General features: G+C 59.9%; 59 protein-coding genes, 2 tRNA genes and 2 pseudogenes (1 of these 63 cut by a window edge). 22 read left to right on the top strand and 41 right to left on the bottom strand.

What is annotated here, in order from left to right:
- A protein-coding gene (locus ACS3WB_RS08540) for a DUF5801 repeats-in-toxin domain-containing protein (RefSeq protein ID WP_438275138.1) crosses the window boundary here: on the bottom strand, positions 1–4,352 show its 5' end (the start). Its footprint begins 10,528 nt before the window's first position; the window shows 4,352 of its 14,880 coding nt (coding positions 1–4,352); the start codon lies at positions 4,350–4,352; its stop codon lies beyond the left edge, outside the window.
- A gap of 232 nt (positions 4,353–4,584) precedes the next feature.
- Between ACS3WB_RS08540 and ACS3WB_RS08535 the strand changes: the two genes are divergently transcribed.
- Complete coding sequence (locus ACS3WB_RS08535; RefSeq protein WP_438275137.1) at positions 4,585–4,968, top strand: hypothetical protein; 384 nt, start codon at positions 4,585–4,587, stop codon at positions 4,966–4,968.
- Positions 4,969–5,357: 389 nt separating this feature from the next.
- Here ACS3WB_RS08535 and ACS3WB_RS08530 read toward each other — a convergent pair whose 3' ends face one another.
- Positions 5,358–5,786: a hypothetical protein gene (locus ACS3WB_RS08530; RefSeq protein ID WP_438275136.1), complete on the bottom strand. Its 429-nt coding sequence runs from the start codon at positions 5,784–5,786 to the stop codon at positions 5,358–5,360.
- Between the two features lie 47 nt (positions 5,787–5,833).
- A tRNA-Pro gene (locus tag ACS3WB_RS08525) sits at positions 5,834–5,913 on the bottom strand.
- Between the two features lie 144 nt (positions 5,914–6,057).
- Between ACS3WB_RS08525 and ACS3WB_RS08520 the strand changes: the two genes are divergently transcribed.
- The 16 genes from ACS3WB_RS08520 to ACS3WB_RS08445 all read left to right on the top strand — a co-directional run bounded on the left by ACS3WB_RS08520 (position 6,058) and on the right by ACS3WB_RS08445 (position 20,597).
- Positions 6,058–7,389: a tyrosine-type recombinase/integrase gene (locus ACS3WB_RS08520; RefSeq protein WP_438275135.1), complete on the top strand. Its 1,332-nt coding sequence runs from the start codon at positions 6,058–6,060 to the stop codon at positions 7,387–7,389.
- 15 nt (positions 7,390–7,404) lie between these two features.
- Positions 7,405–8,148 (top strand): hypothetical protein, encoded by a 744-nt coding sequence (locus tag ACS3WB_RS08515; protein ID WP_438275134.1) that lies wholly within the window; start codon positions 7,405–7,407, stop codon positions 8,146–8,148.
- 127 nt (positions 8,149–8,275) lie between these two features.
- On the top strand, positions 8,276–8,422 hold the full coding sequence (locus ACS3WB_RS08510) for a hypothetical protein (protein ID WP_438275133.1): 147 nt from the start codon (positions 8,276–8,278) through the stop codon (positions 8,420–8,422).
- 444 nt (positions 8,423–8,866) lie between these two features.
- Entirely contained in the window at positions 8,867–9,082 is a 216-nt protein-coding gene (locus tag ACS3WB_RS08505; protein ID WP_438275132.1) for a hypothetical protein, read from the top strand.
- A gap of 163 nt (positions 9,083–9,245) precedes the next feature.
- Positions 9,246–9,428, top strand: coding sequence for a helix-turn-helix transcriptional regulator (locus tag ACS3WB_RS08500; RefSeq protein WP_438275131.1), 183 nt, complete (start codon positions 9,246–9,248; stop codon positions 9,426–9,428).
- Between the two features lie 51 nt (positions 9,429–9,479).
- Entirely contained in the window at positions 9,480–9,908 is a 429-nt protein-coding gene (locus tag ACS3WB_RS08495) for a hypothetical protein (RefSeq protein ID WP_438275130.1), read from the top strand.
- A 3-nt stretch (positions 9,909–9,911) separates the two neighbouring features.
- Complete coding sequence (locus ACS3WB_RS08490) at positions 9,912–10,406, top strand: bifunctional DNA primase/polymerase (protein WP_438275129.1); 495 nt, start codon at positions 9,912–9,914, stop codon at positions 10,404–10,406.
- Positions 10,403–11,944, top strand: coding sequence for an AAA family ATPase (locus tag ACS3WB_RS08485; protein ID WP_438275128.1), 1,542 nt, complete (start codon positions 10,403–10,405; stop codon positions 11,942–11,944). The genes ACS3WB_RS08490 and ACS3WB_RS08485 overlap by 4 nt, the downstream gene beginning before the upstream one ends.
- A gap of 427 nt (positions 11,945–12,371) precedes the next feature.
- Positions 12,372–13,715, top strand: a complete 1,344-nt coding sequence (nhaA, locus tag ACS3WB_RS08480; RefSeq protein ID WP_438275127.1) for a Na+/H+ antiporter NhaA — start codon at positions 12,372–12,374, stop codon at positions 13,713–13,715.
- Positions 13,716–14,335: 620 nt separating this feature from the next.
- Entirely contained in the window at positions 14,336–14,860 is a 525-nt protein-coding gene (locus ACS3WB_RS08475; protein ID WP_438275126.1) for a hypothetical protein, read from the top strand.
- A 147-nt stretch (positions 14,861–15,007) separates the two neighbouring features.
- The gene (locus ACS3WB_RS08470; protein WP_438275125.1) at positions 15,008–15,187 is read left to right on the top strand and encodes a helix-turn-helix transcriptional regulator; all 180 of its coding nucleotides are present in this window, start codon (positions 15,008–15,010) and stop codon (positions 15,185–15,187) included.
- Positions 15,188–15,189: 2 nt separating this feature from the next.
- Positions 15,190–15,540, top strand: coding sequence for a hypothetical protein (locus tag ACS3WB_RS08465; RefSeq protein ID WP_438275124.1), 351 nt, complete (start codon positions 15,190–15,192; stop codon positions 15,538–15,540).
- A 10-nt stretch (positions 15,541–15,550) separates the two neighbouring features.
- The gene (locus tag ACS3WB_RS08460) at positions 15,551–16,141 is read left to right on the top strand and encodes a hypothetical protein (RefSeq protein WP_438275123.1); all 591 of its coding nucleotides are present in this window, start codon (positions 15,551–15,553) and stop codon (positions 16,139–16,141) included.
- Complete coding sequence (locus tag ACS3WB_RS08455) at positions 16,138–16,404, top strand: phage tail assembly protein (protein WP_438275122.1); 267 nt, start codon at positions 16,138–16,140, stop codon at positions 16,402–16,404. The genes ACS3WB_RS08460 and ACS3WB_RS08455 overlap by 4 nt, the downstream gene beginning before the upstream one ends.
- 122 nt (positions 16,405–16,526) lie before the next feature.
- Positions 16,527–18,863 (top strand): phage tail tape measure protein, encoded by a 2,337-nt coding sequence (locus ACS3WB_RS08450; protein WP_438275121.1) that lies wholly within the window; start codon positions 16,527–16,529, stop codon positions 18,861–18,863.
- 210 nt (positions 18,864–19,073) lie between these two features.
- On the top strand, positions 19,074–20,597 hold the full coding sequence (locus tag ACS3WB_RS08445; RefSeq protein WP_438275120.1) for a P-loop ATPase, Sll1717 family: 1,524 nt from the start codon (positions 19,074–19,076) through the stop codon (positions 20,595–20,597).
- 293 nt (positions 20,598–20,890) lie between these two features.
- Here ACS3WB_RS08445 and ACS3WB_RS08440 read toward each other — a convergent pair whose 3' ends face one another.
- Together ACS3WB_RS08440 and ACS3WB_RS08435 are read right to left on the bottom strand one after the other, a co-directional pair.
- The gene (locus ACS3WB_RS08440; protein ID WP_438275119.1) at positions 20,891–21,151 is read right to left on the bottom strand and encodes a hypothetical protein; all 261 of its coding nucleotides are present in this window, start codon (positions 21,149–21,151) and stop codon (positions 20,891–20,893) included.
- A 361-nt stretch (positions 21,152–21,512) separates the two neighbouring features.
- Positions 21,513–21,857: a VOC family protein gene (locus ACS3WB_RS08435; RefSeq protein WP_438275118.1), complete on the bottom strand. Its 345-nt coding sequence runs from the start codon at positions 21,855–21,857 to the stop codon at positions 21,513–21,515.
- 348 nt (positions 21,858–22,205) lie between these two features.
- Between ACS3WB_RS08435 and ACS3WB_RS08430 the strand changes: the two genes are divergently transcribed.
- Entirely contained in the window at positions 22,206–23,981 is a 1,776-nt protein-coding gene (locus tag ACS3WB_RS08430; protein WP_438275117.1) for a caspase family protein, read from the top strand.
- 712 nt (positions 23,982–24,693) lie between these two features.
- Here the strand turns inward: ACS3WB_RS08430 and ACS3WB_RS08425 are convergent.
- Together ACS3WB_RS08425 and ACS3WB_RS08420 are read right to left on the bottom strand one after the other, a co-directional pair.
- Positions 24,694–24,993, bottom strand: coding sequence for a hypothetical protein (locus ACS3WB_RS08425; RefSeq protein ID WP_438275116.1), 300 nt, complete (start codon positions 24,991–24,993; stop codon positions 24,694–24,696).
- A 253-nt stretch (positions 24,994–25,246) separates the two neighbouring features.
- Positions 25,247–25,480 carry a hypothetical protein gene (locus ACS3WB_RS08420; protein ID WP_438275115.1) on the bottom strand — a complete coding sequence of 78 codons (234 nt, stop codon included), beginning with the start codon at positions 25,478–25,480 and terminating at the stop codon, positions 25,247–25,249.
- A gap of 562 nt (positions 25,481–26,042) precedes the next feature.
- Here ACS3WB_RS08420 and ACS3WB_RS08415 point away from each other — a divergent pair.
- The 3 genes and pseudogenes from ACS3WB_RS08415 to ACS3WB_RS08405 all read left to right on the top strand — a co-directional run.
- On the top strand, positions 26,043–27,026 hold the full coding sequence (locus ACS3WB_RS08415; RefSeq protein WP_438275114.1) for a DUF2971 domain-containing protein: 984 nt from the start codon (positions 26,043–26,045) through the stop codon (positions 27,024–27,026).
- Between the two features lie 14 nt (positions 27,027–27,040).
- The gene (locus tag ACS3WB_RS08410) at positions 27,041–27,310 is read left to right on the top strand and encodes a hypothetical protein (RefSeq protein ID WP_438275113.1); all 270 of its coding nucleotides are present in this window, start codon (positions 27,041–27,043) and stop codon (positions 27,308–27,310) included.
- Positions 27,300–27,536, top strand: a pseudogene (locus tag ACS3WB_RS08405) (thermonuclease family protein); the annotation flags it as partial. The gene ACS3WB_RS08410 and the pseudogene ACS3WB_RS08405, both read left to right, overlap by 11 nt.
- Positions 27,537–27,580: 44 nt before the next feature.
- On the opposite strand, the gene ACS3WB_RS08400 reads toward ACS3WB_RS08405, so the two are convergent.
- The 11 genes from ACS3WB_RS08400 to ACS3WB_RS08350 form a co-directional block, all read right to left on the bottom strand.
- Positions 27,581–28,567: a S1 family peptidase gene (locus tag ACS3WB_RS08400; protein ID WP_438275112.1), complete on the bottom strand. Its 987-nt coding sequence runs from the start codon at positions 28,565–28,567 to the stop codon at positions 27,581–27,583.
- A 16-nt stretch (positions 28,568–28,583) separates the two neighbouring features.
- The gene (locus ACS3WB_RS08395) at positions 28,584–29,333 is read right to left on the bottom strand and encodes a CHAP domain-containing protein (protein ID WP_438275111.1); all 750 of its coding nucleotides are present in this window, start codon (positions 29,331–29,333) and stop codon (positions 28,584–28,586) included.
- Between the two features lie 509 nt (positions 29,334–29,842).
- The gene (locus ACS3WB_RS08390; protein WP_438275110.1) at positions 29,843–30,478 is read right to left on the bottom strand and encodes a BRCT domain-containing protein; all 636 of its coding nucleotides are present in this window, start codon (positions 30,476–30,478) and stop codon (positions 29,843–29,845) included.
- A gap of 94 nt (positions 30,479–30,572) precedes the next feature.
- Entirely contained in the window at positions 30,573–31,232 is a 660-nt protein-coding gene (locus ACS3WB_RS08385; RefSeq protein WP_438275235.1) for a hypothetical protein, read from the bottom strand.
- A gap of 348 nt (positions 31,233–31,580) precedes the next feature.
- Positions 31,581–31,658: transfer RNA gene (locus ACS3WB_RS08380), tRNA-Pro, on the bottom strand.
- Positions 31,659–31,854: 196 nt separating this feature from the next.
- Positions 31,855–32,451 carry a MerR family transcriptional regulator gene (locus ACS3WB_RS08375; RefSeq protein WP_438275109.1) on the bottom strand — a complete coding sequence of 199 codons (597 nt, stop codon included), beginning with the start codon at positions 32,449–32,451 and terminating at the stop codon, positions 31,855–31,857.
- 69 nt (positions 32,452–32,520) lie between these two features.
- Positions 32,521–32,853: an integration host factor subunit alpha gene (locus ACS3WB_RS08370; protein ID WP_438275108.1), complete on the bottom strand. Its 333-nt coding sequence runs from the start codon at positions 32,851–32,853 to the stop codon at positions 32,521–32,523.
- A gap of 130 nt (positions 32,854–32,983) precedes the next feature.
- A complete protein-coding gene (locus ACS3WB_RS08365; protein ID WP_438275107.1) occupies positions 32,984–33,961 on the bottom strand; it encodes a beta-ketoacyl-ACP synthase III in 978 nt (325 codons plus the stop codon).
- A complete protein-coding gene (plsX, locus tag ACS3WB_RS08360; RefSeq protein WP_438275106.1) occupies positions 33,958–35,019 on the bottom strand; it encodes a phosphate acyltransferase PlsX in 1,062 nt (353 codons plus the stop codon). Before plsX ends, ACS3WB_RS08365 begins: the two co-directional genes overlap by 4 nt.
- Before the next feature lie 236 nt (positions 35,020–35,255).
- Complete coding sequence (locus tag ACS3WB_RS08355) at positions 35,256–35,852, bottom strand: YceD family protein (protein ID WP_438275105.1); 597 nt, start codon at positions 35,850–35,852, stop codon at positions 35,256–35,258.
- Between the two features lie 10 nt (positions 35,853–35,862).
- On the bottom strand, positions 35,863–36,402 hold the full coding sequence (locus tag ACS3WB_RS08350; protein ID WP_438275104.1) for a ubiquinol-cytochrome C chaperone family protein: 540 nt from the start codon (positions 36,400–36,402) through the stop codon (positions 35,863–35,865).
- 121 nt (positions 36,403–36,523) lie between these two features.
- On the opposite strand from ACS3WB_RS08350, the gene ACS3WB_RS08345 reads away from it, so the two are divergent.
- Positions 36,524–36,991, top strand: coding sequence for an outer membrane protein assembly factor BamE (locus ACS3WB_RS08345; protein WP_438275103.1), 468 nt, complete (start codon positions 36,524–36,526; stop codon positions 36,989–36,991).
- 12 nt (positions 36,992–37,003) lie between these two features.
- Here the strand turns inward: ACS3WB_RS08345 and ACS3WB_RS08340 are convergent, their stop codons facing one another.
- The 23 genes and pseudogenes from ACS3WB_RS08340 to ACS3WB_RS08230 all read right to left on the bottom strand — a co-directional run.
- Positions 37,004–38,536, bottom strand: a complete 1,533-nt coding sequence (locus ACS3WB_RS08340; RefSeq protein WP_438275102.1) for an acyl-CoA carboxylase subunit beta — start codon at positions 38,534–38,536, stop codon at positions 37,004–37,006.
- 138 nt (positions 38,537–38,674) lie between these two features.
- Positions 38,675–38,941, bottom strand: coding sequence for an EscU/YscU/HrcU family type III secretion system export apparatus switch protein (locus tag ACS3WB_RS08335; protein WP_438275101.1), 267 nt, complete (start codon positions 38,939–38,941; stop codon positions 38,675–38,677).
- Positions 38,938–40,638, bottom strand: coding sequence for a flagellar hook-length control protein FliK (locus ACS3WB_RS08330; protein WP_438275100.1), 1,701 nt, complete (start codon positions 40,636–40,638; stop codon positions 38,938–38,940). Before ACS3WB_RS08330 ends, ACS3WB_RS08335 begins: the two co-directional genes overlap by 4 nt.
- 49 nt (positions 40,639–40,687) lie before the next feature.
- Positions 40,688–41,470: an ATP12 family chaperone protein gene (locus ACS3WB_RS08325; RefSeq protein WP_438275099.1), complete on the bottom strand. Its 783-nt coding sequence runs from the start codon at positions 41,468–41,470 to the stop codon at positions 40,688–40,690.
- 46 nt (positions 41,471–41,516) lie between these two features.
- Entirely contained in the window at positions 41,517–42,761 is a 1,245-nt protein-coding gene (locus ACS3WB_RS08320; protein WP_438275098.1) for an RluA family pseudouridine synthase, read from the bottom strand.
- A gap of 10 nt (positions 42,762–42,771) precedes the next feature.
- Positions 42,772–43,470 (bottom strand): tetratricopeptide repeat protein, encoded by a 699-nt coding sequence (locus tag ACS3WB_RS08315; protein ID WP_438275097.1) that lies wholly within the window; start codon positions 43,468–43,470, stop codon positions 42,772–42,774.
- Positions 43,467–44,804: a replication-associated recombination protein A gene (locus tag ACS3WB_RS08310; protein ID WP_438275096.1), complete on the bottom strand. Its 1,338-nt coding sequence runs from the start codon at positions 44,802–44,804 to the stop codon at positions 43,467–43,469. Before ACS3WB_RS08310 ends, ACS3WB_RS08315 begins: the two co-directional genes overlap by 4 nt.
- Positions 44,801–46,207: a DegQ family serine endoprotease gene (locus ACS3WB_RS08305; RefSeq protein ID WP_438275095.1), complete on the bottom strand. Its 1,407-nt coding sequence runs from the start codon at positions 46,205–46,207 to the stop codon at positions 44,801–44,803. Before ACS3WB_RS08305 ends, ACS3WB_RS08310 begins: the two co-directional genes overlap by 4 nt.
- Positions 46,208–46,553: 346 nt before the next feature.
- Positions 46,554–46,970, bottom strand: coding sequence for a 50S ribosomal protein L17 (gene rplQ / locus ACS3WB_RS08300; RefSeq protein ID WP_438275094.1), 417 nt, complete (start codon positions 46,968–46,970; stop codon positions 46,554–46,556).
- Between the two features lie 193 nt (positions 46,971–47,163).
- Entirely contained in the window at positions 47,164–48,195 is a 1,032-nt protein-coding gene (locus tag ACS3WB_RS08295) for a DNA-directed RNA polymerase subunit alpha (RefSeq protein WP_438275093.1), read from the bottom strand.
- 95 nt (positions 48,196–48,290) lie between these two features.
- On the bottom strand, positions 48,291–48,683 hold the full coding sequence (rpsK, locus tag ACS3WB_RS08290; RefSeq protein WP_292611394.1) for a 30S ribosomal protein S11: 393 nt from the start codon (positions 48,681–48,683) through the stop codon (positions 48,291–48,293).
- A 120-nt stretch (positions 48,684–48,803) separates the two neighbouring features.
- Positions 48,804–49,172, bottom strand: coding sequence for a 30S ribosomal protein S13 (gene rpsM, locus ACS3WB_RS08285; protein ID WP_438275092.1), 369 nt, complete (start codon positions 49,170–49,172; stop codon positions 48,804–48,806).
- A gap of 314 nt (positions 49,173–49,486) precedes the next feature.
- Entirely contained in the window at positions 49,487–50,107 is a 621-nt protein-coding gene (locus ACS3WB_RS08280) for an adenylate kinase (protein ID WP_438275091.1), read from the bottom strand.
- Between the two features lie 272 nt (positions 50,108–50,379).
- The gene (gene secY / locus ACS3WB_RS08275; protein ID WP_438275090.1) at positions 50,380–51,711 is read right to left on the bottom strand and encodes a preprotein translocase subunit SecY; all 1,332 of its coding nucleotides are present in this window, start codon (positions 51,709–51,711) and stop codon (positions 50,380–50,382) included.
- Positions 51,712–51,857: 146 nt separating this feature from the next.
- Positions 51,858–52,343 carry a 50S ribosomal protein L15 gene (rplO, locus tag ACS3WB_RS08270; RefSeq protein WP_438275089.1) on the bottom strand — a complete coding sequence of 162 codons (486 nt, stop codon included), beginning with the start codon at positions 52,341–52,343 and terminating at the stop codon, positions 51,858–51,860.
- A gap of 88 nt (positions 52,344–52,431) precedes the next feature.
- Positions 52,432–52,638 (bottom strand): 50S ribosomal protein L30, encoded by a 207-nt coding sequence (gene rpmD / locus ACS3WB_RS08265; protein WP_438275088.1) that lies wholly within the window; start codon positions 52,636–52,638, stop codon positions 52,432–52,434.
- A 69-nt stretch (positions 52,639–52,707) separates the two neighbouring features.
- Positions 52,708–53,283, bottom strand: a complete 576-nt coding sequence (rpsE, locus tag ACS3WB_RS08260; RefSeq protein ID WP_292618025.1) for a 30S ribosomal protein S5 — start codon at positions 53,281–53,283, stop codon at positions 52,708–52,710.
- Positions 53,284–53,394: 111 nt separating this feature from the next.
- Positions 53,395–53,757 (bottom strand): 50S ribosomal protein L18, encoded by a 363-nt coding sequence (gene rplR, locus ACS3WB_RS08255; protein ID WP_438275087.1) that lies wholly within the window; start codon positions 53,755–53,757, stop codon positions 53,395–53,397.
- Positions 53,758–53,768: 11 nt separating this feature from the next.
- Positions 53,769–54,302 carry a 50S ribosomal protein L6 gene (gene rplF / locus ACS3WB_RS08250; protein WP_438275086.1) on the bottom strand — a complete coding sequence of 178 codons (534 nt, stop codon included), beginning with the start codon at positions 54,300–54,302 and terminating at the stop codon, positions 53,769–53,771.
- A 68-nt stretch (positions 54,303–54,370) separates the two neighbouring features.
- A complete protein-coding gene (gene rpsH / locus ACS3WB_RS08245) occupies positions 54,371–54,769 on the bottom strand; it encodes a 30S ribosomal protein S8 (RefSeq protein WP_292695886.1) in 399 nt (132 codons plus the stop codon).
- A 13-nt stretch (positions 54,770–54,782) separates the two neighbouring features.
- A complete protein-coding gene (rpsN, locus tag ACS3WB_RS08240) occupies positions 54,783–55,088 on the bottom strand; it encodes a 30S ribosomal protein S14 (protein WP_141383216.1) in 306 nt (101 codons plus the stop codon).
- A gap of 43 nt (positions 55,089–55,131) precedes the next feature.
- Positions 55,132–55,689, bottom strand: coding sequence for a 50S ribosomal protein L5 (rplE, locus tag ACS3WB_RS08235; RefSeq protein WP_438275085.1), 558 nt, complete (start codon positions 55,687–55,689; stop codon positions 55,132–55,134).
- Positions 55,682–55,759, bottom strand: a pseudogene (locus ACS3WB_RS08230) (50S ribosomal protein L24); the annotation flags it as partial. The gene rplE and the pseudogene ACS3WB_RS08230, both read right to left, overlap by 8 nt.

Here is a 55,759-nt window from a genome sequence, read left to right as displayed (position 1 = left end):
GCGGATTCGTCGCTCGAACCGTGATTGCCGTGTTCGACCGGCAGGTACTGCTCGACCGACATCTTCGGTCCGGTGCCCGAATCGGTGATCACGATATGCAGCGCAACGGGGCCGTTCGGGTTGTCGCCGATCCGGCCGACGATCGATCCGTCGGCCTCCTTGAACAGATAGATCGTGCGCGCATTGTCCGACAGGCCGGCGAGCGACGTGCCCGCGAGCGCCGTGACGACGAGATTGGTTTCCACGCCGTGAATGGAGCCGGCTGAAACCGCCTGACCATAATCGTTTCTGAGCGTGAACGCGTATTCCTTGACCGCGGCGGCTTTCGCACCATCGGCACCGAAATCGACATCGACGGCAAAAAGGCCGGCGACCGAGGTGCCCTGCCCCGAGGTCGGGGTCGACACGATACCGATGGCTCTGGAGGGATCGGCCGCGGTCAGGAACGGATACGCAGGTCCGGTGATGCCGGAGACGTTGTCGGAGGTGGCGTTCGTATCGCCCGGCAACTGATGAATAGACTCGTCGAGCGTGAGCGTTCCCAGGGTGACGTCGTCGCCCCGTCTGTCATGCGCCCGGTCGACATCGACGGTCGGCGTATCGTCGTTGACCTTGAAGGTCAGCGAACCCGAATCGCGATCACCATCGCGGTCCGTCACGGTGAAGCCGATCTCGACCGTCAGGTTTTCCTCGGTCGTGCTGCTGGTCGGATGAACCAGCGGCTCGCTCACCTTGAGCGTGTAGGAGCCGTCGGAATCCACATCGAGCGTGAACACGACGTTGTGGGAGACATTGCCGATCGCGGTCAGGATCGTATGATCACCGCTTGTGCTGGTCGTGTAGTGGACGCCTTCCTGGCCGGCCAGGCCACTCGAGAGCTTGTAGATGGCCCTGATGTCGTCCGGCGGCATGAAGGCGATGGTCTTGATGCCGTCAGCGCCCGGCGCGAACAGGCTGCCGTCGCCTCCCGAGAACGTATTGATGTTCGGGCTGACATCGCCGTTTCCGCCGCTGTTCGTCGGGGTGAATAGCGACTGGGCCTCGTCGTCCAGAACCTTCGGGGCCGTGACGTCATGCGCGACCGGAACGTCGTCCCGGATCGTGATCGTGAACTGACCCGCCAGCGTCACGCTGTCGCCGTCGCCGTCGGTGGCCTTCAGAATCGAACCGAAGTCGATCTGGCCGAGATCCCGCGAGCCCGTCTCCAGCGTCGTGTTCTGGCCGTTGGCATTCACGTGATCCAGCGAGTCGTACAACTTGAAGGCATAGTTGCCGGTCGTGTGATCGACTGTCAGCGTGAACACCGTATGGCCGCCGGCGCCCGTTGTGTAGGCTGTCAGCGTGTCGCCGCTGACGCTGTAGTGCAAATTTTGGCCGTGCGACGTCAGATTGAGACCCGCCATCGCCGCGGTCGCGTTGGACGTGAACGAATAGGCGTTGGCGCCGGGGCCGTCCGCGCCGAAATCGACGTGGCCGGCCAGCGTGCCGAACACGTCCGCCGGCCCCGATCCGTTGTCGGACGGGCTGTCGGTGTAGGATCCGTCGCCGTTGCCGTCGTTCGGACTGGTCCCCGTGGCGTACGGAGTTTTGATATCGTCCTCGTCGACCGTCTCGGAAATCGCGCGGCCCGTTATCTTCGGACCGTCGTCATCGAAGTGGATCGCCGTCGAAATATCCGCCGAGCCCGACGCCTGGTCGCCGTCGCCGTCCGTCACCGTCACAACGACGGAAACCGTTTTGCCGTTCAGCGCCACCCGATCGTCGTTGTCATGCGTGTCCGGATGCTTGATCGAAACGTACTGAACGATCGACACGACGCCCGTGTTCGGGTCGATCGCGATCGCGAAAGCCGCTGGATCGTTGCCGTTGACGGTCGTGTTGCCGTCGGTGGGCGAATCGTAGCGGCCGACGATCAGGTCGCCTTCCTTGAACAGGAAGATTTCGCGCCCTTCTGTCGTGGCCAAGCCCGAATCGGTACCGTTGATGACCGAAAGCCCGTATGAGGTCGCCTGGGAAACGCTTCCGTGCCACGGACCGTCGGTGCCGAACACGGCGGAAACCGTGACGGCCGCTCCGTCGCTGCGCGCGTAAGCCAGAACCGGGCCCGGCTCGTGCGGATCGTCACCCCGATTCGCAACACTGTCGAAGACATGCAGCGGACCCGTCACGTCATCGTTCTGATTGCCCGGCGTTTCGTCGATCGTGATCCCGAAATGCCGATCGATCGACACGCGCACGCTCGGACCGTCATCCTCGATGGCGATGCGGGAGTGTTCGTTATCTGCAAGAACCGCCGTCGCCGAGGAAGTCGCCTGGTCGTTATCGCCATCAGTGATGACACCCGTCAGGGTGACGCCGAGGCTGGCATTCTCGCCGACCAGTTTCAGCAACTGGGTCGAATCGAAATCGTTGCCGTCGATACCGTGGTCGATCGCCATGTACTGGTCGATGACGATCTTGCCGTTGTCGATGTCGCCCGGATCGGTCAGGGTGATCCGCAGCGCGATGGCTCCATTGGGATCGTTGCCGACCCGGCCCACGATCTCGGTATCGCTGACCTTGAAGAGATAGATGGTATCGTTCGGATAATGGGCGGCTCCGTCCGTCACGCGAAGCGTGGTGGCGACTCCGGTGTTTTCGCTCGCGCCGGACAGCGATAGCGAATAGGCGTAGGTCACCGACTTCTCGCCGTCCGCTCCGCCGCTCTTCGAGATCGTGAACAGATCTTCGAGATCGAACTGCCGGCTCGTCACTTCGCCGATCGGATCGGTTCCGCTGGGATCGGGCGTCTTGTTCGAACCGACGTCGTCGCTCGCTCCGTTGCCGTTGCCGCCGCGATCACCGCCGATCGACTCGTCGAGCGTCAGAGTCCAACGGCCGCCTTCCGAGTTCTGATTCACCCCGACATCGATGGTCGGCGTGTCGTCGTTGACGGTAAGCGACAATGTGCCGGTGGCGCTGTCGCCGTCGTGATCGGTGACGACGTAGGTGAAGTTGAAGTCCTGATTGTTTTCGTCGTGGCCCGACTCGTGCTGGATCGCGTGCAGTTGTTTGACGGTATAGTTGCCGGAGAAACGATCGGTCAGGCTGACCTGGATAACGTCCACCGACGAGCCGTTCTGCATCTGGCTGACGGTCAATACCGTCCCCGAGGAATTGATCGAGTAGTGGAATCCTTCCGGCGCGCCGTTCGCGCTCAGCAACAACGTGCCCGCACCGTCTGAGCCATAGCTGTGCGAAAGCGTCCCCGTCGCGGTGATCGGACCGTTATCGCCCTCGTGGTAATCGCCCACCCCGCCGAGATTGCCGCCGAGCGCGTCTTCATCGAAAGTGACCGACTCGTTTTTGGTCGTAACCGGACTGTCGTCGTTGACGGTCAGCTTCAGCGAGCCGTCGGCCGTATCGCCGTTGCTGTCGGTGACGCGATAGCGGAACGTGAAGACCTGGTCGTTCTCGTTGCCGCCCGGAGCATGATCGATCGCGTGAAGCTGCTGGAGCGTGTATTGACCGCTGATGCGGTCGCTCAGCGTGATCCGCAGAACGTCGACACTGCTGCCGTTCTGTATCTGGCTGACCGTCAGGACCAGACCGTCGTCGGACAGCTTGTAGGTGAACCCGCTCGGTGCTCCCGTTCCGAGAAGCAGCGTCGACTCATGCGCGCCATCGGCGTCGTGACGGTAATCGTGGGCGAGCGTGCCCATCGCGAAGATGGGACCGTTGCCGCTCTGGTCATAGTCGCCGATGCCGCCCTTGTTGCCGCCGGGAAGACCGTCTTCGTCGAAGATCAGCGCATCGTTGGTGAGAGCCCTCGGTCTGTCGTTGATGAATCCGGACGTCGGGATATCGTTGATAACGAAGTTGGGCAGTTCTTCCTGGCCAAGCAGCGGAATCGGATTACCCGGAGCCAGCGGATCGATGCCGACCGACGTGAAGTTGGCGCCGGACGCCTGCGCGCCGCCGCCATTGCCGTTGCCAGCAGCCGGAAGCACCGACGGATCGTCGGTGACCGGAAACAGCGTCGCGAATTCCGCGCTGGTGATATCGCGGCCGGGCGCCACTTCGACGGTGATGTCATGCAGCGGCTTGCCGGTGCTGTCGAAGAACGGTTCGAGCGTGACCGTCGAATGATTGTCGAACAGGATGATCAGCTTTTCGCCGATATGAACCAGCGTGATCTTTTCGCTCGCAATCGACGAGAGGTCCGCCCTGACGCTTCCGTCGTAGCTCAGCGACACCACGACGGACTGGTCGCCGTATGGCTTGGTGACCTTGACGATCCGGGGATGTTGCTTGTCGCCGCCACCGCCGGCTTCAGAAGTATCCGCCTGCGCAACGTGGAACGGTCCGTTCATGACGCTTGTCCTCAAAAAAAATCAAATCCGTCAAATGGATTTAACTGAATCTTACCCATCATAATCTTGCCGCAATGAAACACGTCAACAAATCTTTCGCGCAATGCCCAGGCAGTTCGGGGTGTGGTTAAATTACAACGCTTACAACCCTGTCGCGCGGTTGGGCGAGAACGCACATTGACCGTTCAAGGCCCATACTGGATGATTGCGCAGCGCTGACGCGAGGCTGGGCATGTCAATAAAAAAACGTTTTGATTTCAAATATTTGGTAATTGCAGGGATTCTCTCTCTCGGCGGTCAGGTCCCCGCGCAAGCGGCGGATCTCGGTATCGTGCCGCCCAGCGGCGCAGTTCTTGGCGGCTGTTCTGACATCGTCCTGAGTTGCGAGAACGGTCGGCAATACCCGATATGTCCGATCGCTGTGAGTCTCGCGGGCGACATTGTAACGGCGACCCTTCACACCGGGCCGAATCGCCCCGCTTACGTTCGTCTCGTTCCGATGGGCGTCGGCTATCGTTATGCCGGCCGCAACATCTGGCTCGACGGGCTGCGCGAAAACGCGATCCTGAATTTCGGCAAGTACAGTTCGGTCGCCTGCACCGTCACCACGCCGTAAACGCGTCAATCGATCAAGGTCGCGATCTGTCGTGACGACGCATTGGATGTCGCGGGACTACAGGGCCGCGACTCCGCATCTGAGCGACGGCAGATGGCGCGATCGCCTTTCAGAGACCTCTCTTGTCTTGCGATAAACGAAAAGAGCGTTTTCGAGCGAGGCGCTGACGGGCTCGACCCGGAATGATTACCGGTTCGCGTCAAGACAACGTATCAAAACAAATCATAAGGCGTCGCTTCTTCGCCATGAGAAGCGGAAAAAGGCTGCAAGCCTCCCGCGCTCGATGATCGATCGAAGTGCGGCCTTCACGCGAACCGCTGTTATCCCCGGTTCGGGCCCGGAGATACGATTCGCTCAAGATGTCCTGTCTTTGCTGCGATTGAAACCGCTCAGCCCTTGGTGCGGAGAACCGCGTGGGCACGGCGCGGATACATGTACGACTTGGGATGCACATAGACCGGGCAAACGTCGTAATTGGCATGCTGTTGCCAATTCCACTTCCAGCATCCGACATCGACGGCAGGATCGAAATAATTGTACGGCACGTCGCCGAATGCATGAGCGCGTCCGCCCGGAATGGCAAATGCCGCAGCAAACGCGGCCAGGATCAGAGCGCGGCGGAAAAAGGTCATAACGACTCCATCGGTGATATTCATGCAAGTATGATGCGACCGGAGACGAGAATCAATATTCGGCGGCAAGCTGAGCACCGGTTTGCATGCGCTTTCACGCGAGCCGGCGTGGAAATGTGTATGGTTTTCCGCCGGCATCGATCGGCGCTCGTGATCCGGCATGGTGGTGGTGAGAACCGACTCCAACAACCGATCCAATACGTCCGGTCCGATGACGAAGAAGCCGGATTGATTGGTCGGAGCGAGAGGATTTGAACCTCCGACCCCTAGTCTCCCAGACTAGAGATTGTCCAAAACTATCCGTCACCATCCGTTACTTTCAACGGATGCGAACGGATTAAAAATCTAGATATTTCAGTTGCTTATTCTGTTGGTTCGGGCTAGTTAGGTCACAGAGCAAAACGCTCCATAACGACCATTTACCCACACCCCAGCCCACACCCCGAGCGACCTCCTGATGCCTGAGAGACTTACAGCCCCTTTCGTTGCGAAGGCAACAACACGCGCCTCGCGATACGAGATCGCGGACTCGTTGCAGCCCGGACTCAGATTGGTTGTCCAGCCGTCCGGTGCGAAAAGTTGGGCCTTTCGCTATGAGCGTTCGGATGGTCAGCGCGTAAAACTCACGCTGGGCCGCGCCGCCGGACCCGGCGCGCTCACACTGCAGCAGGCACGCGACGCTGCGAACGACGCGCGGCGTCTGCGTTCTACCGGTGGTGACCCTGCGGACCAGAAGCGCGCCGTTCGTAAAACTGAGATGGCGCGGATTGAGGCTGAAGAAAAAGAAGCCCGGCGGCGAGACGATACGGTCGCGCTTGTCCTTGATCGTTACTACCGCGACAAGGTCAACGCGATGAAGTCCGGGCCGGAACTCAAGCGGCTCCTGACCAAGGAATTGAGCCCATGGGCGAAGCGACGTGTTGACGATATCGACCGTACCGACGCCATTAAACTAATCGACGCAATCAAGGATCGTGGAGCGCCAGTCCACGCGAACCGGGTACGCGCGTTCACCCGGACATTCTTTGGCTGGTGTGTCGATAAGGCGCTGATTGAGAATAATCCGTTCGAGCGCACCAAGCCGGTGACGGTTGAGGTCGCGCGGGATCACGTCTTGTCCGATGACGAATTGCGGCTGGTTATGCTCGCGCTGGACCAGATGGATTGGATGTGGCGGGCACTCTATCGATTGCTGATCTTAACGGGGCAGCGGCGGGATGAAGTCGCGGGCATGGTTTGGACTGAAGTCGATCTGGACAAGTCCCTTTGGAAACTCCCGGCAGCGCGGGCGAAGAACAACCGAGAGCATATCATTCCCCTGCCCCCTGCTGCCGTAGCGATTCTGCGCGACCTTCCGAGGGTGCAAATCGCAGCCACGGTCAATGGCGTCGAGAAGATTGTGGACTCGCCATTTGTCCTAACCACCACCGGCAAAACGCCGGTCTCGGGATTCTCCAAAGCCAAAGGGCATTTAGACAAAGCCATAGCAGAAGTCGCGCGCAAGGAAGCGAAAAAGCGCGATGGGGATGTCGTTGAGGTCGCGCCTTGGCGGATTCACGACCTACGGCGGACAATGGCGTCGGGCATGGCACGACTCGGCGTCGCGGTGGCCGTCACAGAGAAGGTCTTGAATCATGTTTCCGGCACCTTCGCCGGGATTGTCGGCGTGTATCAGCGCCATGATTTTCTCGCCGAGAAGCGTCACGCCCTCAACCTGTGGGCAGACCACGTTGCGAGCCTGACGTCGGAACGCGAGTCGAATGTCGTGCGGCTTAAGGCCGAAGTGTAACGGAGGTAATCTCACATGTTCGGAACGTGGGCCGAAAAAGTCGATTTAGAACCAACGGGCAATCTTCGCCTCTCATTGATGCGCGGCGACCTTGCCCGCTTATCCGCTCTCTTTCAAGATACGCACAATCCGGCTGCGGCATGGCTCTGCTGGTACCTGGCTCAGAAATGGGGAATGCCCGCTCCGCAACCTGTTGCGGATGAGATCAACGGTTTCGCTGCACAGATTGCCAACCTGGCGATCGAGGCGCTGGATGGCAATACCGGGACACTAATCAACGCAGATGTTGCCGGCGCTCTTTGGGATACTTCGCCAAAGAAAGCGAAGGGCAAGACACGACGCGGATTAACCGGCCTGGCGGAGCAACTCTTTCTCTGGGACCGGGACATCTCGCTTGCGCTTCGTATCCACGAACTGCGCAAGGGCGGACTGACCGAAGACTTGGCCGTCGAAAAAGCCATCGAAGAGGCCAAAGCTGCCATCGAAGAAGCTAAGAAGAAAAACGCTAAGAGCAAACCGGCTAAGAGCAAAAGGGCCGAGAGCAAAAAAGCTAAAAACAAAAAGGCAATGAACAAAAGGCTGAAGGACGTAGAGGAAGAGGACGGGGTTTTTCGTTTTGATAATGCAAAACGCATCGGCCGGAAATTTCGGAAGGATTTTCTTACGGGAGATGCTGAGGCCGCAGAAATTGAGGCCGAAGAGGCGTTAAATGCTTGGATTTGCGAGAAGAAAGGTGGGGTAACTAGGACAGCGACCTGAGTTACTTCTCAACGCTCTCGCTCCTCGTTAGCTTCCGTTCATCACATTTCGCAACGGAGAAAACGTCGTGACTGCGCATCTTATGCCCGCCAAAGAAGTTCGTGCCCTATTCGGAGGAGTCAGTCAGATGACCATTTGGCGCTGGCTTCAAGACGAGTCGCTTGGCTTTCCGCAACCCACCGTCATTCGGAGCCGCCGCTATTGGGATGCCAATGAGATCGAGGAGTTTCGCAACCGCATGGTCGGCGCTGGCATCGCCAGGCGTGCGGCGTGAGGGAGGCCCGATGGTAGACACCGCGCTCGCCTAACCACATCCCCGCCTCCGGGCGGGCAAACCGGAAAATTCGAAGTCTTTATCAACGCGCCGAATGGTTCGGCGTGAACGATGGCCTATACCAAAAGAAGGACTGAACTATGACCAACATCGTAAATATCGCTACGAAGAATCGAGCAAAGTTCTTGAAGCGCGAAGCGGCCGTTGTGCGCGATCTTATCGCCGACGTGGACGCTACGGAGGCTTGCAAGTGCGAGCATTGCCAGCCCCGCGTAGCTAGGCGAGCATTGGCCGCTTATTTGCAGCAACTCACGGCGGAAGCGGTCTAGAACTCCCGACCCGCCTCCGGGCGGGCACCCTCCCCGACAATTCACCAGCACACCGCGCCGAACACCTCGGCACGGAACGATGGCCTGTTGGCCGAAAACCGAAGGAGACCAACTGATGAGCATTGACAAGATAGACCGCGCTTTCTTGCAAAGCGACCCGACAGAAATAATAAATTCACTCGATGATCCGTTTGATTTTTTCTACGGCCTCTGCAGTGCAATCGACAAGGCGTCGGCGGGAGGCAAGAAGGTGACACTTGGCCCAATGCAGGCACGGTTTGCCTCGGCTGCCATGATCAAGATCGCGACCGAGGCACAGGGAAGAGCCTGATTCAAAAAAACCGCGCCCGGACATGTGCCGGGCGCTTTCTTCTCCGAGCCCACGCGGCACTCTGCGGCGTGGTCGGTGGAGTTCGTTTTAGGGCTATTCGATCTGGCTGTTCAACATCGTTCACGAGTGTTCATGTGTATGTAGCGCAGAAAGGAGAGCACAAATGTCAGAAGAGTCGATAACCAACGCAGAATTTTGCGCGGAAGAGCGTGTGTCGCCACCTACGGCGCAGCGATACAGGCGCGAAGGCACAGGGCCGGCGTTCTATCGTCTGCCCGGCGGCGGTGTTCGCTATCGGCGAAGGGATGTAGAATTGTGGCGCGCTGCGCGCCGAGTTGAGCCGTAATCGCAAACAAAAAAAAGGGCCGCAAAGCGTACCAGCGCCGCGACCCTAATCTTGGAGTTTCTGAAAGTGCATTCTTATACCGAGCGCAACCGTGCGCATCAAGCTAATTCCGATCGACCGCGATATTTCATCCTCCTGAAGAGCGGTCGTTTACGTCCTGTCGATGTGCAGCCCGGCACGTTTTGCGTGAGGTTTCACGGTCGGTGGCATATCGTGGTTCGCGGCGAGAGCGACGCGGAATTTTTCCGTGACCACCCGGAGGCAGCTTGGCGCTTCACCACCCGGCGCTTGCCGTTCCACCACCGGGACTATTTCGAGTTCACCATCGTGACTCGCGACGGTCGCACGGAGGCGACGGGCGACCGGTGGGACTTTGAGGCCGCAGCGGACCTAACCACCGGCTCATTTCAGGATCGAATGAGGGCGACTGCCGAAATTCTGCTCGCCGATCCGAACCGCGCGTACACCTTGGCGGCTTGAACGGTGCACCTCTTTTCCGATTTGCCCGCCGATCCTCGGGCGGCGGCTGTGACTCTGGCTCGGCGTGGGTTCGCTGTGTTTCCGTGCAGGCCCGCCGATAAGACTCCGCTCACGGCCCACGGGTTTAAGGATGCGTCCACCGATGTGAGCGAAGTCGCAAGGATGTTCAATGGGGCTGGCCCCGCAGCGATGATCGGTCTGCCCACCGGGGTCGTCAACGGTGTAATCGTCGTCGACATCGAATCCATCGAAGGGCATGGAGTCGATGGCGACGCTGACGTGAAAGCCCTCGCGGACGAAGGATTCAGCCTGACTGAAAGTATCTGCGTAGTCCGCACGTGGTCGGGCGGATTGCATGTCTACTACCGTGCCCCACCGGGCGGGAGGCCGAGTTTCAAGTTCAAGCGCAAGGGAATCGAGGTGCGCGGCGATGGCGGGTACGTCATCTGCCCGCCCTCAGTATTTCACACCGGGCAGTTTTGGGAAGTGATCCAGTGAGCCGCGACGATTATCTGAAGGATATTCCGTTTCCGCCCGACTGGATTGCGAATCCTCCCACCCATCTTGTGAGGGGGAGCGTCAAGCGCGGGAATCTTGAAGTCGCGCCGACGCACTCGGTTGACGAGTCATCGCTTTATGCCCGTGCGGTGCTGGACAAACTGTCCAGCGAACTTGCCCGCGAGACTCGCGGTGGTCGGAACGACATGCTCAATAAGGTTGCCTACACGATGGGCGGGCACATTGCCGGGAATGCGATCGAGCGCGCCGAAGTCGAAGCGGCGTTGACAAGCGCCTGCCATCGCAATGGGCTTATGAAGGACGGTGCCGCCGCCGTTGAAAAGACAATCGCCAGCGGCATCAATAGCGGCATGTTGCGTCCGATTGTTTCGGAAGACGCTTCAATCGCCGATGACGATATCGGGTCGCGCATTGGGAGCGGCCCAACCGCCGCCCGTAAGCACGAAAAGTTCCGCGTCACGATGTTCGACGACATCGAAGAGACAGCCGCAAAGGAATGGGTGGTGGAAGGCTTTATTGCCGCCGGGGAGTTTTCCTACGCAGTCGGAAAACCCGGAGCGTCAAAGAGCGTCATTTTCACGGACGCGGCCTGTCATGTCGGGGCTGGCATGGAATGGCACGGGCGCAAGGTCAAAAAGGGCCTGGTCGTTTATTTCGCGGCGGAACGTGGAGCGACCACGCGCCGTCGCATGATGGCGTTTCGCAAGCACCATAATGTGTCGGGTGTTGCCGTAGCCGTAATCGAGGGGGCGGCCGACCTTACGAACGGCCTGGCGGACGCCGTGACCTTGGCTGAACGTATCGTGGAGTTAGGCAAGGACTGCGACCTGCCCCCGGTCTGGATCATTGTGGACACCCTATCGCGCACCTTCGGAGGTGGAGACCAAAACAAGTCCCAGGACATGGGCAAGTTCATTCGGGCTGTCGATACGATCATTGAAAAGACCGGGGCTCACGTCACTGTCATCCACCACACCCCTTGGGAGCAGGACCGTGCCAAGGGCGCAATCGACCTGGACGGCGCTGTGGATGTCTCCTTTATCGTGTGGAAAAACAAAGAGCGCTGCACGCTGCGCTGCGATGGAGCAAACGACCAGGAAGAGGGGAAGATTACGGCCTACACCATGAAATCAGTCGAGCTTGGAACTGACGAGAACGGAAAGGTTACGAACGCGCCGGTCGTCATTCGCGATGAGGCTGCAACCGATTCCGATGATTGCAGCAAGTTGACCAGCAAGAAGCCGGTGCTCGCTGTCCGGTTGTTCGAAACCGCGATCAAGGAGAAGGGAGAGGTAAATCCTGACAATGGGCAGACCGCAGTTCACGCCTCCCGCTTGAGGGAGATCATTCTCCGTGAGCAAGACAAGAGTTCGCACGCCACGGAGAAATCGAGGGAAGTTATGGTTCGTAGGATCATTCGCGATATTCGAACAAAGGCTGCGGACGAAATCGGCGAATGGTTCTACCCAAAGGCCGCGAACGACAACATTAAGGATCACCGAACCGGTATCGCGTAACAGCGAACAGCGTACACCCCCCTAAGGGGGGTGTACTGTACTGTTCGCCTGTTCGCTTAGAGAATACCCCGAACAAAAAAATAACGAACATGTTCGCGAACATATTCGCCAAAACTGTTCGCTACCGGAACCATGGTGGAAATTGGCCGCATGACCATTCAGAATGAGCAGAATGCCCATATCGAGCAGTCACAGAACGAGGTGCGCCGGTTCTGCGCTGAGACCCGCCAACCAATGCCCGCGATTTGGCCGGTCGCCATCGGTGGGTCGGCGACATTGACCGCCGCTCCCAGGCCATGGGGGGGTATCCCTCCCGCGTTTGAAACGTCGCGATCGTAATGTATAACAGCGCTTGGGTGTTTTGCGGCGTCGTGCAGCGAAACAGGTCATGCGCTGGTCGGGCCGCCGCGTGGAGCGCGCGTGACCAATGGATCGACAGACCTCTCCTCGCGACCTGCCGCGGGCACAATTTCTCGCCGAACGAGCCCTTGCGACGCTGGAGCGCTTTCTGCACATCGAAGCTGCTAGCGGCGTTGTGCTGCTGATCGCGGCGGCTGTTGCGCTGATCTGGGCCAACTCTCCTCTTGCTCAAAGCTATCACGATCTGTGGCATCTGCCGCTCTCGATCGGGATCGGTAGTTTCGTTTATGTGAAGTCCTTGCATTTCTGGGTCAGCGACGTGCTGATGACAGTCTTCTTTCTGGTTGTCGGAATGGAGATCCGGCGCGAGATCCATGAAGGGGCGCTGAGCAAACTCGATCAGGCGATCCTGCCAGTCGCTGCGGCGGCCGGAGGTGTCATCGTTCCAGCCTTGATCTATCTGGCGTTGAACACTAACGCGGGTCACCCCCACGGCTGGGCGGTGCCGACGGCGACCGACATCGCCTTCGCCGTGGGTGTGCTCGCTCTGCTTGGCCGCGCGATCCCCAGCAACGTGCGCGTCTTTCTGCTCGCACTCGCGATCATCGACGACGTCGTGGCTGTACTGATTATCGCCTTCTTCTACTCCGGCGGGTTCGATCCCGGCGGTTTTGCGATCGCCGCCCTCGGCGTCGTGATGGTGTTTGGGCTTCAACGGATCGGCGTGGGTTCAGCGTATGCTTATGTGGTTCCGGGTGCGGTCATTTGGATCGGCTTGCTGGTCAGCGGAGTCCATCCGACTCTTGCCGGCGTCGTGCTCGGCTTGATGACGCCGGTGATGTCCATTCCAATGCGCGAGCAGCCGATAGAGGTGTTGTCCCGTATTTCCGAGGATCTGCGGAACCACGACGCCGTGTCGGCGAAGGATGCGCGTCGTTTGGCTCACCCTCGGCGGCAGTTGCGTCTCGCCAATCGGGAGATGCTGCCGCCAGTGGTGCGCGTACAGACAGCGCTGCATCCCTGGGTCGCCTACGGCGTTATGCCTCTCTTCGCGCTCGCGAATGCGGGCATCAGCCTTGATGGGGTCTATCTCGGCACCACCGGTGCGCAACTGGTTATGATCGGCGTCGCCATCGCTCTCGTTGCAGGCAAACCTCTCGGTGTAATCGGCGCGACCTGGCTCATGGTGCGAATGGGCTGGTGCCGGCTGCCGCCAGGCGTGTCATGGGACGGCATCCTGCTGGTGGGTCTGTTGGCCGGTATCGGCTTTACCATGTCCATCTTCATCACCATGCTTGCCTTTGCCGATGAGAACCTGCTGGCCGCGGCAAAGCTCGGCGTGCTGTTGGGCTCTTCGGTGGCGGCGATGCTCGGGCTTGGCTGGGGCGTCGCCTGCGGTCGGCGTCGGTGAACTGCAACCTCACGGAACACCTTCGGGTGGGCTTAGCCAAGCCGGAAGACCTTTCGCATGAAATCAATCGGAAGCGCACTTGAGCGGCAGCGTTTTCGAAACGAAAGCGCAATTAATCGCGAAGCCGTCGCAAGATCGAGCGCAACGAACGAATGCTCGCAAGTTGGCGCGCGGTTCGGATTGAATGACGGAAGCGATTGAGATCGAGGGGCCGACGAAAGCAAAGTCGATCGAAGCGAGCCGCGAACGACATCGATAATGTCGAAGTCGGGCACCCAGACCGACCCTTTTAACGCGGCCGAACCGGAGCTATGCGCAGCATCCGGGATACGGAACCAGCCCTAAAAGCGACGAATGCGCGAAAGATCATCAAATCACGAAAAGAGAATATTTTCCTTTCATCGCAACGCACAAAGGTATTTGGGTCCTTCCAGATAGGCAGGGCCACGGGTGACGCGCGACCCCCCGATCCAACTAGATGCAAATGCATGAAGTTGGGTTGTTGTTCTCGCGAGAGGGAATTGGTGTATGGCGCGTGCGCTTTGGGGCGATTCCTTTGGGCCTGTGCGCGGTATCCTTTTGGCCGATCTTGGTGGTGCCTCAACCCATCAGGACGCCAGATGACCACCACACCCCTCTATCCGGCTGACTTCCGCGCCGCGCGAGTCACGCACCGCCGGAAGCGCCACAAAAATCCGCGCACGGTCACGACGCCTGATCGCGGCGTCAGCCCGCATGTGAAGCTAGTCTTCGCAGAGATGGCGCGGCTGCATGTGACTTACGACGAGTTGGAGGTTGGGTCTGGAGTCCGTAGGCCCACCGTCAAGCAGTGGCGTCGCAAGAATCGTCCGTCTCTGGAGTCGCTTGAAGCTGTGCTCGGATTCCTCGGGTGGTCTCTCTGTCCCGTTCCTGCGCTTGAGACGTTGACTGCTGACACGGCAGGCGAGCTTGTCACGATCGCCAAGAAGCTCGACCTCACGATGCCCCAAACGATGGCGGCTCTGATCGCGATCGGTGTCGAGCAAAAGCTGCTCTGTATGAGCGCCGAAGAAAAGCACGCGGCGCTCGCCGAACGTGAGGCGCGCAACCCCCGCGCCGCCAACGACAACACGCCTCGCCGTCGCCGTCGCAAGAACGTCGCTTAAGGGCTACCAAACCAGTCTGTTCGATCCGGGCGGATCGCTCATGATGCTCAGGCTTTGTCTTTGTCAGCGAAGACAAGTTTCGTGGGTCCAGTAGCCGGGCGGTGGTCCTCTTCCCACCGCTCGGCGGCTCGAAAGGTTCGAACTTCAATGTCCAAACAGTCTCTCAGCCAGCGCAAGGCCGCTGCATATCTTGGTGTTTCGCCGTCTACGTTGGGCGCATACGTTCGCGCCGGGCGGGCACCCGCACACGTCAATCTGCATGGCATTAGACGGTTTGAAGTCGCCGATTTGGATGCCTGGCTCAACGCGCGTCGGGGCGGAGGTTAGCAATGGGCCTCAGTGCTTACATCGATCAACCGCTCAGCAAGTTCATTGCCAACCAAAAGCAGGTCAGCGCATCGCTGCCGGTAGCGCCCCCTCAGCCAAAACCTGCCGCTCCATCGCCGACGGCAAAGCCCCATCAAGGAATCTCCGTCATGAGTGCTCGGAAGCAATCCCTTTTTCGCGAGTTTCAGGCGGCAACCGCCAACCTCTCATCCGCGCGACAATCTCTTGAGGACGCTCGATTCCTTTCGCGCAACGGTATGGCCAACAATCTCACATTCGCAACGCACGTCGAGCACGTCGCGTTCCACAACTGGCTCCGGACCGGTGACGCGTTCACCACCTGCCCGAACTGAGGATTGAGACATGAACTTCATCGACAAGCTGCTCGGCAGCAAGACCGCTGTCACCAGCGCTGGAATCCGCAACGAAATCGAGAAGGCCGAAAACGAGGCCGCCGCACTTCGCGATAAGATCGAAGGCATGTTGAGCGGCCTTGCCGTCATGACCGACGAACAGCACCTCGCCGCCGAGTCGAATGTCGCCGCACTCCGTCGCGCTATCACTCGCCTTGAGGTTCGCGCAAACACGCTTGCCGCAGAATTGCCCGCCGTCATCGCCACTGAGGAAGCCGCCCAGATCGCGGCCAAGAACGACGCTCTGCGCAGCCGTGTCGAAGCGTGCCGGAAGGCAAATACCGTGGAAAGTAAGAAGCTTTTGACCGAGTTTGACAAGTTGGCATCTCAGATGGGCGACATTTTCGCGCGCCTCAACGAGATCGCTGACGAAACTAACAGCGTCAACACGGCGCTAAAGAACAACCGCGTCGCCGACAGCGTTACCGGCTACGAGACTTTGTACCGTAGGCATCCGGCCGGTCACTATGAGTTGCCGCTTTCCACGATTGTGCTTCCTCCTGCTTTTGCCGGTGGCACGGCCGCCTGGCCCCGGTCATGAACGTGACCGGTCCCGAGATCATTTTGGAGCATCCCGTCGAGCTTGATGGGGTGCTCTATGAACGTTTGGCGGTGGCGTCATACGACGCCATCGCGAACTTCGAATGTCACAACGCGCCACGCGTGATTCTGTCTCTGGCGCGCGTATACGGCGTCCCCCGAAAACTCATTCGTCAGCTTGCACCTTCGGACGCCGAACGTGCCGGTGATTTGATTCGTGCGCTTCTCGACGATGTGGCGCGCTCTCCTAATTCATTCGAGTAACGACCATGGCAACAGGCTTCTCCGTATCAGTCAACATCGGCGGCAAGGTTTTGCCATCTCTCGCCGGCGCGGTCAGTGGCGCGAAGTCGCAAATCCGCACGCTGGAAGCGGTAGCGACCGGATTGGCTGCGAAGATCAACGCGCCTTTCGCGGCCATCATCGCGGCGACGCAAAAGCATCTAGAGAAGGTGCAGCGAGCCGGGCGCAACTTGACCTTTGGTGTCACGATGCCGGCGGTCTATGGCTTTGCGGGTATGGTCAAGGCCGCAAAAGAGAGGGCCGAAGCCGGGAACACTATCGAGGCAATCGGCGATCTGCCGCATGACAAGCGCAAGGACGTGGAAGCGTTCGCCGACTCCATCGCTGCAAAGTTTGGCGATGCGACGGGCATCCTGCGCACGTTCAACGAGCTTTTGAAAGCGGGATTTGACGCCACCGCTGCGAAGGGTTCGCTTCCTGCTATCCTGAGCGGCTCTACCCTCGCCGAAGATATGACGGGTGCTGAGCTTGGCAGTTACGTCAGCAAGATCGTTACTCAATACAAGCTCGGCATGTCATCGGTCGAAGCAGCGACGGAAAGCAGTCGGCGGGTTGTCGATAACCTTGTTTTTGCAGCGGTGAAGTCCGTTGCCAGCACGAAGGACGTTGCCGAGGCTTTTAAATTCGTTGGCTCGGCTGCGGCTGCGGCTGGAGGCAGCGTGGAATCTACGAACGCCATGATTCTTGCTCTCGCGCGCGAAGGTCAGCTTGCCTCAGAGGCTGGCGTCGCTATGCGCTCGGCTTTTGTCCGCATGGTCAAGCCGACCAAGGGCGGACTCGCGACGATAGCGCGACTCGGTCTCAACTACGGCGATTACGTGGGCGGTGGCAAGCGCAGCGGCGCTGGCGTCATCGCGGGGCTTGGTTCGGCCGGCATCGATATGACCGGACGCGAAAAGGATATCGATCAGGCGCTTGCCCAAAACAAGGGCTCGCCGGAAAAGCAGCGCAAGGCGATCTATGACGCCGTGGTCGCAAAGGTCGGTGCGGAGTCGGCGACGGACCGTGAGACTGTGATGCGCGCGGTTGACGATGCTTACGCGCTGTCTGGCAGCAAGGTCGATATGGTTAAGTTCCTAACCGACCTTCGCGCGAAGGGGGCCAATCAGGGCGATTTGGCCACAATATTCGAGGGTAGGCAAAGCGTCCGCATGTTGGCGCTGCTCAAGTCAGACTTGAACGAGTTGCTCAGTCAGATTGTAAGGGAAGCGCCGGGTTACGCCGAAAGCCGGTTCGAGATTAAGAACCAAGGGCTGCCGAAGACCTTGCGTCAGCTTGATGCAGCCTGGAAGTCGTTGCGCAATACGCTCTTCGATGTCATGGCCCCTTCAATCACGACGGGGTTCGAACGGCTCGCGGACACATTTAAGTCGCTCGCCGCTACCAGCCCAGCACTCCTGAAGACGGGCGTTGCTCTCACCGCCGCAGCCGCAGCCGCAGGGCCGCTGATGTTCGCGCTCGGCGCGGTCGGCCGTGTTGCGCTGGCACCGTTCCGCCTTCTGGCCGGTGCCGTGAAACTGCTCCTGTGGCCGCTGCGGGCGGTAACGAGCGCGGCCGTGCTCATGCGCGGAGCGTTGATGCTCACGGTCCCCGGTACCATCGTCACCGGCCTGGCGGTGGCAGGGACGTTCATCTACAACAACTGGAAGAACCTGCCGGCGTTCTTTGACTCGTTCAAGCAGTCCCTCATGAGGAACCTTGCCCCCGGCGCAGAGGGCAATGGGCAATGGCTGATCGACAAGGCGAAGGAAGCCTATTCGTGGTTCTCCGATCTCACGAAGAGCCTCAGCGCCGACACATGGAGGGGCTGGGGCGACGCAGCCGGGTCAGCCGTTGCCGGCCTTGTGAACAGCTTCAGTCATATCGTCGATCAAGTGTCTCAGGTCGTTAATCAGGTCATTGAGAGGTGGAGGTCTGGTGGTTGGGAAGGTCTAGGCAGGATGATCGGCTCTGCGATCCTGAAGGGTATCGTATCAGGTCTTGGTAATCTGGCGTCGCTCTTTTCAAACTTTAAGCTCCCGACGTTTGGCAGCGTCGTAGGCGGCATGATGAACGGCCCGAGCGGGGCTCCCGCAGCGGCACCAACCCCATCCGTTCCCATCTCCGGCGCTCGCGCTCTCGGCGGGCCGGTGAGCTTTGGCAAGCCGTACCTTGTCGGCGAGCGTGGCCCGGAGTTGTTCGTGCCTGGGATGTCGGGCCGGATCGAGACCAACGACAGGCTGCGCAGGGTGCTCGCTGATGGAGTTGCGATGACGACGGAGTCGCCGAACAACACGATGAACCGAGGTCCTGTGACGTTCTCCCCGACGTTCCACATCACGGGCGGGAATCCGCAGGCGATCGCGGACCAGATTGACAATCGGATGCGCCGCTTCCTCGCAGAGCTTGAGGCGGAGCAACGGGGGTTTTTGAGTGATTGAGCTATGACAGGCGAACAATCTTCTCGTCTTAGACAAAATCAGATGGAGCGAGGTGGGAGTGCGTGCGAGGCGTCGTAACTGGGCGTCGGGCGATTTGAATATGATTTGAGCAGAGTAACGACGATCACCGTAAAATCTGTAAATGACTACTTCATGCCGAAGTGCTTTAATCGACGTCGGACTCCCCGACGATCGAAGAGGCAAAGCTCGATGGACGCTGGCATTAAAAAGGACAGCCTCAGAAAGCTGAGCTTTGGTAATCAAGTTGCAGAAGAAGAACGTGAAGCCCTCAAAGGATATTTTGTTAAGACACAGGCGTGGGATCGAATAAACAATGGCGAGATTGATATTATCTACGGACCCAAAGGAGCCGGGAAAAGTGCGCTATACTTTCTGATTCAAGAGAGTGTCAGTGATTTTTTCGATCGGCGCGTGCTTCTGATTCCTGCTGAAAATCCGCAGGGCGCTCCGGCTTTCCGAGACTTGGAGACGAATCCGCCTACATCGGAGCGGGAATTTATAGCGATTTGGAAGCTTTATTTTTTATCATTGCTTGGGCGCACCTTTGACGAGTACGGCATTGACAATCAGTTCGGCCAGGAGCTTCGATCTGCGCTCGTAACCCATAAGTTGCTGCCCGACAAGCGCACGGGCTTAGGCAGTGTGCTCGCGTCTGTTCGCCGCTATATTTCGATAGCTCTCAAGCCAGAGAGCTTAGAAACAGGTCTCAAGGTTGAGCCAAATTCAGGTTTGCCTACCGGCGTGACTGCGAAGATCGTGTTTAGAGAGCCTGCCATAGATGAGCATGCTGATGGATATCAGTCTATCGACGAATTGCTCGCTCTTGCCTCGTCTGCACTGGAGGCCGCCGCTTATGACGTATGGTTCACGATCGATCGACTTGATGTGGCATTTAACGATTCCTCAGAGTTAGAGAAGAATGCCATTCGGGCGTTATTTCGTGCTTACAGGGATATGAGAAGCCATACGCGAATTTCGCTTAAAATATTTCTACGGACCGATATTTGGAAGCGGGTAACAGAAGAAGGATTCAGTGAGGCAACGCATTTGTCGCGAGACATGCACATCAAGTGGAATAAGCAGTCACTGCAAAATCTAATTTTGCGACGTCTTTTAAGCAACGCCGACCTCGTGAGAAATTTTGATATCGATCAAAACGAAATTCTCAACTCGTCTAGTAAACAAGATGAACTGTTCGCACGACTTTTTCCCGAGCAAGTCGAACTGGGCGAGAAGCAGTCGACGACATTGGATTGGCTTCTAAAACGGACAGCGGACGGGTCGAAAGAAAGCCAACCACGGGACATCATTCTTTTTTTGAATAAAGTCTGTGAGGTCCAGAGTCAGCGGCTAGAGCGAGGTGAGGACGAGCCTCCCGATGACCTTCTATTCGACAGAGCGTCGTTTAAAGAGGCTCTGCCGGCTCTGTCTGAGTATCGTGTGTCTCGCGTATTGTTCGCGGAATACGCGGAATTGCGCTCCTATATCGAAGCCCTGCGTGAAGATAAAACCGAGCAGAACGTTGCATCTCTCGCTCGCCGCTGGAAAACGACGGAAGAAGAGTCGCTGCGGATTGCTAGAAAGCTTCGAGACGTTGGCTTCTTTGAAGAGCGAACATCTGCGGGTGAAACAACCTTTTGGGTGCCTTTCGTCTACAGACCATATCTCGCCATGGTGCAAGGCAAGGTCGACGACATTAATTCTTCTGACTGACGATGAATGATTAGCCCCAACGCGATTGGCAGCATCCATCCTCTTCATGATCGTCGGCACGGCACTAGAGGAACGACCTTGAAAGCGAAAAACCGACCTAGCCCCCTCAATACCGGACTTCCAACGGCCGGCGCGAGCACTACAATTTCTGTGTCGCATGTGGAGCATCGTGATGCCTCGCACCCCGAGAGACCTGGCGGATCGGATGGCGAACCATCGCCGGCTGGCCCGTGCCGATGATTGGATTCGCGCGCGAGACCTTCCCAGCCTCAAGATCGCCAGCGGTGCTGCGATCAGGCCGCCGATTGGACCGCAGGTCCGCCAGCCTTGAGTGTAGCAATCGTTGCCCTGAGATTGTCGCGCCTTGTCCTCAGCGATCGCGCCAGCGTGGGGTATGCGGAGTTGTCGGGATCAAAAACCAGTGTTCGCTTTTCTTCCGCCAGAATGTCGCAATCCAGTTGTTGCACAGCCCTGTCGAGGTCGCTGATTAATGACCACACCTTTTCATCATTTGGGAGATCGAAGTCCGTCCCAGAAACGAAGCGTTGTTTCATTTGAGCACTCCTGGCTGCACTGCTTTGATACAACTCGTAGGCCCAACCCGAGCCTTAAGCACGACTTGGCAAGAAAGCTGCCAATTTCAATGATCGAAGGGCTGTCATTAAGTCATGTGCCGGTTCCTTTCCGCACGGTGGAAAGGAGTGCGTCACGCGCTGGGGAGGTCGCCTCCCGGCTGATACCAGAGCACTGTCGGATTCCACCACCGGCCCGCTGCTTAACAGCGGTCACTAAACAAAAGGCATGGAGGGCAACATGCTCGTTCCGAATAACAGCGGCCTTGGGAGATCAAACGGTGTCACCGGCGGCTACTCCCAGCCGCATAGATGAGATGCCTCAGGCAAGGTAAGCTGGTAATCATGGGTAGGGAAAAAACAACTCGTTCCCGTCGGGGTCCTTGACCACCATCAAGTCTGTGCCCCACCACCCCTGTTCGATGGGAGCGCCGCGCTTCTCAAACTCAAGTTTTAATTTTTCAAACTCGTCGTCGTTCAGCGAAATAAACAATCTGCCCGTGCCTATCTTTTGAGGCTGCTGGCAGTTGAGCATCAAAGTGCATCCATTTCGCTTAACGTCTCCAAGAAGAAGCCTTCCGTTTTCTGCGTATGACGGCCCTTCCTCAAAACCGAGTTTTTGTTTGTAAAACTGAACACCTTTCTCGACGTTTTCGACAAAGAAAACGGGGCGCGCGTACCAGTTCATATCATGCTACTGAGTAATTATTACACGAACTTGTTGTATACATCACCATAACTCATGCTTCCAGTCCTCGACTCGCGGGTCTTGAGGCCGAGCAAAGGGGGTTATCTGAGCGATTGACCCCCATGCTAGCGGCACAAGCGATTGTTGATATCTGCGTCGGCTTTCTTCCGTCGAGAGCGTGACAGAATTTTGCAACCCATTACACTCCGGTCGATGACTAGGATTTTGCGATCAACGTTCTTCGCTGTGGTTAGCTGTATTGCTGTTGGTGCGGTTTCCGCAACAACGGCATGGGCTCAGGCTGAGACGGATATGGCGCGATGCGCCGATACTCGCGTGAAAACGGCGATGCTATCGGCATCGGAACTTGCTGCCGCGGAATCGGCGTGCAGTCGTGTTCTTTCCGGCACCGCAGACGCCTCCGATCGTCAGAAAGCCGCGTTCTTTCGGGGGCTGATGCGTTTCCTTCAGGTTGTGCAGTCCGGCATGGCGCAGGACACCGACGAGCAAGGTGCGCCGATCTACAGCCCTCCGAAGCACGGACAACTGCGTCAAGCTCTGGCCGACATCGAAACAGCGATCGGTCTCGATGGCCCAATGAAGGGCGACGCGTTGGCATTGCGCGTCACCGTCAACCAGGTTCTCGGAAATTCGGCTCAAGCCCAGGTAGACATCGGCAAAGCGATTGATGCAGCGCCGGGTTCGGCAACGCCTTACGTTCAACGAGCCCTCGAACACGAACGGGCCCGGAATATCGACGCGGCGCTATCCGATCTCGACCGCGCCGTCGCAATCGATCCTGCTAGCGGCGTCGCCCTGTCCGCACGCGCCACCCTGTTGCGCAGGCTGGGCCTGTTGGTCCGCGCGCGGGCTGATTTTATCGCGGCGGCGGCCCTCGGGCCGCCATTTCGGCGGCTTGCGTTGATTCATAAGTCCGAAGTCGAGTTGCGTGCTGGTGATCTCAAGGCGGCTTATGACGATCTGCTGACCGCGGCGCGCGAAGGTGGCGATATGACCGCGGTCACCCAGACCGTGACGAACGCGGACCTTTTGGTACGCGCCGGAGATTTGGCGCTCGAAAAGCTGAAAAACCCTGCCGCCGCCGAGGAGCATTATCGCGACGCCGGCCAACTCGCCGGAGACAACTGGGGCGGCGTGCTCGGCCTCGCCCGTGTCGCGGAAACGCGCGGCGATCGGGCCGCAGCTATTGCACTCTACAAGCGCATCCTGGCGGCGACAGAAGCGACGCCGAAACTTTACGAGAGGATGCTGGCTTCTTTCCGACTAAAGCAACTGACGACGCCGATGAAGCGCAGCGATGCTGGCCCATTCCGGAGCGCCTTCGACGTCGGCGTGACGGCGGGCAAAGGCTCGCCGGACGGCTTGAAGCGGATCGCACTGATCATCGGCCAAGGCGATTACCGCACGCTCGCGAGCCTGCCGAATCCACCTCGCGACGCCGCAGTGATGGCCAATGCGCTGGCCGACATGGGATTCGACGCGGTCGAGATTGCCGAAAATCTTGACGTGGCGGACCTGCGCAGCGTGCCCGCAATGGTCGCTAAAAAAGCAGCGCAGGCGGATGTCGTGCTTGTGTTCTACGCCGGCCATGGTGTCGAAGCTGCCGGCGTCAATTATCTGATCCCGGTTGATGCCGCACCGAAAAGCGATGATGACCTCAAGACGGGCGCGCTAGCACTCACCGACCTTACCGCTGCCGCCGCCTGGGCGAAGCGTGGCGCGCTGGTGATCGTCGATGCTTGCCGCGATGATCCCTTTGCTGAAGCGCGCGCGGTGGTGGCATCGCGTGCGGCTGCTTCGCAAAAGAAGGATGCGGCGCTGCCGCGACTGCATCCTGGCCTGGCAACCATGGCAACTGTCGCGTCTAACAGCGTGGTGCTGTATTCGACAGCCCCGGGCGAAGCCGCGCTCGATGGCGAGGGTCTCGATAGTCCATTCGTGCGCGCTCTTCTCGAAACACTGACCACGCCCAACCAGACGTTCGCGACGGTAGTGCGGGATACCACGGCGGGCGTCGTCAGAAAGACGGATGGTCAGCAGAGACCCGCCGCTTACGGCGTCGCGCCGCCGGTCGCGCTTTTGCCGCCGATCGCGCCCGAATAGGGCAAGCCTCGTAGGGCCGCGTCAGGTGCCGCCGCTATATTGGGTGTTTTCATTGCCGGCGAGTGCACGGGCGTGAACCCCACCGACCTACTTTGGTTCGACCGTTGTTTTTGAAGAGCCCTCTGGCGCCGACTGCATGCCGGGTGGAGTGTCGCCCTGCGGACTTTCCGCAGGCGCGCCGCCGGACCTGGTGTCAACAGGACCGGTTGACCCCTGCGGTTGGAGATGACCCTTGTTCTCCGGCGTTTCCGTCCTGCCAGTGTTATGTTCGGACTTATCTTGCCGTTTTGGTTCCGAAATTGTCTGAGCGCTGGCGGCGGTTCCGACCAAATACGCCATACAGGCAGCAATAACCAGCACGCGGCGCATGACAGTTCTCCAAGTAGACAGGGGCTTAGGCCATCGAACCCCTCCGGACCAGTAATGCCCGCAATCGAGAGTCGTTCCTGACAAAAAAAGCCCGCCATTCCGGCGGGCAGAGGTTCGTCATCCTGGACGGCGGCGAAAGAGCCGTCCCAGCCATAATGCGCAGGGTTAGGAGGGGTTCCGGGCCGTCCTCAGTCATTCATCCGGGTTGATCAGGCTTTTGAATGCAACTAGCTTCACCACCGCAGCTCATTTCGCGTTGTTTAGCCCGATCTCGTCAGACGGGAGAGCATCAAGCCGCTGGAATAGAACTAGACAGCGAAACACAGATTGCGCCGGCGTATTCCTACTTTCCTGGCGGCTTGGATTCGTCAGGCGCTTGTCCCAACAGCCTGGTGATCTCGTCGATGCTCTCAGCAGGGTTCTCGTCCTTGCCGAGAAGTCCGATCAGTCGCTTGTCGCGCTCTTCATCCAAAATTGCGTTCGTCGCCATGACGGCTTCGATATCGCTGGCGAGTTTGCGGTAAGTCGTTGCAAGCACCTCGAAGACTTCGCGCTTTTTATCGTTGAGGGTTGTCTGGCTGATGGTGATGCAATGCTCGGCATCAGCGTGAAGCTTGTCCAGGTAGAGTTTCAGGTCCTTCATGTGTTTGATCCCAAGGGGCCTCTCAGGGAGGGTGCGGAATCTAGCTTAACTGGTTCGAGCGCGGAAGTGTTTTGATAGACCTCACCGATCCCTCGCCAGCTTTCGTTTTCAAATTTGGGGGGAACTCGCTCACCTGAAACGACTGGTCACGATCCAGACGAACACGATCGCTAGCGCTGCAATCCATCCGGCTCGTTGGATGATCTTCCGATCACGCCATGGCAGACGATTGAAGTCGCGTTCGTTCGTCAGTTCATAGTTCTCTTGCGAGCGCCAACCCATTTGCATTATCCCGAATAGCAGTTGACCTTCCGTGCTTCACGCCGCGCCGGTAGCCGTGCGAAATTTGTGTCTCCAAAAATTCGTTCGCCACGAGCAACGCCCGGATCGTCGCGCGCAGATCACCGTCACAAGCTTCAATCGCCTGCGCTACTGCGGCTTCCAAACTCTCGGCTTCCGCTTGATCGGGCTGTCGTTCGGCCTTCATGCCGTTGATTCCGTCTTGACCGGGCAAAATATCGTTCTCATTATGTTCTCATGGAGTCAAGCCATCCCCCACGACGTTTTCCACCGCCCTGGCAAGTCCACCGGGACGGAGCGGGGCTGTTTGTCTTCAGTGAGGCAAAGGGCGTGCCGCTTGCCTGTGTGCCCTGTCGTGACGACCTTCATGATGCAGCGAAAAGATTTTCACCAACGGGGCGGCGGTGAATATCGGTGGCGAAGCGTGCGGCCTTATCACGTCGCGCTTGAAGACAGCTATATTCGCGCGCATTGGGGATTCATCGACGCGGTTTGCAAAATGAATAGCATCCCCGTTTGACGGGACGGGCGAGCGTATTCAACGCGACGGCTCGTGGTGTGTTTATGAGTTCACGGTTCAGCTAGACGCGATTCGTTTTGGGACCACTTCGGTGGACGATGGCTACGCGGCGAAGAGTTCATTTATCCGGATCGGCTGAAAGGCTTGCCGCAGCTTCGCGAGCCGGTCGATAAGGATAAGTTTGGAATCACACCGGCCAGAAGAAGATGATAGGGGCAAGGGGAATTTAATGAGTGAAATCTATCGCCGTTTGGGAATTACTGAAGAGCAGGCACGGCTGTTCTCGATATTTAATCCTTTCGCGTTTCAACAGACGCTTGGAGCGATTAACGTTGGACAGCGCTTTGTGTATTACACAGACGCAGATACAGCGATGAAGATCATCAAGAATGAAGAAATCTGGATGCGCAAATCGCACAGCATGAATGACTATCGTGAGATAGAACATGGATTCGATTGCCTCAACGGCGCTCATAAGAAATATAAGGATAGACTCTGCGCCATACTAGATTCCGTGTATCCAGGATTCTGCGAGCGATTGGAGACCCTGTTCAACGGCTGGCTGCCTCACTTTAGGACCAACACTTACATTGCGTGCGTCTCTGAACACGACGTTTCGGAAGATAAGTACGGACGACTCTCCATGTGGCGGGCGTACGGACGAACAGCCGGCGTTGCAATTGTCTTCAAGGGCGATGCGTTCTTTGGTCCGTCAGATGCGTTGAAAGCGTATTCGAGCCCCGTCGCTTATTTGAGCGACCTCGCGTTTGATACGGAGTATTTGAGATTTCTCGATAGCATTAAACAGAATCTCGACTTCATTAGGCTGGCAGGTGAAACTACTATCAGAGACTATATATTTGGGGCCTATAGAAACGCCGTCTTATGCACGAAACACCCGGGTTTTAGTGAAGAGCGGGAATGGCGAGTGATCTATCAGCCGACCTTTCGGCTCTCGGAACGAATCCAGTTGGAAGTTGAGTCAATCGGCAGTGTCCCACAGATCGTGGCCAAAATTCCGTTAAAAGACGTTCCGCATGAAAACCTGATCGGTCTCAATCTACCCGGTTCAATAGAGCGCATCATCATAGGTCCCAGCAAATATCCGGCGGGAATCTTTGACGCTTTTCTTCAGATTTTGACCGACTTGGGTGCCGACCAAAGCGAAGCAGCAAACAAAATTATTGTATCTGATTTGCCCTTGCGGCAGTGAGCAAGGTTCCTTTTATGCCTCGTAGTATTGCGCTAATTTGGCTTGTCATGTTTGCAACCGCCGTCTCTGCCCAAGAGCCGAAAGCCATCAAGACTGTCAAAGTCACGCAATCTCTAAACGATACCACACTCTATGAAGTGAAGGACGACGGCACCGTTCTAATCGATTGGGCCGAAGTCGAAGCGTTGGCAGCGAGCAAGCAAAATCCAATTCTCTCGCCGCAGGCTCAAGTCATGCTGGCGATCCGTGATGGCAAGTGGAAAACCATGGGCCATGCTAAGTAAGCTATGCGTTATCGCGTTCGCAATCTGTTTTGCGTCACCTGCATTCGCGGAAACAATCGTCGGCCAAGCGTCCGTCGTCGACGGTGACACGATCGTAATCCATGGGCAGGGCATTCGTCTGTCGGGGATCGACGCACCTGAGTCCGATCAACTCTGCCGTGGCGACGATGGCCTGCAATATCGTTGTGGTGCGAAAGCCGCGAACGAACTTGATGAGCGTATCGCGCTGGCGGAGTAGACGTGAAAAACCAACGATAAGGCTGTTGCTCTCTATTCCCACAGCTGGCAGGCAGGTGAACGTCTTTCCTTGTAAACCGGCGATGATCTAAGGGTGCCCTTGCAATAATATACATATGTCACATGGCCAAAAAAATCTTTGTCAGATGACTCCCACATACCAGCCTTTCCGAGATCAAGATCGATTCTAGAACCAGGAGGTTGCGTAGCCAGTTTTCCGGCAATCAAACCATTGCACGCTAACGTTTGATTGTACCCTCCATTCACCTTCCCTGTGTTAGCCGACCACGCTTCTTCGTGGCCCCACTTCTCAATACCGTGCGCAGGCGCTCGACAACTTGCATAACAGCTATCGTCGTAGGGCACGGCCTCGCCAACCGCTGCTCGTACTCCAAGCTTTTTGGCCATTGCTATTGCGGAAGCTATGGGAACAATGTCATTGCTTCTGGCTCCACTAACTGTGCCCCCTTGGACAATTCCGATAACCTTGCCATCCTCGTTGAACACAGGTGCGCCGCTGTATCCCTCTTCTAGTTGTCCGTCAGAAGCATAAAATCCAAGTGGTGTATGCGTATTTGTAATTGCTACCGTTGCACGTGAAAGGCCACGGTCCGCAGGAAAACCTACCGCTACCAAATGCTGAGAATCGTCCAATGGATCGTTGCTAAGAATCAATGAGGAACGACAGCTTGAAGATTGAGGCAATTGGAATAATGCAAGGTCTCTTTGTGAGTCCTTATCTCGAAACTCTAATGGATAAGCTGGTCCTTCACGCTGTCCTACCGTAGCCACTAGTTTTTCATCTGGCTGACTTGGTGCCAAATGACTTGCCGTGAGAACATATCCATCGTGAGAAATTATTAGGCCGGTACCAGACATAACCTCACCGTGCTCATTGATCTTCTTGACGAAGACAATCGCCCTGGCATTGTTATTGGCAATCTCTGCTGGAGACTTCGCTACAGCAGTTGAGATGCCCGCTATGGCTATGCACAGCACAATAGATGCGAACCTGTTCATGTTGTAGACCCAAGGCTCAAATTACATGAAGGAAACGATTAAGTCGGTATTCGACAGGGACTCGTTTTCCACCAACGATTCGCGAGCTCGGAAATTCTTTTGGATATTGCTTCTCGCAAATAATGCTTGGAGTCTTTCCACCCTGATTGCCCCCTATGACGGCAATATGGTTGCTATCAACATTGTCCTTGAAGAAGGTCACATGACCGACGTCATAAGATAAGTTCGTGCCCTCCTTGTAGCAGGTGAAGACTGCTATATCCCCCTCAACAGGACTATCGGTCACCGAAAACAGTTCTGTCGTTGCAAAGCTTTGGGAGGCGCTACTCTTCGTCGCCGGTCGCTTTGCCCGTTCTAAACACCAGTTCACAAATGCTGCGCACCAAGCAACAGTGTCCTGTTTGGCGTGGAGGGTTGTTGCTTCGAAAAACCGGGCAATGAGTGGATTCCACGACTGTGATTTCGGCCACTGTGAAATCGCATGCGGATCGCTGGCGTAAAATCTGGTTACAAAGGATTGAGCAATGTCGATCGGACGTGGACCGGTAGGGGTGTTAGCAATGATCTCGTCTGCTCTTGCAATTTCCTCACGCGATGCCGGGTGCGACCCAAATGGATGCATCTTCGTTAGATCACTGATCAAAGGACTTTCCAATGGAGTAAGCAACTCCTCTTCGTTGCTGGTTGCATAGGCAAGGCTTGTTCGCACCGGCGATACCAGTGACGTTACTGCAATTCCTTGAACAATCTTCCGCCTACTAAACATTTTTGCTCTCCATAAAAAAGTAAAACGACTTGATAATGCCGCGAAAGCAGGGTGCACTGAACTCAATTTCTTGCGACATGCTCGCTGAGCACCACTTCTGAATTGAGTCGCCTAGTTTGTCGCTAAAACCATAGCTTTTGAAAGAATTTTTCAATTGAACGAGTTCAGGCATTTCCCCCCGCACCCGAAATTAACCCGGTTCGGGCTGCCCTATGCAGAAGCGCCAGCGCCGGCTTTCTGACGGGCAACAAGTTTCAACGGAGAGCCGCTTGCGATTCTTTCAGTCGGTCCGTTGAGAAAAACTCTAAAGACCAACGAGTCCAGCGTCGATCCCCTAGGGTGAAACTCACCCCCTCCGAACATCATGGCAAGGGACTGTCGGCTTGATTGCGAGACGGAATGGTGCCGGGGATAAACCTCCACCGGCACGGGACTGCTGATCTGACGGCCCACCAAAGGATCGGCAGTCCCTATAGTCGCCCGGGTTCGCCATGAGTCCAAGTTTCGATTCAAGCATCAGAAGTGGCGGTCAGGCTCGTTGTCCAATGCGGCTCCGAAACAATTGAGATCGGGATTCCTCGCTCTCTCCACTCGCACGCCATTATGATCTTGTTTCCGAAAGAAGAGTGTTTCCAAGATTCCGTCGCATACACACCGACTACCAGCACATTTGTCTTTTGCGTCAACGCTCCCGTAGTCGCGCCCAAGACGGTAACGGCCGCTTCGCAAGCCTTTCGCTGCCCAAAACTAAACGTTCCAGTGAAACAATACCGTATGCCTCTAAATCTGAGCACTGGTGGGGGCGCGTCTAGCGGCAACGAGGTGGATTTCAGCATTTCACCGGTCCCGGCATCGCGATTTGAGAATGCGTTTAGAGTATCGAGTAACTCCATTTTCTCATCATCGTCGATAACCCCATCGGCGAGCATGCTGGCGACGCGTTGATAAAGTGTCCTGATGACGGGTTGGTCGCTGATATGAAGATTGGACGATAGCCAATCTCTCAGGAACTCGACCTCTGAATGATTGATAGTATTGTCGGCAACCAACCCACGGGCAATCCCGATGAGTTCATCGATCTGCCGGCTCGCGATCCTGTCGCCCCCGACGCGGTTATAAAATACGTCGTCCTTCTCAAGTGCCATTATGCCCCCAGGCCCGACCCGCGCGAGATTGAACTAACAACGGCTCGCGATACGTGAGATACCTTCGATCACGGCTTTCATCTCACTCGCGATATCAACCGCGAAGAGCTTCGATCAGCGCTCGCCCGTCCGCTTTGTGTCCATTAACAACATCTCGATATAGATACTCGTCGCTAGCAAACACCAACCGGATGCTTTCAGCCACATCGAACATGCGCTCTATTAACGTCCAGAGTTCTTGCAACACAGCGCTGTTTTCTTTTTCGAATCCATCCGTGACATGACCAAGTTTTTTGTTTCGCAGGTGACGAACTCTCCGCATGGAGTCATCCTCCGCCTGTAGTTGTTCCCAGCGCTCCATCAGTATCTCGATGCTCGATCGAGCGTCCGCGTGAGATGGTGGCCGAGAAAGCATTGCACGACGCCATCGGCGATCTTTTTCGGTCAGCCGGCCCTTTAGCTCCTGATTATCGAGCGCTTTCATCAGAACTGCTATGGAAGCATCGTCTGGCTTGGCCCGCGCCCCCTCGTCGCACAGCGCACAAACTCGAATCACCAACACGTGGATTAAATCGTATTGGATCACTCTGATGGCATGGGACGGTTTGCCAGAGGCCATCCTCTCTTGGCCAATGGCGTCATTCATACCGTGGAAGACGCCATAGGTCGCCGCGAGATTCAAAACCGCCAGATGAACCTCGTCGACCTTTCCCGAAAGAGCTTCCGCCCCGAGCACTCCCGCCTGGTCCTGCATAATCACCGCTTATTGTCCCGCATAGAAACGTCAACCTAGCCGCTCCAACGGACAATAAGCCCCAGCGTAGAGGCCCCACACAACGCTCGCGCTGGGTTGTCCCTTCAAAAAAGTCATTCCAGCAACCAATTCCCCCCGCACGAATCTCGCGTGCATGATTCCTCTGCGAGCGACGATCGTCAGCGCCTTCGCCCGTAACGGATGACAACGGACGCCAACGGATGGCGAAAGAGTCGCAACGGATAACAACGGACGGTAACAGGCGAATGCCTACACCCCAGACCACACCCCGATGCGGAAAACATCTAGCTGCGGCGGTGAAAATTCTATCTAAGTTATTGATTTTATTGGTCGGAGCGAGAGGATTTGAACCTCCGACCCCTAGTCTCCCAGACTAGTGCGCTAACCGGGCTGCGCTACGCTCCGTGCCGTGACGGCTCCGTTCCATTATAGCGTTTTCAAGCGAAGCGGTACCGGTTCGCGTGAAGAAAATACGCCAAATGAGACGAAACCCCGGCCCTGGTTTCATCAAGGCCGAAGGTAGCTCTAGCCGCGTTCCTGGGACGGCGCAAGAAGCGAGGCGTCCGCCTGAGCGACGCCATAACGAGGGTGCCGGAAACCGTCAGCCGTTGCCGAGTGCGTCGTCCAGCAGCCGCCTGCAGGCGACCAGTTCGGCCAACGCATCCTTCAGTCGTGCAAGATCGACGGCTGCATTCACGCCCGGAATTGCCGCGCTGTCGGGACCGGACCACAACACCTCGTCGAGATTGTGCCTCAGCGGCTTGTGCTCACCCGCATCCCGCGCTCGGGGCGCGGCGCTGTCGGCGATGTCGCCGTCCCCTTCTGCGTCCTCGTCGTCGGCCTCGTAGTCGGGCAGTTCGTCGTCATCAATCTCGCCGAGCGTGTTGCGGATGTCGTCCTCGATGGCGCCGAAGGCGGCGGCGGACGATCCCTCGGTCAGGCCCTGCACCGATTTGACGCCGTGCTCCTTCAGGATCCGCTGTACGCCGCGGATCGTATACCCCTCGCTGTAAAGCAGGTGGCGGATGCCGCGCAGCAGATCGACGTCGTCCGGGCGATAGTAGCGGCGGCCGCCGCTTCGCTTCATCGGCTTGATCTGCGCAAACCGGGTTTCCCAGAAGCGCAGGACATGCTGGGGAACATCGAGGTCGGCGGCAACCTCGCTGATGGTGCGGAAGGCATCGGGTGCCTTGTCCAAGTGCTCGCTCCTCTGCCAATCGGGTTCCGAATGCCGAACCTGTCAGCCAGCCATTTGCGGTTACTCGGCTTACTCGGCCTTGGTTTCGGCGCCGTTTCCGGCATTGCTGCCGTTGATCCGCTGCTTCAAAATCGCAGACGGCTTGAACACCATCACGCGACGCGGAGAGATCGGCACCTCGGTGCCCGTCTTCGGATTGCGGCCGATACGCTGGCCTTTCTTGCGTACCATGAACGACCCGAACGACGACAACTTCACCGTTTCGCCCTTCTCCAGGCAATCGGTGATTTCCTTGAGCACGAGTTCTACGAACGCGGACGACTCGGTCCGCGACAACCCCACCTTTTTGTAGACGGCTTCGCAGAGATCAACGCGCGTGACTGTTTTTCCGGTTTCGGTCATCGCCTGCCCCAAGCTCCCGGCGAACAATTCGTAACTGAAATTAAGAGTTTAACGACGCACGGTCAACCTATCACATCATGCTTTCGCACGATAGATGACGGCAGTTACGCTGGATATTTTGATTCAAGTCTTACCATCGCAGAAGGGCGGAGCCCCAGGTGAACCCTCCGCCCATCGCTTCCAGCAACACCAGATCGCCTCTTTTGATGCGCCCATCCGCGACGGCGACCGACAACGCCAAGGGAATCGATGCAGCCGATGTATTGCCGTGGCGATCGACCGTCAACACGACTTTCTCCGGCGCAATATGCAGTTTGTGGGCCGATGCGTCGATGATTCGCTTGTTGGCCTGATGCGGAACAAACCAGTCGATGTCGTCCGCGGATAGGCCGGAGGCATTGAACGCATCGACGATGACGTCGGTGATCATGCCGACGGCGTGCTTGAACACCTCGCGGCCTTCCATCCGCAGATGTCCCACGGTCCGGGTCGAGGACGGTCCGCCGTCGACAAAAAGTTTTGATCTGTGACGGCCATCGGAACGCAGATGTGTTGTCAGAATGCCACGATCAGAGGGTTTTCCCGGCTGCTCCTGAGCTTCTAGCACCACCGCGCCAGCGCCGTCGCCGAACAGAACGCAGGTTCCGCGATCGGTCCAGTCCAGAATGCGCGAGAAGGTTTCCGCGCCGATCACCAGCGCGCGCTTGAACGCCCCCGCCCGCAGGAAATTGTCGGCGGTGGCCAGCGCGAACACGAACCCCGAGCAGACCGCCTGGAGGTCGAATGCCGCGCCATGATGGATGCCGAGCCCGCTCTGAACCGCGACCGCCGTGGCCGGAAACGTATAGTCCGGGGTCGAGGTCGCCAGCACGATCAGGTCGATCGACTGCGCATCGATTCCGGCGTTAGCGAGCGCCGCCTGGGCCGCGCGGATCGCGAGATGCGAGGTGAACTCCCCCTCCGCGGCAATGTGGCGCTCGCGAATGCCGGTGCGCTGGACGATCCACTCGTCCGAGGTGTCGACCTTGGTGGCCAGCTCGGCATTGGTCAGCACCCTTTGCGGCAGATAGGAACCGCAGCCGAGCACGACCGAACGTATCGCAGTCAAGAGATGGCCTCCTGCACTGCCGACGCCGAAACAAGGGTGTGGCCGTGACGGTTGAGCGTTTGGTTGATCTTGGTCAGGAGATCGTAGCGGACCATCTCATAGCCAACATCGACCGCGTAGGCAAAGCCTTCGGCGTCGGTCCCGCCATGACTCTTGACCACGATTCCGTTAAGTCCGAGGAACACGCCGCCATTGGACTTGCGGGGGTCCATCTTGCCCCGCAGCGCCTTGAAGGCGCCACGCGCGAACAGGTAGCCGATCCGCGACAACAGGCTGCGCGACATCTCGCTGCGCAGATATTCGGCGAGTTGCCGCGCGGTGCCCTCGGCCGTTTTCAGCGCGATATTGCCGCTGAATCCCTCGGTGACGATGACGTCGGCAGCGCCCTTGCCGATACCGTCTCCCTCGACGAAGCCGATGAATTCGAGCTGCGGCAGATCCATCGCCCGCAGCAATTCCGCAGCCTCGCGGATTTCCTCCCCGCCCTTGACCTCCTCGACGCCGATGTTGAGGAGGCCAACCGTCGGACGCTTCAAATCGAACAGAACGCGCGCCATGGCGCTGCCCATGATCGCGAGCGCCATCAGATGCCGCGCGTCGCCGCCGATCGTGGCGCCGAGATCGAGCACCACGGAATCGCCGCGTATGGTCGGCCAAACCGCCGCGATCGCCGGCCGGTCGATGCCGGGCAGCGTCCGCAGGTTGAACCGCGCCATCGCCATCAGCGCGCCGGTATTGCCGGCGGACACGGCGACGTCGGCTTCTCCTTTTTTCACCGCGTCGATCGCAAGCCACATCGACGAGGTCTTGCGGCCGCGGCGCAGCGCCTGGCTTGGCTTGTCGTGCATGCTGACGGCAACGTCGGTGTGGATCACCCGCGACACCGCCTTCATCGCCGGGTGGGCGGCGAGTTGCGCTTCGATCAGGGCGCTGTCGCCGTAAAGCAGAAACTCGGTGTCGGGATGACGGTTCAGGGAAATCGCGGCGCCCGGAATGACCACCGATGCGCCGATGTCGCCTCCCATGGCGTCAAGCGCGATTCGAACCTTTTTCGGCATGGAAGTCCTGGAAGCCCTTGATCTCTTGCGGCCATGAAGCGCGCGGCCACACGGGGGTGGCGCTTCATCGGCCCGGCAGCGACAATAGCGTGTCCCGGCCTTGATACAACATAGCGAAGGCGCGGGATTTCCGCAGCCTCGCGGCTCAAAAACAGACGTCGAAAATCAGATAAAATTATCTTATTTTCAGTATCTTAACTACCTCCTTCTGAAAGATCACATCCAGCGCTTCGTCTTTAGCCCCGCCCTGGCTTCTTCCCGCGCGATGGATTCGGGTCGATTTTAAGCGCCTTCAGGGCGGCGAAGGGATGGTCCTCGGGATCGACGGCGCTGGAAGGCGGCTCGAAAACGACGTCGGGCTTCCGCGGATAAGGGTCGATCCCGAGAAACAACACATCGGTCGCGAGACGTCCGAGATCGATGACGCCATTGACGATGGGCTCGGGCGCATCCGGAACGTGGCGGTCGGGCTGGTCATCGCCATCGTCATCGATGGCGGCCGCGAACGCCTCGACGCGGTCTTCCGGTACGAAAAGAAGGTCCACGTCCTCGACGATGTCATTCTCGATCGGATCGAGGGACACCACGCAGGTCTGTCCCACGCGCGCCGACACCCTGCCCCGCACATGCACGCTGTCATGGCGCCCGGGCTTCAGATCGAACGATGCACGCGCTGATTCGATATCCCGCAAGCCGGCGAGCTTCGCCAGTGCGGTTCGCACAGTCTCGTCGGCCTCGATATCCCGATGAAGGCCGGTTTCCGGAATCTGCACGACCGCGATCCGCGCGCTCCAGGGATTTGCGATGGTGTCCGGCCTGTCTCTGGCGGTCATGTCCGTGCTCTCATATCCGATGCGCGAGGTCCGGAAACCGCAACCCGCCGTCGGCCGGCCTCGTCTGGTCGTCAGCAGCGGGCGCAGCTATCGCCTCCGCCACATAATCGGCAAGCCGCCGCGCGCTTTCGATGTCCCGGCCGTTATAGATATTCCTGTCGAGGGCTTCCACCAGCCGCTCGCGCCCCTCCGCGAGCGCGCGATCGTAGGCGGCCGAGCGGCCATAGAAGGCCTCTCCGAACGCGTGCATGCGCTTCGGAACGGTGAGGTCGCCGACCCCCATTTCCCGCAGGTTGGCGTCCATGTCGCTGCAGAAATGATCGAACAGCGCCTGCGGGAGTTCCTTGTCATCCCTCTGCTTCAAACGCGAAAGCGCTATCCACAGGTGCAGCAGAATCATGTCGAAGCGGCCATCGACAGTGTCCGGCACCTGCAGTTTCTGATAAAACAACGGCTCTCGCGCCTGCGTCACGATCATGCCATAGATCGCTTCAATGGTGCCGCGCGACGGAGTGCGGGATTTTCTGAAGTGACTGAGCGGCCAGAGCATGTGGGTTCCGAAAATCAGCCCGCAGGGCTTCCGGTTGTGCAATCGCAGGACCGTCGCCGTGTACGCCGTTGCGGGTACGTCAATGGCTCGCGCGATGCAAGAGGATGAGGTCGGCTCCCGAATGACAGTTTCGGCATCAAAAACAGGAAACGCCGCGAGGCGACGCCGTCGTCTGCGCGTGACGCTCGCAGCCACGCTCGTGTGCGCGGCCGTGGCGGGCTGCACCGGCGAGCAGTTTCAGAAGGGCTATATCCTGCCTCCCGGTGCGCTCGAGCAGATCCAGATCGGCGCCAGCCAGGATCAGGTGCTGATCGTGATGGGAACGCCCTCCACCGTCGCGACGCTGAACGGCGAGGTCTTCTATTACATTTCGCAGCGTGCGAACCGTCCGGTCGCGTTCATGAATCAGAGGGTGGTCGATCAACGCGTGATCGCCATCTATTTCGACAAGAACCGCCAGGTGACCCGGCTCGCCAATTACGGACTGAAGGACGGCAGGATCTTCGACTTCATCAGCCGCACCACCCCGACATCGGGCCAGGAGATCAGCTATCTCCAGCCGCTGTTCAAGCTTCTGAGTCCGAACTAGGAGCGGGATCATTCACAACGGAATGTTGTCGTGCTTCTTCATCGGCGCGTCGACGTGCTTATCCCTCAGCATGGCGAGAGCGCGGGCGATGCGCCTGCGGGTCGAGTGCGGCATGATGACGTCGTCGATGTAGCCGCGCTCGGCGGCGATGAACGGCGACAGGAAGCGATCCTCATATTCCTTGGTGCGTGCGGCAATCTTGTCCGCGTCGCCGATGTCTGAGCGAAAGATGATCTCCACCGCGCCCTTGGCGCCCATGACAGCGATCTGCGCGGTCGGCCAGGCATAGTTCATGTCGGCGCCGATTTCCTTGGACGCCATCACGTCGAACGCACCGCCATAGGCCTTGCGCGTGATGACGGTGACGAGCGGCACCGTGCATTGCGAATAGGCGAACAGGAGCTTCGCGCCGTGCTTGATGAGCCCGCCATATTCCTGCGCGGTGCCAGGCAAAAAGCCCGGCACGTCGACGAAGGTCACGATCGGGATGTTGAAGGCATCGCAGAAACGAACGAAGCGCGCGGCCTTGCGTGAAGCGTCGCTATCGAGCACGCCAGCCAGCACCATCGGCTGGTTGGCGACGAAGCCGACGGTGCGCCCGGCGATGCGACCGAAACCGACGACGATGTTTTTCGCAAACGTTTCCGCGATCTCGAAGAAGTCGCCCTCGTCCACGACCTTCAGGATCAGTTCCTTGATGTCGTAGGGCTTGTTCGGATTGTCGGGCACCAGCGTGTCCAGCGAGTCGTCGATGCGCTCGACGTCGTCGAAGCTCGGCCACTCCGGCACGCCATCGGTGTTGTTACTGGGAAGGAAGTCGATCAGGCGTCGCACCTGCAACAGCGCCTCGACATCGTTTTCGAACGCGCCGTCGGCAATGGACGACTTTGTCGCGTGCACGCTGGCGCCGCCGAGTTCTTCCGCGGTCACCACCTCGTTGGTGACGGTCTTCACCACGTCGGGACCGGTGACGAACATGTAGCTCGTGTTCTTCACCATGAAGATGAAGTCGGTCATGGCCGGCGAATAGACGTCGCCGCCAGCGCAGGGTCCCATGATGACTGATATCTGCGGGATCACGCCCGAGGCCTGCACGTTGCGGCGGAACACATAGGAATAGCCGGCGAGCGCGGCGACGCCTTCCTGGATGCGCGCGCCGCCCGCATCGTAGAGGCCGATGATCGGCGCACGCGCCTTCATCGCCATGTCCTGAATTTTCGTGATCTTCAGCGCGTGGGTCTCCGACAGCGAGCCACCGAAAACGGTGAAGTCCTTCGCGAACATGAAAATCTTGCGGCCGTTGACGGTACCCCAGCCGGTGACGACGCCGTCGCCAGGCACCTTCGATTTGTCCATGCCGAATTCCGTCGAGCGATGCTCGACGAACATGTCGAACTCCTCGAACGAGCCCTTGTCGAGCAGCAGTTCGATGCGCTCCCGCGCCGTCAGCTTGCCGCGCGCATGTTGCGCCGCGATGCGCTTCTCGCCGCCGCCGAGTTTTGCTGCGGCACGGCGAGCGTCGAGGGTTTCGAGGATGTCCTTCATGGCCCCCTGCCTGGGTCCGATTCAACGAAGTTGGATCAGACTGTAGAGCATGTTTCTTTTGGACAAAATCTGCAACCCGTCGTGGCCGGGCACAGCCGACGGAAGAACGGGTTAGCTGCTGTTTCTGACAGGAGTCCCTCAGGCGCGCCCCGACAGCCGCAGCACGAACACCAGTACTTCGGCGACGGCCTTGTACAGCTCAGGCGGAATCTCGTCGCCGAGTTCGACATGCGACAGCGCGCCGGCCAGCACCTCGTTTTCCTCGATCGGAATGTCGTGCTCTTTGGCGACCTCGATGATCTTCGCGCCGAGCGACCCCCTGCCCTTGGCGACCACGCGCGGCGCGCCGCTGCCCTTGTCATAGTGAAGGGCGACCGCGACCTGATCCCTGGTCTCCACGCTCATAACGCGCGATCCAGAAAATGGCCGGCCGGCGCGGGCCTCTGTTGCGGCGGCGCGCCTTCGCGGATGACGATATCGCCCGGCTGCAATTCGGCGCGGCTCAATGCCTGAGTGAGTTGCGAGGCGCCGGCGCGCAACCGGCTCACTGTCGCGGGACGCTCGGCCCACAGCCGCACCGAGGTGCTGTCGCCGGTCAGCGACACCAGCGCATGAACCGGCCCGGCGGGCTCGACGTCGAGCGAAAATCGCGCGCGCCAGACCCGCTTCGTCGTCTCGATTTCATGGCCGGCGGCATCACGCGAAATCTCGAACTGCGCGATCGCGGTACCCGACGGAGTGGCGAACGGAATCTCGAAATTCCAGCGCGGTACGTTCTGGTCAAATCTCGGCCCCGCATCTATCCGATCCGGAAGCGAGGCAACCTGCAACAGCGTCTGACGCGCGATCGCAGCTTCGGTGTCGTCGAGCAACCGTCGCGCGATGTCGCTCGCCGGGGCGGCCGGCGACAGCATCGGCATCGCGACGGGCTGTGCGGTCGGCAGCGCGCCGCGAAACGGCGGCGACGGCGTGCTGGTGCGCACGATGAAGACGCTGTTTTCGTCGGGACCGTTCGCCGGCGCTGCCCTGAGCGCCGAAGGTCCCGCGGCCGGATCGCCGTCGAGTCCGAGTTCCGCACCGAGGCCGGTTCTGCCGCCGCCGTTCTGAAGCGCCTCCTGCAAAAGGTTCAAGGCCGCACCGGTGGCAGCGGTGCGGACGCCCGCATCGGATACCTTTGAAAACAACGTCTGGTTCGCGAGCGTCAACGTGTCGGGATCCTCGGTGACGGGCAGCCGCGCCTGCGGCAGATAGACTTCCTGCGGCTCGAAATCCGGCGACAGCGGAGGCGCCATCGACGGCGCTGATCCGGCCGCCGGCGCATGCGGCGCTTGCGGCGAAGCCTGTGGGGTGCCTGCGGGCGCGTCCTTCGCGGCACCGGCAATCGAAAGCGCCTCGCGAAGCACGAGCAGCGCGGCCTTGAGATCGGGTAATTGCGCGGCGGCCAAGGTCGATGCCGGTTGCGCTGTCGTCAGCCCTGCCGCCAGCGACGCTTCGAGAAAAAGCCCGGAATTTTGGAATGCAGTCCTGATGTCGTTTCCGGTCAGGTTCGGACCGAGATCGGGACGCAGCGCCAGCAGCCGGTCGGCAATTTCCTGGACCTGCGGCGGCAGTCTGCCCGATCCGGCTGCCGCCAGCAGATTGGCATAGAGCGGCGACAGGCTGCCTTGCCGCGTCGCGGCGGCCTGCGCCGCGGCCGAGACGGAAAGTGCTTCCAGCGCCGTCAGCGGTGGTTTCGAGGGCGAGGCCGGCGCATCGGCTTCGGCCGCGGCAAACGTAGCCGCGAGGTCGGGCGCAAGCGTCACGGAATCCGCCGGCTCCGCCATGGCAGCGGCCGCCGGGTTGGGCGACCCGCCCTGCCCGGCCACCGCGAGCCTGAGCCCCTGCGCGGTCTGCGACACTTCAAGCTGAAGTTTCTCGCCGACCTGCAGCGGAATTTCGGACAAAACCTCGATCGTCAGATTGGCGATGGCGATGCGGACGAGATTGTTGGCGAGGATCTGCTGGACCCGCGCGTCGACGACCGTGCCCGGCTGAAGCGCGGCCTCGGAGCCGGTGTCCTGCACCGCGATGACCGGAAAGATCGGGTTGATCGAGATCGCCATGAAAGCCTCGTTTCGGATGGGAGGCTAACTGCGGTGTCTAAACCCCTTCTTAACCGAATGGTTGAACCTGCGCCGCCAGGACGCTTGCGGCCGCCCTGAAATCGGAGAGGCGAGCGGCCTGCCGCGCCGCGACCTCCTCGTCCGCGCCCCATTGCTCGCTGTTCCAGTCCTCGTTGACATGGGCGGCGGCCCAGACCTCATCCGCATCCAGCCGCCGGCGCATCAGGGCAAGCGCGAGCAGCGCCGAGCCGGTCAACGTCGTGATGACATGCAGCGCTCCAACCGCCCAGGGCTCGGATGGCAGCGCCGCGCGGGCGGCAGCGATCGCCGGATCGGGTTGGCGGACATGCACGATGCCTTCAGTGAGGATGAAATGCGCGCCAAGCGTTTCGGCCGCCCAGAACAGCACAGGATCCCAGTGCGAAGCCTCGCGGGCGACCAGCGCTTCGGGATGGCCAGCGCGGTAGAACAGCAGGTCCGTTTCAAAATATTTGGCGATATCCTCGACCACGGCCTCGACACGGCCGGTCACGCCGTCGATGACGCTGTTGGCGAGCCGCGTCACCGGCATGGTCATGGGATCGATGACATCCCGCTGCGCCTGCCATTCGGCGGCCATCGTCGCGGCGATCTCCTGAGACGGCGCCGCCAGCAGGTTGCGCGACGGCGTGCGCACCGGCTTGCCGTCGAGCAGGATGGCGAACCCGTCCGGAGTTTCGCTCACGCTCGCGGAGGCGTAGAAACGCTTGCGCTGCCCGGTTCGCGTGGACTGGCGTACCGCTTCTTCCGGATCCAGCGACGGGCCGAGACTTTCTTCGAACAATTCACGCATGGCATATTCTCACATCGACCTGAGATCGCGGCGCAATGGCGAAGACCTACTCCTCCGGCGCGTTTTCGATCGGGTCGAACCGGTCGGCTTCAAGGCCGAGCAGATTCCATGATTGCAGCATATGCGGCGGCAGCGGCGCGCTCACATCGATGACGCCGCCGCGCGGATGCGGGATCACGATGCGGCGCGCCAGGAGGTGAAGCCGCTTCTGAAGACCGCCCGGCAACTGCCAGTTCTCCTTGTTGAAATACTTGGGATCGCCGACGATGGCATGATTGATGTGCGCCATGTGCGCGCGCAGTTGATGAGTCCGGCCCGTGACCGGCTTCAACGATACCCAGGCGAGCTTCTGCGCTGAGGTCTCCACCACCGCGTAATAAGTGACGGCGTGGCTCGCCCCCTCGTCGCCATGCGCGGCGATCCGCATGATCGAGTCTTCCTCGCTCTCCTCCTTGGCGAGGTAGGTCGAGATGCGGCCCTGCTTCGGCTTCGGCACGCCCGCGACCAGCGCCCAGTAAATCTTACGGGCCGAGCGATGGCGGAACGCCCCCGTCAGCGCCGTCGCCGCAAAGCGCGTCTTAGCCACCAGCAGGCAGCCGGCGGTCTCGCGATCGAGCCGATGCACGAGGCGCGGGCGCTGACCCTTCGCGTCGCGCATCACCTCGAGCATCCCGTCGATGTGCCGCGACAGGCCGGAACCGCCCTGCACCGCAAGCCCGGCCGGCTTGTTCAGCACCATGACGTCGGCATCCTCGAACAGCACCATCTTCTGCAATTCGTCGCGTATCTTGGTCTCGGCCTCGGACAGGCGTGTCGCGGCCTTCGGCGTATCGAGCTTGAGCGGTGGAATGCGGACCGTGTCGCCCTCGCTCAGACGGTCCTTGCTGTCGGCGCGCTTGCCGTTCACGCGCAGTTCGCCTTTGCGGACGATGCGCTGAATGTGGGAAAAAGACAGGCCGGGAAATCGCGCTTCGAGAAAACGATCGACGCGCATGTTGGCTTCGTCGGCCGTCACGGCGACCGTCTGCACCTTCGTCGGCAACGGCGCCGGTTCGGGTTTGGCGGGCGGTTCGATGCGGGGCGCAGCATCGCGAGACGCGGCTGCGCGGAGCGGTTTGCCAGGCCGAACGCCCTGCCCTCGCTCGCCTCCGAAACGCTCGGCCCCGCCACGCCCTTCCGGACGCGTCCGTTTGGGCCGAGCACTCTTCTGCCGGGCATCGTTAGGCCCACCTTTGGGGCGCTCGCCCGGGACGCGGGATTTCGCGAGAGGTCGTTTGACGCGGCGGCTCATGTGTTCCTCTCTACTGGCAGGCCGCCTGCCGCTTGAGCAGGGCAAGGTCAACCATCACGTCGTGCGAGCGCTTGAGCTTGTCGGCCTCGCTCGCAGCCGCACATGCGCCCTTGGCGTCGCCGGTCTGCAATCGCGCAAGTCCGAGGCTGGCCCAGCCGTCCGCGAATTCCGGCGCGTCGCGCACGCCCTGCTCCAGAATCGCTTTCGCCTCGACCGGACGCTTGGCCTTCAGCAGCAGGCGGCCGTAATCGGCCTTCAGCGTTCGCCGCGGCTTAGGCTGATGAAGAGCAATCCTGAACAATTCTTCGGCGTATTCGAGGTCGCCGAAGCGCGCCGCGGAGATCACCGCGAAGCCTTGATAGACGGCGCTGCGCTCCGGGGCGAGCAGCCACGCCTGATTGAATCGCTGGGCCGCCTCCGGAAAGTCGCCGCGATCGATATGCGCGAAGCCGCGCTCGATCGCGACGTCGAAGACTTTCTCGCGCGAGCCGAGCTTGTCCGCCTCCGCAAGAAATTTGCTGTCTGCCTTGCTCTGCTCTGGGGTCTTGTCGGCGAATCCGAAGAACGGCTGCTCGTTGATCGGCGCCGGGAATGTCTTCTTCGTCACCGTAACGCCGGGCGCGGTCTCGACCGTCTCCGCGTGCGACGGCGTGACACACGCGAGAGCGGCGATGGCGATAATGCAGGCCCGGATAAACGTCATGGTCATTTGCTGCCTTCTTTCTCTCGTCGCAGCTTCGCCCAATAGTCCAGCCGCTTCCTGATCTCGCGCTCGAAGCCGCGATCGGGCGGATCGTAGAACGTCCGCCGTCCGAGCGCCTCCGGAAAATAGTCCTGCCCGGAAAAACCCTCCGGCATGTCGTGATCGTATTGATAGCCTTCGCCGTAACCTTCTTCCTTCATCAGCATGGTCGGCGAGTTCAGGATGTGCTTGGGCGGCAGCAGCGAGCCTCCCTCCTGTGCAACCCGCTTCGCCGCGCCGAACGCCTTGTAGGCGGCGTTCGACTTCGGCGCGGTGGCGACATAGATCACGGCCTGCGCGATGGCCAGTTCGCCCTCGGGCGAGCCAAGAAAATCATAGGCGTCCTTCGCGGCGTTGGCGACGACCAGCGCCTGCGGATCGGCGAGCCCGATATCCTCCACCGCCATCCGCACCACGCGCCGCGCGAGAAACAGCGGATCCTCGCCGGCCTCCAGCATTCGCGCCAGATAATATAATGCCGCATCCGGATCGGAACCGCGCACCGCCTTGTGCAGAGCGGAGATCAGGTTGTAATGGCCATCGGCGGACTTGTCGTAGATCGGCGCGCGGCGCTGCAGCACGCCCTGCAACTGCCCGGCATTGAACACCTCGCCGTCACGCGCCGAGCGCCAGACCTCCTCGACCAGTGTCAACGCCGCGCGGCCGTCGCCGTCCGCCATGCGTACCAGCGCGGCGCGCGCTTCATCGTCGAGCGGCAGCGGCTTGCCCTCGACCTGCTCGGCGCGGGCGAACAGTTTCTCGATCGCCGCCGCATCGAGCGAACGGAACACCAGCACGCGCGCGCGCGACAGCAGCGCCGCGTTCAGTTCGAACGAGGGATTCTCGGTGGTCGCGCCGACCAGGACGACGGTGCCGTCCTCCATGACGGGCAGAAACGAATCCTGCTGCGCGCGATTGAAGCGATGCACCTCGTCCACGAACAATAGCGTTCCCGTGCCGGTCTCGCGGCGCGCGCGGGCGGCGTCGAACGCTTTCTTCAGATCGGCGACGCCTGAGAACACGGCGGACAGTTGCTCGAAGTGCAACGCCGTTGCATCCGCCAGCAGCCGCGCCACCGTGGTCTTGCCGGTCCCCGGCGGTCCCCAGAAAATCAGCGAGCCAAGCGTGCGGGTTTCCAGCATGCGCGTCAGTGCGCCATCCGGCCCGAGGATGTGGTCCTGCCCGACCACATCCGACAGCGCCTGCGGACGCAGCCTGTCCGGCAGCGGCCGCGGTGCATCTTGCTCCAGACCCGCCGCGGCGAACAGGCTTTTGGACTCGCGCTGGCGCTTCGGACTCATCCGCCGAGCATGACTTGAATCTGCTGGCCGCCGCGCAGCAACGTGATCCGCCAGAGCCGCCCGGCCTCACTGACGGCCCGTTCGAGATCAGCCGTCCTGGCGATCTTCTTGTTGTTGACCGCCAAAATGATGTCGCCCTTCATGAAGCCGACGCTCGCGGCCATTCCATCGTCCACCAGCGCGGTGACCACGACGCCCTCCGCGCCGGGATCGAGATGAAGTTCGTCGGCGAGTGCCGGCGAGATGTTGGCAACCTTCGCACCCTGAAACGGCGACGGCTTGGTGATCGTGATCTCGTCGCGGCCAGTGTCCGGCGCGGTTTCCAGTGCAACGGTGAGCTTGACCGGCCTCCCGTTGCGCTGGACCTCGATCTGCGAGGTGCCACCCAGCGGCCGCGTGGCGAAGCGATAATCGAAGGCATTGGGATCCTCGACGGGCTGTCCGTCGATCGACACGATCAGGTCGGAGAGCTTGAGCCCTGCCCGCGCTGCCGGACTTCCCGGCGTGACGCTCGCGACCAGCGCGCCGGCAGGTGCCTTGAGGCCGATGGTTTCGGCGATTTCCGGCGTCACCGCCTGCAGCCGCGCGCCGAGCCAGGGCCGCTTCACGGCCTTGCCGCCATTCTTGGCGGAGGCCACGACGACCCGCACCATGTTGGCCGGAATCGCAAAGCCGATACCTTGCGATCCGCCCGAGCGCGAGAAAATCGCCGTGTTGATGCCGACAAGATGACCGGTCATGTCGACCAGCGCGCCGCCCGAATTGCCCGGATTGATCGCCGCATCGGTCTGGATGAAGAACTGATAGTCGGTGATGCCGACCTGCGTGCGCGCAAGCGCCGACACGATGCCGTGCGTCACCGTCTGACCGACGCCGAAGGGGTTTCCGATTGCGATGACCATGTCGCCGACCTGCAACTCATCCGAATTGGCGAAATCGAGCGTCGGAAACTTCTCATGTACATTTTTCAGCCGCAGGATCGCGAGGTCGGTCCGCGTGTCCTTGAGCACGATCTCGGCTTCGAACTCGCGCTTGTCGGCCAGGGCGACCTTGACCTGGTCCGCGCCTTCGATGACGTGATTGTTGGTCACGACGAGGCCGGACGGATCGACCATCACGCCGGAGCCGAGCGAACGCTGCATCTGTTCGGGCTGCTGGCCGGGAACGCCGAAGAAGCGGCGAAAGATCGGATCGTCGAGAAGCGGATTGCGGTTCTGGATCACCTTGGCGGCGTAGACGTTGACCACCGCCGGCGCGACCCGCTGCACGATCGGCGCAAAGGACAGGCGAAGCTCGGCCTGGGAAGCCGGCACGCGGCGATCCTGCGCCGTCGCAGGATTGACGCTGCCGGTGAGGACGACAGCGCACAGAGCCGCCGCAAGCAAAGCACTGATTCGGAACATCGAGGCCTCTCGGAAAACGAACGGAATTAGGTCGTCCGGCGGTGCAATATAACGTTTTCGAACGAAGTGGGCATCGGCTCGTGCGAAGAAACACCTCAAATCAAAGTCATGAAGTCGCTTTCGATTTCGTCGAAGGCGGAACGGTCTCCGAAGATGACTCGCCCCGATTTCAGCCTCCGCAAGGCGCATCGAGGTTCCGGCGCAGCTCGATAAAGCTTGCGATTCGGGTCAAGGGCCGCCGTCAGTCATGGACCGAATGACGTCGCCAGCTATATAAAGTCGCCGGCCATAAACAAAAACGGCGCTTAACGCGCCGCTTTCGATGTCTTCTGGATACCGCGGAAGGTCAGTCCTCCTCGGCGACCTTCTCCTGCACCGGACCGGAGTCTTGGCCCTTGGCATCGAAGTCGCGATCGACAAACTCGATCACTGCCATCGGCGCATTGTCGCCGTAACGGAAGCCGGCCTTGATGATGCGGGTGTAGCCGCCCTGACGATCCTTGTAGCGGGACGCCAGCACGTCGAACAGCTTCCTCACCTGATCGACGTCGCGCATCTCGCTGATCGCCTGACGACGCTTGTCGAGACCGCCCTTCTTGCCGAGCGTCACGAGTTTCTCGACGATCGGACGCAACTCCTTCGCCTTCGGCAGCGTGGTGACGATCTGCTCATGCTTGATAAGCGACGCCGCCATGTTGGCGAACATCGCCTTGCGATGCTCCGCGGTGCGGTTGAGTTTACGGTGAACCTTGCCGTGACGCATGTCTCTTTCCTCAATCCTTGTCGCGACCGCGGGGTCGGACATCCAATGCAGGCGGGCATCCTGCGTTCGCCCGGTGAACCCGCTTCCGTTCCGGACACTGCAGGGCAGTGATCCGAAATCCGGAAAACAGATCCGATTAATTTCTGAATTCCGGGTTCGAGCCTCAAGGCTTAGCCCCGGAATGGCAGAGCACTCAGTAATGATCCTCGAAGCGCTTGGCCAGCTCGTCGATATTCTCCGGCGGCCAGCCGGGCACTTCCATGCCGAGATGCAGCCCCATCTGGGCCAGCACTTCCTTGATTTCGTTCAGCGACTTGCGGCCGAAGTTCGGCGTCCGCAGCATCTCCGCTTCCGACTTCTGCACCAGGTCGCCGATATAGACGATGTTGTCGTTCTTCAGGCAGTTCGCCGAGCGCACCGACAATTCCAGTTCGTCCACCTTCTTGAGGAAGGCCGGGTTGAACGCCAGATCCGGAATGATCTCGGTGGTAACTTCCTTGCGCGGCTCCTCGAAGTTGACGAAGACGTTGAGCTGATCCTGCAGGATACGCGCGGCGAAGGCCACGGCGTCCTCCGGCGTCACGCCGCCATTGGTCTCGATCGTCATCGTCAGCTTGTCGTAGTCGAGGATCTGGCCCTCGCGGGTATTCTCGACCTTGTAGGACACCTTGCGCACGGGCGAATACAGGCTGTCGACCGGAATCAGGCCGATCGGCGCGTCCTCAGGCCGGTTGCGCTCGGCGGCGATGTAGCCCTTCCCGTTGGCGACGGTGAACTCCATGCGGATCTCGGCGCCGTCGTCGAGGGTGCAGATCTGAAGCTCGGGATTGAGCACCACGATGTCGCCGACGGTCTGGATGTCGCCTGCGGTGACGGTGCCCGGTCCCTGCTTCTTCACGACCATGCGCTTGGGGCCTTCGCCCTGCATCTTGATCGAGATGTCCTTGATGTTCAGCACGATGTCGGTGACGTCCTCGCGAACGCCGGCGATCGAGGAGAACTCGTGCAGCACGCCGTCGATGTGCACCGACTGCACCGCGGCGCCCTGCAGCGACGACAGCAGGATGCGCCGCAGCGCATTGCCGAGCGTCTGACCGAAGCCGCGCTCGAGCGGCTCTGCGATCAGGGTTGCGAAGCGCGAGGGGTCGCTGCCGGGAACGACCTGCAGCTTGCTCGGCCGAATCAGTTCTTGCCAATTTTTCTGGATCGTCACTGTATCACCCATGCCATCAAGATCTCTGGCGTTGGAGGGCGCGGATCAACCCGCGCGATAATAGGTCTTGAACCTGCGCGGACAACCAAACGCCCGCGGCCGGAATATCAGACGCGCCGGCGCTTGCGCGGGCGGCAACCGTTATGCGGTATCGCGGTCACGTCGCGGATCGAGGTGACGGTAAAGCCCGCGGCCTGCAGCGCGCGCAGCGCCGATTCGCGGCCCGACCCCGGACCGGCCACCTCGACCTCCAGGGTGCGCATCCCGTGCTCCTGCGCCTTCTTGGAAACGTCTTCCGCAGCAACCTGCGCGGCATACGGCGTCGATTTGCGCGATCCCTTGAAGCCCATCGTTCCGGCCGACGACCAGGCGATGGTGTTGCCCTGCGCGTCGGTGATGGTGATGGTCGTGTTGTTGAACGACGAATTCACATGCGCGATGCCGGATGCGATGTTCTTGCGTTCGCGGCGGCGCACGCGTGTCGCAGCTTCCTTACCCATTGTCAGCCTTTCCTGTGATCTCAACGCCGCCGTAATGCCAGCGGCTCCACCAGCGGGTAGCGAACAGCAAAGCAGCGATAGAAACGACTATCCGCTGTTCCCGTTCGCTTATCGCTTTCGTTACTTCTTCTTGCCGGCGATCGATTTGGCCGGCCCCTTGCGGGTGCGCGCGTTGGTATGGGTGCGCTGGCCGCGCACCGGCAGACCGCGGCGATGACGCAAGCCGCGATAGCAGCCGAGATCCATCAGCCGCTTGATATTGATGCCGACTTCACGGCGAAGATCGCCCTCGACGAGGTAGTCGCGATCAATGATTTCACGAATCTGAAGCACTTCCTGATCGGTCAGTTGCGAGACCCGGCGCTCCGCCGGAATCTTGACCTTCTCGATGATCTCGGCGGCATTCTTCTGTCCGATGCCATGGATATATTGAAGCGCAATGACGACGCGCTTGTTGGTCGGGATATTCACGCCGGCAATACGGGCCACAGACTTTTCTCCTGTCACCGGCCCTCGACGGGCCAGCCTTTCCTTCGATATTTCAGGCGGGTATCCTCAAACACGAACACGACGCCCGACCCGCGCAATCCTGGGGCCCGGCATCGTCTCAAACGATCCGCTGGATGACCGCTTATTAGGGATTTAGTATCGTTTCGTCAACCGTTTCGCGCCATTTGCTCGCTTTTTCGTGACTCTTTTGACCGCCTTTTTGCTCGCTTTCCCCTACCGTTCCCCGCCGGAACGACAAACCGTCGGGGCGATCTCGGGATTTAGTACGCTTTTGGGATCAATTTCCGGCGGCCTTACCACCTGCGGACGCCGAATTTCGACATCGGGACCCCCGACCGCCTCAGGACGCGGCGGATATCCCGCGTGACATCCTCGACAGCCATCATGCCGTCAACGGTCAGGAGCTTGCCGCGCTCCGAATAGTAGCGAATGAGCGGCTCGGTCAGCGTCCGATAGCTCGCCAGGCGCTTCGAGAGCACCTCGGGCGTATCATCGGAACGCACCTGCTCTCCCCGCGCCTTCATTTCCGCGACCCGGCTTTCCACACGCTGCAACAGCGCGCGCTCATCGACGCGAAGTTCGATCGCGGCATCGAGATTGAGCTTCTTTGAGTCGAGCAGCTGGTCCAGCGCTTCGGCCTGCGGTACGGTGCGCGGAAAGCCGTCCAGGATGAAACCGCGGGTCGCATCCGGCTGGTCGAGCCGATCGGAAATGATACCGATGACGACGTCGTCGGGAACCAGCCCGCCGCTCGCCATGATGTCCTTCGCCTTGAGGCCGACCGGGGTGCCGGCGGCGACAGCCGCGCGCAGCATGTCGCCGGTGGAGAGCTGAACGATTCCGTAATCGTGGATCAGGAGTTGCGCCTGGGTTCCCTTCCCTGCCCCCGGCGGTCCGAGAAGAATCAGTCTCATGACGAAATGCCCCCTCGCCAGTTGAGCGAGCGGCCGCGCACCCGCGTTTCGATAGTGGGAACGGGACACATCAGCGCCGATCCTCACGTAAACTCATAAGCCACGTTGCCATAGGCGATCAATGAAATACCAAGCACGGCGGGGGGAAGGCTGCCATGAATCTGTGCTGACCCTCAGTCCGGGATCAGTGACAAGGAGCCATGCTGCGCAGCCGCATCGGATAGTTGCGCCTCGTGTGAGCGCACCGGCACGACCGTCCGGCGGACGCCGAATTACCGGCGCCGTCCTCTCAGCTTGGATTTCTTGATCAGCCCTTCGTATTGATGGGCCAGCAGATATCCCTGCACCTGCGACACCGTGTCCATCGTCACGCTGACGACGATCAGGAGCGAGGTGCCGCCGAAATAGAACGGCACGGCTGCGTAGGAAATCAGGATCTCCGGAATCAGACAGACAACCGCGAGATAGACCGCCCCGGGCACGGTGATGCGCGAGAGCACGTAATCGATATATTCGGCCGTACGCTCGCCCGGCCTGATGCCCGGAATGAAGCCGCCGTGCTTTTTCAGATTGTCCGCGGTCTCGGTCGGATTGAACACGATCGCGGTGTAGAAGAAGGTGAAGAACACGATCAGCACAAGGTAGAGGATCAGAAACAGTGGCCGGCCGTGGCCGAGCTGCGTGGTCACCCACTGGAACCACTCCGGTCCGCTGCCCGCGTTGAAATTCGCGACGGTGGTCGGCAACAACAGCAGCGACGACGCGAAGATCGGCGGAATCACGCCCGAGGTATTGAGTTTCAGCGGCAGATGCGAGGACTGCCCCTCGAACATCTTGTTGCCGACCTGACGCTTCGGATACTGGATCAGCAGCCTGCGCTGCGCGCGCTCCATGAAAACGATGAAGGCAATAACGGCCACCACCATGATCAGAACGATCAGGATGATGCCGGTCGACAGCGCGCCCTGACGGCCGAGCTCCAGCATGTTGGCGAGAGCGGACGGCAATTCGGCGACGATGCCCGCCATGATGATAAGCGAAATGCCGTTGCCGATGCCGCGGGAGGTGATCTGCTCGCCGAGCCACATCAGGAACATGGTCCCGCCGGTCAGCGTGATCGCGGTCGAGACCAGGAAGAACATGCCCGGATTGCTGACGACGTTGCCGGCGCCCTGAAGACCGACGGCGATGCCATAGGACTGGAAGAACGCCAGCACCACGGTGAGATAGCGGGTGTACTGGTTGATCAGCTTGCGGCCGGCTTCGCCCTCCTTCTTGAGGGCCTCGAGCTTCGGCGACACGGTGGTCAACAGTTGCAGGATGATCGACGCCGAAATGTACGGCATGATGTTCAAGGCGAAGATCGCCATGCGGTCGATGCCACCGCCGGAGAACATGTTGAACATCCCGAGGATGCCGCCGGCCTGGGAGTTGAAAACCTTCTGCCAGACCGTCGGGTCGATGCCCGGCAGCGGAATGTAGGTGCCGAGCCGGTAAACGAGCAGCGCACCCAGTGTGAACCAGATGCGCTTCTTCAGTTCGTCGGCTTTCGCGAACGCCGAGAAATTAAGGTTCGCCGCCAGCTGTTCCGCTGCTGAGACCATATTCAGCTTTCTCCCGCGCCAACCTTGCCGTCATGCTCCGCGGTGGGCACTCGGCAGACGTCAAACCTCTTGTGGTGCTCGGCTCTCGATAAATCTACCATTCGCAAGTCTGGTGTTGCACGCCAAAGCAGGCGATGACGCAGATGTTATGCCGCCTCGCCCTCGTCCTTTTTCGGCGCAAGGATTTTCACCGAGCCGCCGGCCTTCTCGACCGACGCGATGGCGGACTTCGAGGCGCCATGAACCTCGATGGTGAGTTTCGCCTTGATCTCGCCGCGACCGAGCAGGCGGATTCCGTCCCTGGCGCGCCGCACCACGCCGGACTTCACCAGCGCCTCGGCGTTGACGGTCTCCTTCGCGTTGATCGAACCGGCGTCGATCGCGGCCTGGAGCCGGTCGAGATTGATCTCGGCGAACTCGAGCCGGAAAATATTAGTGAAGCCGCGCTTCGGCAGACGGCGATGCAGCGGCATCTGGCCGCCCTCAAAGCCCTTGATGCGCACGCCAGAGCGCGCGGTCTGACCCTTGCCGCCACGGCCGCCGGTCTTGCCCTTGCCGGAGCCGATACCCCGGCCGATCCGCATACGCTTCTTCCGCGAGCCTGCGTTGTCGGCGATATCGCTGAGTTTCATTGTCGCGTCCTCGTCATGTCCGCCGTGCCGGGCTCTCCGGCCATCCACGTCTCTGTCCCGGCACCGGGCCGGGCGTGACGGCAAATCGTTATTTCTCGTCGATTACCCTGACGATGTGCTGAACCTTCGCGATCATGCCGCGAACCTCGGGCGTGTCCTGCAACTCGGCGACCCGGCCGATCTTGTTGAGCCTGAGCCCGATCAGCGTCGAACGCTGCGCGTGCTGGCGGCGGATCGCGCTGCCGGTCTGCTCGACCTTGATCGTCTTTGCGGCCTTATTCGCAGTCTTGGCCATCGTCCTCACTCCAAAAGTGCTGTCCGGCTGGTTGATCGGATCGGCGACCGCCGCTCCGGCTCAGCCTCATTATTCGGCAACCGCTTCGACGTCGCCGCCGACACGGCGCGCCTGCAGCGTGGATACCTTGATGTTGCGGCGGGCCGCGACCGAGCGCGGCGAATCCAGATGCTTCAGCGCATCGAAGGTCGCGCGAACCATGTTGTAGGGATTGGATGAGCCGACCGACTTCGCAACCACGTCCTGGATGCCGAGCGTTTCGAACACGGCGCGCATCGGGCCGCCGGCGATGATCCCGGTGCCGGCCGGCGCGGCGCGCAAATAAACGCGGCCTGCGCCGTGACGACCCGCGATGTCGTGATGCAGCGTCCGTCCCTCGCGCAGCGCCACGCGCGTCAGATTGCGCTTGGCCGATTCCGTCGCCTTGCGGATCGCCTCCGGAACTTCGCGCGCCTTGCCGTGACCGAAGCCGACGCGACCCTTCTGGTCGCCGATCACGACCAGCGCCGCGAAGCCGAACCGCTTGCCACCCTTGACGACCTTCGCCACACGATTGATGTGGACCAGCTTGTCGACGAACTCGCTGTCGCGCTCCTCGCGATCCCTGCTCCGTTCGCGTCCGCCGCGTTCGCGTTCACCTGCCATGGTGTTTTTCCGATCCTTGTGAGGCTTCCGCCCCGTCCTGTCCGTTCGATACCAATCTCAAGACGCGCATTCCTGTCGCAAAACCCGTTTCACTCTCGCGGATTTACGCGTTTAGAAACTCAAGCCGCTCTCGCGGGCCGCATCGGCCAAAGCCTTGACGCGACCGTGATAGAGATAGCCGCCGCGATCGAAGACCACTTCCTTGACGCCGTTCTTCACCGCCCGCTCCGCCAGGAGCTTGCCGACCGCCTTGGCGGCCTCGATGTTGGCGCCGGTGTTGCCCGCCTCGCGCATCGTCTTCTCCAGCGACGACGCCGACGCCAGCGTCTCGCCCTTCTGGTCGTCGATGACCTGGGCATAGATGTGCTTCGACGAGCGGAACACCGACAGCCGCGGACGGCCGTTGGCGGTGCGGCGCAACGACAGCCTCACGCGTTGCTTGCGCCGGGCATTCGTAATCTTCAATTTCGACATGACCGGCTCCGTTACTTCTTCTTGCCTTCCTTGCGGAAGATCTTTTCATCGGCGTACTTCACGCCCTTGCCCTTATAGGGCTCAGGGGGACGATAGCCGCGGATCTCGGCCGCGACCTGACCGACGCGCTGCGCATCATTGCCTGTGATCGTGATTTCGGTCGGCTTGGGCACCGCGATCGTGATCCCTTCCGGGATCGCATAGTTGACGTCGTGGCTGTAGCCGAGCGCGAGCTGCAGGGTCTTGCCCTGCAAGGCGGCGCGATAGCCGACGCCGACGATCTCGAGCTTCTTCTCGAAACCCTTGGTGACACCCGCGACGAGGTTGGCGACCTGCGCGCGCGCCGTGCCATACAGCGCCTGCGCGCGGTTGGTCTCGTATCGCGGCGCGACCTTCACCGCACCGTCCTCGAGCTTCACCTCGACATCGTCATGGACGACGAACTGAAGCTGACCCTTCGGCCCCTTCATCTTGACGGTCTGCCCTTCGATGGTCGCGGTCACACCCGACGGCACCGTGACCGGCCTCTTGCCAATGCGTGACATGGCTCAATCCTTCATCTTAGTCTGTGCGCGTTGTCGCAAAACCGGTTTCCACTTTCGCGACATGCGCACTAGAACACCGTAAAGAGAACTTCGCCGCCCACGTTCGCATCGCGCGCATCGTGATCGGCCATGATCCCCTTCGGCGTCGACAACACCGAAATTCCCAACCCGTTGTTGACGCGGGGCAGATTCTTCACCGAAGCGTAAACCCGCCGGCCCGGTCTGGAGACGCGCTCGATCTCGCGGATCACCGGCTCGCCGTCGAAATACTTCAGCTCGATCTCGAGCTCGCTGCGGCCCGAGGAATGCTCGACGCTTGCGTAGCCGCGGATGTAGCCCTCGCTCTTGAGAACTTCGAGCACGTTGGCGCGCATCCGCGAGCCCGGCGTCGAAACCTTGGACTTGTTACGCATCTGCGCGTTGCGGATGCGGGTGATGAGATCGCTGATCGGATCGTGCGTGGACATCTGGCGATCCTCCTTACCAGCTCGACTTCACGAGGCCGGGAACCAGGCCCCGCGAGCCGAGATCGCGCAGCGCGATGCGGCTCAGCTTGTTCTTGCGGTAATTCGAACGCGGACGTCCGGTCAGTTCGCAGCGGTTGCGAATACGGGTCGCCGACGAGTTGCGCGGCATTTCGGCAAGCTTCAGGGTGGCCGCAAAGCGCTCCTCCATCGGCTTGGTCTTGTCGGCGATGATGGCCTTCAGCCGCGCGCGCTTCGCAGCCGCGTTCCGGTTCATCCGCCTGCGCCGGTTGTTCTTCTCGATCGAACTCTTCTTTGCCATGCTTGGCTCCTTGCCTTTCCGCGTCTGAGCGCCTCTCAGCGTCTCACTGCCGGAACGGAAAATTGAATGCGGTCAGCAACGCCCGGGCTTCGTCGTCCGTCTGCGCGGTCGTGCAGACGGTGACGTCCATGCCCCAGCTTTCACCGACCTTGTCGAAGTCGATTTCGGGAAAAATGATGTGTTCCTTGATGCCGAGCGAGTAGTTGCCGCGGCCGTCGAAGCTCTTCGGATTGAGACCGCGGAAGTCGCGCACGCGCGGCAGCGCGACGTTCACCAGGCGATCGATGAACTCGTACATCTTGGCCTTGCGCAGCGTCACCTTGCAGCCGATCGGCTGGTTCTCGCGCAGCTTGAAGGTCGAAATCGCGACACGTGAGTAGGTCACGATCGCCTTCTGGCCGGCGATCAGCGACAGGTCGGCGGCCGCGGTCTCGGCCTTCTTGCGGTCGTTCACGGCCTCGCCGATTCCCATGTTGAGAACCACCTTGTCGAGGCGCGGCACCTGCATGATGTTGCCATAGCCGAACTGCTCGGTCAGCCGGGTGCGGATGCTCTTGTCATACTCCGCGCGCAGGCGCGGCACGTAAGCCGTCTCAGCCATCGATCTCCGCTCCCGAACGCTTGGCGACACGCACCTTGGTGCCGTCGGCCTGAATCTTGAAACCGACGCG

Origin of the sequence: Nitrobacter sp. (assembly GCF_051535215.1) — a bacterium.
In the GTDB taxonomy this organism is placed as follows: Bacteria; Pseudomonadota; Alphaproteobacteria; order Rhizobiales; family Xanthobacteraceae; genus Nitrobacter.
The sequence above is the reverse complement of the archived record's forward strand: the minus strand, read 5'-3'. Positions and strand labels throughout refer to the sequence as shown.

Bases quoted from the DNA above. Each gene is read 5' to 3' on its own strand.
- ACS3WB_RS08535 (WP_438275137.1), top strand. From the start codon at position 4,585: ATGTCAATAAAAAAACGTTTTGATTTCAAATATTTGGTAATTGCAGGG.
- ACS3WB_RS08520 (WP_438275135.1), top strand. From the start codon at position 6,058: ATGCCTGAGAGACTTACAGCCCCTTTCGTTGCGAAGGCAACAACACGC.
- ACS3WB_RS08515 (WP_438275134.1), top strand. From the start codon at position 7,405: ATGTTCGGAACGTGGGCCGAAAAAGTCGATTTAGAACCAACGGGCAAT.
- ACS3WB_RS08510 (WP_438275133.1), top strand. From the start codon at position 8,276: ATGACCATTTGGCGCTGGCTTCAAGACGAGTCGCTTGGCTTTCCGCAA.
- ACS3WB_RS08505 (WP_438275132.1), top strand. From the start codon at position 8,867: ATGAGCATTGACAAGATAGACCGCGCTTTCTTGCAAAGCGACCCGACA.
- ACS3WB_RS08500 (WP_438275131.1), top strand. From the start codon at position 9,246: ATGTCAGAAGAGTCGATAACCAACGCAGAATTTTGCGCGGAAGAGCGT.
- nhaA (WP_438275127.1), top strand. From the start codon at position 12,372: ATGGATCGACAGACCTCTCCTCGCGACCTGCCGCGGGCACAATTTCTC.
- ACS3WB_RS08475 (WP_438275126.1), top strand. From the start codon at position 14,336: ATGACCACCACACCCCTCTATCCGGCTGACTTCCGCGCCGCGCGAGTC.
- ACS3WB_RS08470 (WP_438275125.1), top strand. From the start codon at position 15,008: ATGTCCAAACAGTCTCTCAGCCAGCGCAAGGCCGCTGCATATCTTGGT.
- ACS3WB_RS08465 (WP_438275124.1), top strand. From the start codon at position 15,190: ATGGGCCTCAGTGCTTACATCGATCAACCGCTCAGCAAGTTCATTGCC.
- ACS3WB_RS08460 (WP_438275123.1), top strand. From the start codon at position 15,551: ATGAACTTCATCGACAAGCTGCTCGGCAGCAAGACCGCTGTCACCAGC.
- ACS3WB_RS08455 (WP_438275122.1), top strand. From the start codon at position 16,138: ATGAACGTGACCGGTCCCGAGATCATTTTGGAGCATCCCGTCGAGCTT.
- ACS3WB_RS08445 (WP_438275120.1), top strand. From the start codon at position 19,074: ATGGACGCTGGCATTAAAAAGGACAGCCTCAGAAAGCTGAGCTTTGGT.
- ACS3WB_RS08440 (WP_438275119.1), bottom strand. From the start codon at position 21,151: ATGAAACAACGCTTCGTTTCTGGGACGGACTTCGATCTCCCAAATGAT.
- ACS3WB_RS08435 (WP_438275118.1), bottom strand. From the start codon at position 21,857: ATGAACTGGTACGCGCGCCCCGTTTTCTTTGTCGAAAACGTCGAGAAA.
- ACS3WB_RS08430 (WP_438275117.1), top strand. From the start codon at position 22,206: ATGCTATCGGCATCGGAACTTGCTGCCGCGGAATCGGCGTGCAGTCGT.
- ACS3WB_RS08425 (WP_438275116.1), bottom strand. From the start codon at position 24,993: ATGAAGGACCTGAAACTCTACCTGGACAAGCTTCACGCTGATGCCGAG.
- ACS3WB_RS08420 (WP_438275115.1), bottom strand. From the start codon at position 25,480: ATGAAGGCCGAACGACAGCCCGATCAAGCGGAAGCCGAGAGTTTGGAA.
- ACS3WB_RS08415 (WP_438275114.1), top strand. From the start codon at position 26,043: ATGAGTGAAATCTATCGCCGTTTGGGAATTACTGAAGAGCAGGCACGG.
- ACS3WB_RS08410 (WP_438275113.1), top strand. From the start codon at position 27,041: ATGCCTCGTAGTATTGCGCTAATTTGGCTTGTCATGTTTGCAACCGCC.
- ACS3WB_RS08400 (WP_438275112.1), bottom strand. From the start codon at position 28,567: ATGAACAGGTTCGCATCTATTGTGCTGTGCATAGCCATAGCGGGCATC.
- ACS3WB_RS08395 (WP_438275111.1), bottom strand. From the start codon at position 29,333: ATGTTTAGTAGGCGGAAGATTGTTCAAGGAATTGCAGTAACGTCACTG.
- ACS3WB_RS08390 (WP_438275110.1), bottom strand. From the start codon at position 30,478: ATGGCACTTGAGAAGGACGACGTATTTTATAACCGCGTCGGGGGCGAC.
- ACS3WB_RS08385 (WP_438275235.1), bottom strand. From the start codon at position 31,232: ATGCAGGACCAGGCGGGAGTGCTCGGGGCGGAAGCTCTTTCGGGAAAG.
- ACS3WB_RS08370 (WP_438275108.1), bottom strand. From the start codon at position 32,853: ATGACCGAAACCGGAAAAACAGTCACGCGCGTTGATCTCTGCGAAGCC.
- plsX (WP_438275106.1), bottom strand. From the start codon at position 35,019: ATGCCGAAAAAGGTTCGAATCGCGCTTGACGCCATGGGAGGCGACATC.
- ACS3WB_RS08355 (WP_438275105.1), bottom strand. From the start codon at position 35,852: ATGACCGCCAGAGACAGGCCGGACACCATCGCAAATCCCTGGAGCGCG.
- ACS3WB_RS08350 (WP_438275104.1), bottom strand. From the start codon at position 36,402: ATGCTCTGGCCGCTCAGTCACTTCAGAAAATCCCGCACTCCGTCGCGC.
- ACS3WB_RS08345 (WP_438275103.1), top strand. From the start codon at position 36,524: ATGACAGTTTCGGCATCAAAAACAGGAAACGCCGCGAGGCGACGCCGT.
- ACS3WB_RS08340 (WP_438275102.1), bottom strand. From the start codon at position 38,536: ATGAAGGACATCCTCGAAACCCTCGACGCTCGCCGTGCCGCAGCAAAA.
- ACS3WB_RS08335 (WP_438275101.1), bottom strand. From the start codon at position 38,941: ATGAGCGTGGAGACCAGGGATCAGGTCGCGGTCGCCCTTCACTATGAC.
- ACS3WB_RS08330 (WP_438275100.1), bottom strand. From the start codon at position 40,638: ATGGCGATCTCGATCAACCCGATCTTTCCGGTCATCGCGGTGCAGGAC.
- ACS3WB_RS08325 (WP_438275099.1), bottom strand. From the start codon at position 41,470: ATGCGTGAATTGTTCGAAGAAAGTCTCGGCCCGTCGCTGGATCCGGAA.
- ACS3WB_RS08320 (WP_438275098.1), bottom strand. From the start codon at position 42,761: ATGAGCCGCCGCGTCAAACGACCTCTCGCGAAATCCCGCGTCCCGGGC.
- ACS3WB_RS08315 (WP_438275097.1), bottom strand. From the start codon at position 43,470: ATGACCATGACGTTTATCCGGGCCTGCATTATCGCCATCGCCGCTCTC.
- ACS3WB_RS08310 (WP_438275096.1), bottom strand. From the start codon at position 44,804: ATGAGTCCGAAGCGCCAGCGCGAGTCCAAAAGCCTGTTCGCCGCGGCG.
- ACS3WB_RS08305 (WP_438275095.1), bottom strand. From the start codon at position 46,207: ATGTTCCGAATCAGTGCTTTGCTTGCGGCGGCTCTGTGCGCTGTCGTC.
- rplQ (WP_438275094.1), bottom strand. From the start codon at position 46,970: ATGCGTCACGGCAAGGTTCACCGTAAACTCAACCGCACCGCGGAGCAT.
- ACS3WB_RS08295 (WP_438275093.1), bottom strand. From the start codon at position 48,195: ATGGGTGATACAGTGACGATCCAGAAAAATTGGCAAGAACTGATTCGG.
- rpsK (WP_292611394.1), bottom strand. From the start codon at position 48,683: ATGGGTAAGGAAGCTGCGACACGCGTGCGCCGCCGCGAACGCAAGAAC.
- ACS3WB_RS08280 (WP_438275091.1), bottom strand. From the start codon at position 50,107: ATGAGACTGATTCTTCTCGGACCGCCGGGGGCAGGGAAGGGAACCCAG.
- secY (WP_438275090.1), bottom strand. From the start codon at position 51,711: ATGGTCTCAGCAGCGGAACAGCTGGCGGCGAACCTTAATTTCTCGGCG.
- rplO (WP_438275089.1), bottom strand. From the start codon at position 52,343: ATGAAACTCAGCGATATCGCCGACAACGCAGGCTCGCGGAAGAAGCGT.
- rpmD (WP_438275088.1), bottom strand. From the start codon at position 52,638: ATGGCCAAGACTGCGAATAAGGCCGCAAAGACGATCAAGGTCGAGCAG.
- rpsE (WP_292618025.1), bottom strand. From the start codon at position 53,283: ATGGCAGGTGAACGCGAACGCGGCGGACGCGAACGGAGCAGGGATCGC.
- rplR (WP_438275087.1), bottom strand. From the start codon at position 53,757: ATGTCGAAATTGAAGATTACGAATGCCCGGCGCAAGCAACGCGTGAGG.
- rplF (WP_438275086.1), bottom strand. From the start codon at position 54,302: ATGTCACGCATTGGCAAGAGGCCGGTCACGGTGCCGTCGGGTGTGACC.
- rpsH (WP_292695886.1), bottom strand. From the start codon at position 54,769: ATGTCCACGCACGATCCGATCAGCGATCTCATCACCCGCATCCGCAAC.
- rpsN (WP_141383216.1), bottom strand. From the start codon at position 55,088: ATGGCAAAGAAGAGTTCGATCGAGAAGAACAACCGGCGCAGGCGGATG.
- rplE (WP_438275085.1), bottom strand. From the start codon at position 55,689: ATGGCTGAGACGGCTTACGTGCCGCGCCTGCGCGCGGAGTATGACAAG.